Origin of the sequence: Limnoraphis robusta BA-68 BA1 (assembly GCF_034932365.1) — a bacterium.
Taxonomy (GTDB): domain Bacteria; phylum Cyanobacteriota; class Cyanobacteriia; order Cyanobacteriales; family Microcoleaceae; genus Capilliphycus; species Capilliphycus robustus.
Window position 1 is genome coordinate 146,319 of the sequence record NZ_JAYGHR010000063.1, and the last position, 42,719, is coordinate 189,037.

Sequence of the window (42,719 nt, forward strand, 5' to 3'; positions counted from 1 at the left end):
TAAACTTCCATTACTTGGTTCAGTAATTAAAGTAGCCGTGAGTTCATCGCCATCATCATCGATATCATTGCTAATAATTCCCTCCGTTAGATTAACCGTTAAAACAGTTTCAAAAGGAGTTGTGTAATCATCGTTGTCCGCAACCGGAGGACTATTGAGTTGAGATGCTGTATCGGCTAAATTTAAAGTAATTTGACTCGCATTCGCATCAATACTATAAGCGTCGTTTTCTACCAAAAAAAATGTCGTCTCTTCTACGCCAATATCATTATTTCGGTTAAAATTTGGATCGTTAGGTGGGAGATCGTCGTCATCAAAAATAGGTAAGATAATTGTGGCAGTGTTATCAAGAATTCTAAAATCAAATCCGCTATTGTCAGCATTTCCTCTAATAATTTGACCTCCAGTAACTTCGGGAGGAGGTATCAAAATATTAAAGTCACCCAAAGCAAAGGGAATGTCGTTATCGAGAGTGATGACAACTCCATCATCGGGAATTTCTCCCTCAACGTTAAAGGTAATGGTGGTTGCGCTTCCTTCATCTTCAATTAAAATTGATGGGTCAGCCGTGATACCGATTGTGATAGCCATTTTTCAAATTCCGTTGCGTTATTGAATCAAACCTGTCAGAATAGATTAGCTCTAGCTGAGAATGAGTAGCAACAGTAGAATAGCATGATTCAGAACGATTGAGTCGATATCTCGATAAAATTCCAATTTCGGGACACTTGAAATTTTAATTTCGAGTATCCTATGAGTTTGTCTGTCTGAATTTACCCAGAGACCCAATTTATGACTGGAACTTAAACTTTTATAAATATTTTTATAACAGAAAATCCAGTTCTATAATTTCAAAGCCACTAATTTTCAAAGCCACTAATTTTATGAGAACGTTTACTATTCTTTGGTTTGGACAGTTAGTTTCAGCAATTGGTAGCACCATGACCTATTTTGCCAGTGTTATCTGGATGTGGTCATTGAGTGAATCGGCGACAACGTTATCTCTAGGTGGCTTTTTTGGAATTGCTACTAGCCTTGTTTTAACGCTGTTTTCTGGGATTATTGTAGATCGGGTAAACCGTAAAATTTTAATTTTAATTGCGGATTTAGTTGCAGGTTTATCAACAGTTATTTTATTATTCTTGGCTTTAACAAATAGCTTAGAAATTTGGCATCTTTATATTGCGATTGCGATTAATACTCCCTTTAATCAAATTCAAATTTTAGCTTATCAAGCCTCAATTTCTCTGTTAGTTTCTCCCCAACATTATACTCGCGCAACCAGTATGGGAGCCGCTCTCAATTATGGTTCAAGTATTCTCGCTCCGGCTTTAGCAGGAATATTTTATCCAGTCATTGGATTAGTTGGAATTTTGATCATTGATATTTTAACTTTTATCGTTGCGATCGCCACTTTACTACTGACAGTTATTCCTCAACCTCAACCCTCTAATTCTAACAATGTATCTGAACAAACGATTGGGAAACAAATCACCTTTGGATTTTCCTATGTTTGGCCGAAATCGGGTTTATTAGCATTATTAACAGTTACAACTTTATTTGGATTTGCTCACGATATTGGCGCTGCGATTTATGAACCAATGATATTAGCGCGGAGTGGTGGAGATAGCAATATATTAGGATTTGCTGCATCTGCGGCAGGTGCAGGAGGAATTACAGGTGCGATTATTGTTACCATTTGGGGAGGCACAAAACGCCGAATTAATGGGGTATTATTGGCGATGTTGGGAGCAGGAATCAGTAAAACAATATTTGGTTTAGGTGAAACCGCTTTTGTTTGGATTCCTGCCCAATTTTGTTCTTCGTTAAATTTTCCCTTAATGGGAAGTTCAGATACTTCGATTTGGTTAACTCAAGTTTCACCTGATATTCAAGGACGAATTTTAGCCATGCGATCGCTCATGCGTCAAAGTGTTTCTGCTATTGCGTATTTAATAGCAGGGCCTTTAGCAGACTATATCTTTGAACCCGCAATGCAGCCCGGAGGCATTTTATCACCCTTTTTTAGCCCTATATTTGGCAGTGAAAAAGGAGCAGGAATCGCCCTTTTATATGTTATGAGTTCGGTGGGATTATTGCTGCTTGGATTTTGGGGATTTCAATTAAAACCGTTGAAAACGGTTGAAAAAGAAGTTAGTTCACTTTCAGCAAACGGCTAACTTGGTATTGTTCGACAGCTTTGGGTTTAACCTGTTCACCGGATCTCAGTAAACTGAGAACTTTTCCACTCAATTTAACTCTCGCTGTGTAAGCGCCTTGAACTGTATCTTCTGGGGAATTGTATTCAATAATAACATCAACCCAAGTCGCCTTTTGTTCAAGTTTTTTTCGTAAAATTTTAGCTTGAGGGAGAGGAATAAATCGTAAAATCTGTTTCAAAATGTAGATAAAAATACCACCTTGATCTTGAGCAATAACACGACCTGATTTATGATAATTTAACCAATTCCAACCTTCTTTATCCCAGATTTCTCGTTCGGCTATTTGAGCAAATTTGACCAAACCAGACCATCCCCGATAATAGGGTTTTAAATCTACTAAATTTCCTTCTTGATGAATGAGTAAATCGAGGATATCAGACTCTAAATGACCCCAAAACCGACCCGAAGGAAAATCAATTAAAGTCGGTGCGAATTGATGACCCCCAAAATGATTCGTTTGCCAAATTCTGACTTTATTTCGAGAATTAGCAGCATAGTTTTGACGGAGTTCTTGATAAAGCGGATAACCAAACCGACCACAAGCCCGATCCACTTGAGTATGAGTACAAACTAAAATCTCTCGAATATCTTGAGTATTTTGGCGATAGTGTTCAAATTTTTCTAACTTCTGAGGTTGAATTAACAGTGCATGAATCACTGAACTAAGTTCATCTTCAGGAAACAGATATTCCTGTTTTTCAAACTCAGAAAATAATACAGTTGAACGACAGTAATGAAAAATCCTAACATAACCCGGTTTAGAATAGTCTTCATCGGGAACAACTAACAGGGGTCTTAGCATAATTTTAGGGTTGAGCTGTTCCCACTGTTTCAACGCTTCAACAATAGGCTGAAGCCTAGAATTATTTTTCCAGGGGTTACTTGTCCAAGGCTGAGGAACTTCTACAATTAACCATTGTTCAACGGTGGGTGCAGTACCAATCGGATCGGCTCCATTCGCTTTAGAAAAAACGTTACAATAGCTGCATTCGGTTTGATTTTCTACCAGTTCTGATGTGATCATAATCTTTAATTCTCTAAATTGTAGTTAGTTAAAGTCAGTTAGTCCGTTAAAGTCAGAGGTTGAAACCTCGGCCTAATTTTAAAGTCCTCTGAATAGGACTAAGAATTAAAAGTTGAGTCGGTTCAAACCGACTTTGCCTATTAGACGGGGACTTTAGTCCCTGGCGTAAAACCGATTTAATTTGAGTTTTGTTCACTTTTGACAAAAAGGAGTTAGTCCGTTCAAGTAAAAGAGTTTTAAACTTTTTCCTATTACACGAGGACTTTAGTCCCTGGCGTAAAACCGATTTAATTTGAGCTTTGTTCACTTTTGACAAGAGGAGTAGCATAATCAATTGAGTCTTGATTTTTTTTCAGCATATATATCGCTACAGTTGCAGCTAAACTATACAAACTGACTAACATTAAAATTGCAAATTCTTCAAAAATCCATTCAAAACCAAGTCCTTCTCCTAGCCAAAATGTACCTAACGCCGTGAGTAAAATTCCGGCACAAAGTTTAATTAAAACTTCAGGAAGCTTGAGTAAATATTGATGGAGTAATGTAACTAAACCCAGGGAGAAAACTAGGGCTAAAATAGTAGCACTGATTGCTTCTTTCCACGCCGCAGAAGCCAAGCCTAATGTTGTCACAATAATGGCGACTTCTAAGCCTTCTAAAGCCGCACTTTTTGCCATGATCATAAAGTTCAAGGGACTAAAACCTTGCGGTTCCGTTTCTATGGAAATTCCTTCAGCTTCTAGGGGATCATCACTCATCCAGCCTGCGCGTTTTCCTTTGGCTTGTCGCAAAACGGACTTTTTCACCCATCCCCAACCAAACCAGATGAGTAAACTACCGATAAGAATTTGCAATAAATACAAGGGAATCAACTGCAAACTGCTACCCAGAGCGATCGCTACGACAGCAACTCCAGTCAACCCGGCGACAGTTCCCCAGATCGCCTCTCGTGCATAGCCGGAACGGGCGATCGCATAAGCAATCGCTGCCGTTTCCAAGAACTCAACACTGGCACTCCCCGCCGCCGCTAAAAAGATACTCCAGTTCATCTTGTTTACAATTATTCTCAATATAGCTATGGTATTATACAGGGAGATTGGTCAAAAAACCAGATTTCGCTGAATTTTTCTGCTTGACCTTTTTTGAGAGTTAATCTGTATAGCACTCTAGCATTGGAAATTTCTTGTGTTGAAACGCTTTTCATCAATAAAATTAGGTGGATTCAAATTCGCTGCTTTGCCCAGATTGTCGCCCTCATCGTCCTGGAGGGAGTCGCTAAACAGCAATTGACCACTCTGACTACGACCATCCTCTGTTGTAAAGGCTTTCAAACATGACAACAATACAAAACTTTAATCATTGGCTGACTTGTCCTCAACCGAATCCCAAAGCAAAATTACGCTTATTTTGTTTTCATTATGCTGGCGGCGGAGCGTTAATTTTTCGCAACTGGTCAGCTTATTTTTCTCCCAATATCGAACTCTGTGCGGTTGAACTTCCGGGGCGAGGAAAACGTCTGCGTGAACCGCCCTATACTCAACTTAAACCTCTCATAGAAGCGTTAACTTTAGCTATTCATTCTTATTTAGATAAACCGTTTGTTTTCTTGGGTCATAGTATGGGCGGGTTAGTTAGTTTTGAATTAGCGCGTCAACTACGTCGAGAATATGGTCTTAGTCCCCAACATTTGTTTGTTTCGGGGTGTCGTGCGCCGCAAATTCCTGATCCAGCTCCCCCCATTCATCAGTTATCAAATCCTGAGTTTATCGAAGAATTACGGCGTTTCAATGGTACCCCAGAAGCCGTTTTACAAAATCAAGAGTTAATGGATTTATTATTACCCTGTTTACGGGCAGATTTTGCAGTTTTAGAAACCTATACCTATCAGTCAGAACCCCCATTAACCTGTGATATTACAGCATTCTATGGTTTAGAAGATCAACAAGTGAGTCAAGCCGAGATGCAAGCTTGGGAACAGCAAACAACGGCTAATTTCTGCTTTAAAACCTTGCCCGGAGATCACTTCTTTCTGCATTCTCATCAATCTGTTTTAACTGAGTTCATTAACCTGAGAATGAATCAGATATTAAGAGGGTTAGTTCGATTATAAACGATTTACAAAGGGCGGGTTCATATCAGTTTTTGCAGAGAACACATATATTTTGGTGTAATATCATGTCCGGTTGATTAATTCTGTTATGGGGTGGGTTTAAACAGTGAACAGTGAACAGTAACCAGTGATAACTGTAAAAACTGGTTACTGCATAACTGATAACTGTAAACTGTAATGAACCCGCCCCTACATAACTTGTGACTGTTTTAAGCACTTCTCAACGCAACAATCGGGTCAAGTTTTGCTGCTTGCTTGGCAGGAAATACCCCAAAAAACAACCCAATTCCCCCAGAAACACTCACCGCAACGGCAATAGCAATCGGTGAAACTCCGGCTGATAAAGGCGTTAACATTCCGATGATAAATATACCGCCAACTCCAACAGTTGTGCCGATAAATCCACCCACAGCCGATAAAATTACAGCTTCAATAATAAACTGTATTAAAATATCTCGTTGAGAAGCACCAATTGCCTTTCGCAGTCCAATTTCTTGAGTTCGTTCAGTAACAGAAACGAGCATAATATTCATAATTCCAATTCCACCGACAAACAGAGAAATAGCTGCGGTTGCTGCCAATAATATTGTCAACGCTCCGGTAATTTTACTGAGTCTTTCCATCAACTCTTTTTGACTTTGAACGGTAAAGTCATCTTCGTTTGTAATTTTATGTCGCAGTCTTAGTAAATTTTCAATCTGAAATTGAGCCGCTTTCATTTTAGATTGATCTTCTACAGAAACCGAAATAAAAGTGACTTGAATTCCATAAGGTGAAGTTTTTCCAACAATTCGATTAGCCATCGTTGTCACCGGAATAAAAGCATTCATATCTTGATTATTTCCGAGGGTTGAACCTTTAGCCTGCATGACCCCAACGACTTGTAAACTAATATTTTTGAGTCGCACCGATTTTCCTAAAGGGTCTTCATTGCCAAATAATTGTTCAGCAATTTCTGAACCCAAAGCGACAACTTGTTCATTCCGTTTTAAGTCTAAATCGCTAATAAATCGTCCTCTAGCTACATCAAAACCCCGAACCGTTAGATATTCAGGAGTCGCCCCAACTAAAGCAGCAGAAGAATTTTTTCCACGATAAGACATGAGTTCACTTCCCGTTATAGAAGGAGCAACTTCTTTAACAGTAGGAACCTGTTCAGCAATAGCTTCCGCATCTTCTAAGACTAAAGTTTGAGGCGGATAAACCGGACGACTTTGAGCTTCAGGACTTCCAGGCAGAACAAACAACACATTCGGCCCAAAAGAATTGACCTGTTGACTAACAAATTCTTGAGCGCCTTCTCCGACTCCAATCATCCCAATAACAGAAGCATTTCCAATAATAATCCCCAACATTGTTAAACTACTTCGCATTTTATGAGCGAGTAGAGTTTGGGTTGCCATTTTAACCTGTTCTAGAAAATTCATTTGTAATGGATAAGTTGATTGTAACGGATGGGTTGATTTTGGTTTTTTGGGGTTTTGGCTTTTTTAACGGATGAGTTTATTGGTAGAAGTCTAAGCCAATAGATTCCACTTTTTTTACTTGATAATGTCTTCTAACGTTTGATTTTCTGGTAATTCAACAAAAACGCGATCACCTGTTTGTACACCTTGAAGAATCTGAATTTGATTCCCTAACGTGGAACCCGTTGTCACCGGATGAAATTCCGGTTTATTTTCTTCATCGGGCATTAAAACCCCCGTTTCTCCTTGATGGGTTACAATAGCAACCGTCGGAACAACGAGTGAATTTTTGAGAGTTTCTCCTACAAATTTGAGATCAACATTCATCCCAGACTGAAGTTTTTCTTTGCCTGTACTAATTTCAATTCGAGCTTGAAACAAAGTAACATCTTGTTCTTTTACCGCTTCTGGTGCGATTAACTGTACTTGTCCTGCAAACACTTGATCCGGGTAAGCATCCGCAACAATTTCTACTTTTTGATTGGGTTTAATTTGCCCAATATCCGCTTCGGGAATTTTCGCTAAAACTTCTAAATCTTTTGCCAAGGCTACAATTGAAGTCGAAGTCGCAGAAGTCGCATCAGATGCCGAAGTTGCAGGCGTAACAAACGCCCCTTCTACTGCATAACGTTGGGCAATAATTCCCGCAAAAGGAGCGCGAACTTCTGTATCTTTTAACTGAGTTTGATAATACTGAACAGAGGCTTCTGCTTCGGCAACTTCAGCTTCGGCACCTGCAATTTCTTCAGGTCGAGTTCCATTTAATAATTCATTGAGTTGACTTTGGGCTTCAGCAACTTCAGCTTGAACTTGAGCAATTTCTTCGGGACGCGCCCCATTTTGCAATTGTCGCAACGCTTGACGTTCTTGTTCAACCGTTGCTTGTAATTGTTCTATTTGAGTTTTTCGACTTTGTTGAAGTTGTTCTAAACGTCTTTTAGCTTCCTCCACAATTGCATCGAGTCGGCGTTCATTTTGTCGATATTCTTCGAGTTCATCTTGAGAAATTGCCCCTTGTTCTCGTAAATTTTTATAGCGATTAACTCGCTCATTTGCAAGTTCTAATTCCGCTTTATTCGCTTCAATTCTTGATCGAGCTTGAGCAATTTCTTCTTCAAGACTTCCCTCACGAGCATCCGCTAAACGGGCTTCTACTTCATTTAATTTCGCCCTAGCTTGATCAATTTCTTCTGAACGAGTTCCCGCTTTTAATTCAGCTAAACGGGCTTGAGTTTGATTTAACCTCGCTTCGGCTGCTGCAATTTCTTCGGGACGACTTCCGGTTTTGAGTTTTTGTAAGTTAGCTTTTACTCTAACTAATTGCGCTTTTGCTTGTAATAATTGCGCCTCTATTTCGCCACTTTCCATCCGAGCAATCAGTTGACCCACTTGCACGCGATCGCCTTGTTCAACGTATAATTGAGCCAAGCGTCCTTGTGTTTTTGGACTCAGATTTACTCGCCGTACAGGTTGTACCACTCCACTGGCTGTAATTCGCACGGTAATTTCTTTAGCTTCCACAGGAACCGTTAAAGTTTCGATCAGTTCAGGGGTTATTTGAACTCTATTTTGCACCCAATAGACTGACACAGGAACAGCTAATAAGACCGTTGAAACAGGCCCAATTAACCACACAATATTGAAACTTGACATTAAACTCCATCAATGCTTAGATCGACTTTTATTAAGGTATTTTGCTGCAATTAGGAGTCTGTATAATCTATTTACTGTCAGCTTGCCGTTTAAACCGAATCAAAAATCCACCCACTAAAACCACCCCAAACGCCGATAATATTCCCGGTTCAGGTACGGATGCAATCGGTTCTTGAGCTTGACGCCAAGCCCGAAAAACGGGATTACTGATATTATCTAAATCTCGTGAATTAATCAACTCGATATAAATCGTGTTATCCGTCTGAGAATAGAATAAATTTGAGCGATGGGCTAACGTTAAACCTCGATGACCATACCATTGTCTAATCGGACTTTCTAACACCCCAATTCCTAAACCATAAGCATCATAATTATTAGAATCAATCGGTTTAACCACAGTCAACATTTCTGCCAAAGATTCAGGTTCTAAAATATCCCCAGTCAACAAACCTGCAATAAATCGTGCCATATCCGTCGAGTTAGAAACCATCGCACCTGCCGCCCAAGCCCAAGATAAATTCGCCTGAGAAACATTATTAAACGTGCCATCTTGATCAAAATCCCAATAAGCATCAACAACCGCTCCCGGAATGTCTTCTTCCTCCGCAAAAAAGGTATTATTTAAGGCTAAAGGTTCAAGAATCCGAGAACGAATTTCAGCCGCAATATTCGATTGAGTTGCCGTTTCTACAATTAACCCCAATAAAATCACATTCGTATTAGAATATTCCCAAGATTCACCCGGCGAAAAATAGGGTTCTTGATTGCTAATAAAAGTCAAAAGTTCTTCCGGTTGCCATTCTTGTAAAAATACACCCGGATTTCTTTGGGCTTGAAAGAACAACGGCAGAGTATAATCAACAATTCCACTCGTATGATTTAACAATTGACGAATCGTAATCTGTTCAGCATTGGGAACATTTTCTAACACTTGAGACGGCAACCATTCATCTAAAGTATCTTCAAGCGTTAGCATTCCTTCTTCCACTAATTGTAAAACCACAGTGGCTACAAAAATCTTAGTAATACTCCCAATTTCAAATCGATCTTCAACCGTTAACGGGGTTTGAGTTTCTAGCTGTGAAAACCCACTCGTTCCTAACCAAGTTCCTCTCGGGCTAATAATTGCCATAAAAGCCCCCGGAATATCATCCGTTGTTTCAGCAAAGATGAGATCGAGTTCTTCTGCAAGAACATCGGAAACTGTATTCGTAAAAGAACTACGATTAACAACTTCTAACAAGAAAGGATTTTCACTAATATCCTCAACTAACGATGCCGATTTAACATCTTTTGCTAATCCTAGAAAAATTGTGATCGCAATTCCAATCAATACAGGTACTTTAATTCTGAGATTTGACAAATTCACTAAAGTTAGACTCCTCAATTCTATAAAAAAACAGTACAATTTCTTACGGTTGTCGCATCAAAAATATCTTTCCTAAAAAAACTCATACTCCTTTAGTGGAGCGACTTGTGAAAAGCAATTTTCTTCATCCAAGTCTTGAAATAACGAGGCCCACTCCATTCTCGCAACGGTAGCATCACAGCAACCCAAAGATTGTTATAGTTCTCGCCTGTGGCTAACCCTGTTGCGGGGAACTCACCTTTACGGGGTCGATAGTAAGTCCCGAATACAATATCCCAAAAAGGGAAAAACGCCGCAAAGTTTTTATCGAGATGTTTCTCTTCAAAAGAATGATGAATCCGATGATGTTGAGGCCCAGTAATCAACGGAGAAAACCCGCCCAATTCCAGCCGCAGATTCATATGAATAAACTGCAACCAAAGAATCTCAATAAACGCCAAAATCCCAATTTCAAGACCCTCAAACTGAAACAGAATTCCCATCGGAACACTCAAAAACAGAAGAATTAGCGGGTCTTCTAGCCAATGGACTCTCTGGGTACTCGTAACATTTAGGGAGACTTCGCTGTGGTGAAACTTGTGCTGTTCCCACAAAAACGGTTTAGTGTGTTGACAGCGATGAAACCAATAGTAAAAAAAGTCAGTAATTCCCAGGTAAAGTAAACCCACGCCAATATATTCCCATAAGCTTCGCGGGGCAGGTATAGCAATGTAGGGTGCATTTAGCCAGCCTTGTGTTAATGTCACAATAGACCCGATACCTGCTGCTCTAATTAACAGGATAATCAAGCTGTAGAGAACATACCATCTCAGGTTAAACCACAGGTGGCGTAGAGGTTGACGGGGTTCAGCCGGATGTAGACGTTCAAAGACGATGAAGACGCCGTACATCACAAAAGCGGTTACAAGATATTTGATAAAGCCTATCGGTGCAGCCAGCCATTCCATCAGATCTCTACTTAATGAGGATGAATGTCAATAAGTATAGTAAACCATATCACATGAGTTGACAAAAGATTGGCGATCGCTGGGTCAACAGCGTGATCACAAGCTTCTCTAGAGATCAAGATTTAAAGTTCAAGAGATGACCCGTGATTGAAAAAGTAGACGGGGTATCGAGAAAAATACTCAGTGTTTGTCACCCCGTTAAAGAATTGACACCCTCTTCTAATTCAAGTATTGTTGGAGCATTGCGATCGCCAGAAATATCTCCATCGACGGCTTCATCATAGAAACTTTCAACCGGAGTTGGAGTTGGTGTAGAATCTGCTATATCTTGAAGGGTAATTGCTACAGAACTCGCATCAGGATCTAAAGTTAATCCAACACCTGCTTCGACAGTAAAAGTAATGGTTTCGCTACCTTCTTCCTCGTTATCAGTAAAGACTGGTAAACTAATGCTTGCTGTTTGTTCGGTTAGTCGTAAAGTAAAACCATCCGTATTATCACTCACACTAACAATTTGCGCCCCGGAAAATTGAGTTGCAAATACATCAAATTCCCCGAGTGAATTAATCATATCGCTGCTCAAAGTAACGATAATTCCTTCTGCTGGGGGCGGTTCGTCGAGGTTAAAATTGAGCGTTAATAGGGTTTGTTCTGCTTCAATTAGAGTTGTGGGAGTTGCAGTTAATGAAAGTGTTGGCATAATTTTTTAGCCTTTTTATTGAACTACATCGATTGCTCTCTTGGTGTTCTCCTCAAGGATTCAATGTTTTTTAAATCCCCCAAATTAGGGTGATTTTAGATTTAAAACTCTGATAATTTGAATCAAATTTTCAGTAGAGACCAGCCTAAGCCAGCCTCTACTTTTAACCTAATTAGACCGATAGTTTGCTACTTTCGGTGTTGATTAACCAAAAGAAACATTTGGGGTCACAAGGAACAGTTCAGGAGTGAGAATATCCGCATCCACACCCGAGAGAACCGCTAAGGTTTCCCCTGATCCGCTCACGCTAATCATCGCCCCTGCATCACTATTGGTAATCGAAAGTTCCTCAAACGTGAGTTCACCTTCGACTAAACCAATGAAGTCTTCAGTAACATCAAAATCAGTAATTAAATCTGTTCCATCTCCACTTCCGAAGACAAACAGATCGCTACCACTTCCGCCAGAGAAATCATCCCCTGTAAGAGTATCGTTACCCGTGACGCCCATAATGGTGTCATCACCCGCATCGCCGAAGATTTCATCATCGCCTTCATCCCCACTGAGGAGGTCATTACCGCCTTTACCGCCAATGCGGTCATTACCCGCACCACCGGAAATCACGTCATCACCCCCGTCAGAACCGCCAGGAGAACGGCTATTCGCATCACCGCGTAGGACATCATCACCCTCGCCACCGAAGATGGTATCATCGCCCAAGAGTCCGGCAACGAGGTCATCACCGCCTAAAGCATCGATGCTGTTATTTTCCCCATCACCGACCAGGGTATCCGCGTCATCGGTGCCAACGATATCGGGTTCATCACCGCCATCCTCACCGGGAACTAGGTCAAAGGCGATTTCGTATTCACCAATATTGACACCCGTTAGAGGAGAAATGCGACCACTACCCGTACCCGCTTCAAAGGGATCATAGATGGTATTTCCCCACTGACTGACACCGACAAAGTAAGTGCCTGTTTCAGTTGCGGTAAATTCGAGGTAAGGATCACGAGTACCGCTAAACACTTCATCAGCCGCACCCGCATTATTAACGCTGGCGAGTTCGTTACCTTCACCATCAAACAGTCGCAGATGAGAGTCTAAGCGTTGGGGAACATCGAAGTATTCGACTTCATACTCAAAGGAGTCTACATCAATCTTGATAGTATCTCCGGCATTGAGGGCGAAGCTGTACATATCGACATCTTCAGACGCATCAACCGTCAGGCTATTACCTTCTTCGTCTTCGGCAAAATATTGACCAATTTCACCCTCAAAGCTCACATTAGAATTACCAGAGGTTAATCCTGTAGCGATCGCTTTGGCAATGGTATCATTGGCTTCATCACGAGACGTGGCAGCCTGGTCAGGAGTATCAACAATGCTAAAGGTCGCAGTTTCCCCTTCCGGATCAACTTGATAACCTGTACCCGACGCTAAGGAGAAGGTAACTTCTTCTAAACTTTCATTTTCACCATCCGCCGCAACCGGGAGGCTAATGGTCGCGTCTTTGGCAGTTAGGGTCAGATCAAAGCTATCTTCTCCGACGTTAGAAATTTCGCCACCAACGACAACAATACCATCGAGGTTAAACTCGGACAGGTTGGGCGCACTAACCGAAACCGTGACGCCTTCTTCTGGTGGTTCTGCACTCAGGCTGAAGTTGTGAACGGATACTGTTTCTTCCGACTCAACTAAAACCTCGGGTTCTGTACTCAGACTAACTTGAATTTGTGAGTCTGGGGTGTCTTTAATAGCGATCTCAGCGCTACCGTTATCTGAACTTACCGTATAGCCTACACCCGGTTCGATAGAGAAGGTGTATTCTTCAATGCCTTCGATATCATCGGGGCTATTAAATACGGGTAAGGTAATGCTAGCGTTCTGACCCAACATCTGGAAGTAGAACCCTGAGATGTTTCCATCGGGAATGGCTACCCCTCCTTGAATGTCAGCTTCAAATATGGTAAATTCGCTCAAAGTGTTCGCTTCACCCGTGCTGACGTAGACCTGTACGCCTTCTGCGGGTGGCGGTTCACTCAAACTGAGGTTGAGGGTAAATTCGGTTTCCTCTGACTCAATGAGTTCAGTTGGAGTAATTTCCAGGCTGACTTCTGGAGTCGTTGTCGGAACGGGCGCCTGATCGATAGTGTCGTAGAAGGTAACAGTAGAACTATTGAACGGCGAGACGTTGTAACCAGCGCTTTCTTCCAAGAAGAACGTTGCGGTTTCTGGGCCGTCGGTTTCCGGTTCGGCACGGTTGGATGGGTTGAGTGAGATGGTCGCAAAGGATTCTTCCAAGCGGAATTTAAACCCTGTCGCTTGACCATTTTCATCATAAACCGCATCGAGGAACTGTCCGCCTCGGGTAAACGGTTTATTATTTAAGTTGCCGCCATAGGGAACCGCATAATCTTGGCCGAATTCCTCATCTTCTAAGCCACCAAAGTAGTCGGGGAAGGCAATGTCGCTGTTGATATAGACCTCAATACCGCCTTCAGGAACTTCACCGTTTGCGGTCAAGACGAAGTTTAGAGCCGATCCCGCATCTTCGGGTGCCGTTTCTACTAAGCTGGGCGAGAGAATACCATATTCGTCATTCTCAAAGTCGTTCTGGTAGGTACCTGTTACTCCAAATAAGGAGATAACCGGGCCTTCACCTGTAGAAGCTGGAATTTCTGTCGGTTCGGGAGTAAAGGCGTTAGGATTATTGAGAGCAAAGTTGAGCGTATATTCACCGGGGCCGTATCCGTCTGGTTCGGCATCAAAGTTACCTGTGCCTGATCCGGGAACGAGAGGATCATATTCTCCGTTGTTGTAGAGAGCAACCCCAACATAATAAGACCCATCTTCGGGAGCGGTAAACTCGATGTATGGCTCGAAACCTGAATTAAAGATTTCATCGGGCGCCGCGCCGTCATCATTGGAGGCGAGTTCGGTTCCGTCTTCAGTGAAGATCCGCAGCCAAGGATCGACTTTGCGACCCGGTTCAAACTGGTTGGCGTCGGCATCGAGGCTGAGGAGATCTCCGGCTTTCAGGTCTACTTTGTAGATATCTACATCTTCGGTAAAGTCAACGTAGAGTCGGCCGTTTTCGGTTTCGTAGAAGTTGCTGGTTTCGTGATCGATAGTGCTGGTAATAGACAGTTCGGGGTTGTTTTCCCCTAAACCTGTATTAAACGCCAGTGGGATAATATCGTTGGGTTCGGTGACTTCCGTCGGTGGTGGAACTTCATCTGTCACATCCACTAAATTGAAGGTTGCAGTACCCGCTTCAGGGTTGACTTGATAACTGTCTCCAGCTTCTACGGTGAAGGTGGCTTCTTCTAACCCTTCTGTTTCACCATCGGCCGCCACAGGAAGGTTAATGGTTGCGGTTTGTGAGGTGAGTTTGAACTCAAAGCCGTCTAAACCTTCATTAACGCTAACAATTTCTCCGCCGATGACTTCGATGCTGTCTAAGTCAAATTCTGCTAACATCGGAGCGCTAACAGATATGGTGACGCCTTCTTCTGGGGGAGGTGAACTGAGGCTAAAGGTGTGAACACCAACCGTTCCTTCTGATTCAATCAGAGTGGCAGGTTCGATAGAATAGGAAACTTGAATCAGAGAGTCGGGATTATCGGCGATCGTTACATCAAATCCACTGGCTTCAGGATCGATAGTATAACCGGGACCTTCTACTACTTCAAAGCTAAAGGCTTGTACACCTTCGACAATGCCTTCAGTGATTTCTGGGTTGGTGGTTTCATCGAAAGCGGGTAAGGTAATTGATGCGCCATCTTCAAGAATCTTGAAGTAGAAGCCACTGGCTGAGAAGTTGGCAAAGGGTACTGCACCGCCTGAGATTTCGGCGTTGAAGACATCAAATTCTCCTAAGTCACCAAAGTTACCACTGGTGCTATTAACGTAAACTAAAATGCCGTCAGAGGGAACTTCACCGTCAACGTTAAAGGTGAGGGTGGTTGTGTTACCAACGGACTCAACTAATGCGGTTTCGCTAACGGTTAAGCTAATTTGGGGTGAGGTTTCAGGTTCTGGTGCGGTTTCGAGACTGTCGTAGAAGGTAACAGTGGAAGACCCCATCTCGCTGCTAACGCTGTAGCCCTCTCCTGCTTCTAGGGTGAAGGTGGCATCTTCGGGGCCGTCGGTTTCGATTTCGGGTTTGTTTGTTAGGTTCAGGGCGATCAACGTATTCGGGCTGTTGACTCGCAGACGAATACCGGATGCTGCACCTGTTTCGGGGTCATAGACAGCATCTAAAACTTCACCGCCAACGGTTAACGGGCGACTTCCTAAGTTGCGGAAGTAGTCGGCTAAAGCAACATCACTGTTAATGGTGACTTCTAAGCCTTCTTCTGGAATTTCTCCTGTGGTTTGTAGGCTGAGTATGAGAGTAGATGCGCCTGCTTGTTCGCCTAATGATTCCACCAGTTCGGGCGTTAAAATGGTGTCGCGGAGTTCAGTGCGATCGCCATTAAAGGTGCCGGTCAGGGTTTGTAGTGAAACAACAGGGCCATCTGTTGGGGGTTCCGGTTCGGGTTCGCTAACCTCGCTATCATCAATGGTGATGGTAAATTCACTCGCTTCGGGATTGACTTCGTAGGTTTCACCGTTTTCTAGGGTGTAGGTGAAGGTTTCGAGTCCTTCTGCTACATCGTCTTCAAAGACGGGAACTGTCAGGGTTGCGGTTTGTTCTGTTATTCGGAAGACCACCGCACTGACGGTTTCGTTGGTTCCGGCAATGTTTCCGCCTGTTACGACTGGGCCTTCAACGGTGATCTCGTCTTCTGGATCGCGAGGGTTGGAGGCGTTGACATCAAACTCAGCAATGGCTCGGGGCAGATCGCCATTCAGATAAACTAAAACGCCTTCGGGTGGCGGGGCTTCATCCAGGGTGAATGTCAGGGTTATGGCGGTTTGTTCGGACTCTAACAGGGTTGTGGGTTCTGCTGTTACGCTAACGCTTGGCCCAACACCACCCTCTACACCATCGGTGACGGTGAAGCTGGCTGTCTCTCCATCGGGGTCAACGGTGTAACCAACGCCTGGTTCTAAGCTGTAGCTAAATTCTTGGTCGGCTTCTTCGAGAATATCGTCAAAAACCGGAATTTCGATGGTTGCTGTGGGTTCGGTGATCGTGAAGTTGAAGCTACTCAGGTCGTCTTCGAGAGCAAATAAATCTAAAACTCCCCCCGTCACTCCGGTTTCTACTAAGGGTCGGTCAAAGCGGAAGAACGGCTCTAAGGTTTCTGGATCAAAACGAACCTGGGCTGCGGTGAATTGTTGCAGGATACCGGGAACATCTCCCTGTAACCGCACTTGTAAGCCTTCTTCTGGGATATCGCCAGAGGTGTTGAAGTTCAGGGTTAGTACCGAGCCTTCGGCTTCGCTAATGGTATCTGGGCTAGCCGTAAAGCTGACTACTGGTTCTGTGGGTTCTGGTGAGGGTTCAGGTGAGGGTTCTGGCGTCGGTTCAGGTGAGGGTTCAGGCGTGGGTTCAGGCGTGGGTTCAGGCGTGGGTTCAGGCGTGGGTTCAGGCGTGGGTTCAGGCGTGGGTTCAGGAACAGGTTCCGGTTCGGGTTCCGGCGTCGGTTCCGGTTCGGGTGTTACTCCGTCGCTATCTTCAATTACAAATGTTGCTGAACTCGCTGCGGAGTCTATTTCATAGCCCTCGCCCGGTTGTATCGTATAGGTAAAGCTTTCTGAACCCCCTTCGTCTTCATTGTCATCAAACACGGGTAGGGTAATGCTTGCGGTTTGTTCTGTGATCCGCAGGGTAAAACCGTTGGTATCATCGCTCACCCCAACAATGCGGGCGCCGCTATATTGGGCTGCAAATACGTCTAACTCGGCGATCGCATTAACAATGGGACTGGTAACGGTGATATCAATTCCCTCGGCTGGTGGGGGTTCACTCAGGTCAAAGTTTAGGGTGAGTACCGTTGCTTCTTCTTCTACGAGGGTGTCAGGTGTTGCAGTTAAACTAACGGTGGGAATGAATACCCCTGCGTAGGTTTGGGTGACAGAAGGTAGAAAGGCTAATTTTTCCTGTACTGAACTGATGAACTCTCCGATGCGGATGTTCAGGTTCCAAGTTCCGCCTAAGTCGGCGTTTCCTACTCGTTGCTCTGAGGCGGTAATATTAGCTCCAGTAAGCTGATGCAAGATGTTAAGGAATTGATGTCCTACGCCTTGAGCAACTTGGCAACCGTATAAAACTAGGGAGTTGCCTTGTAGATATTTTGACCAATTTTTAAGCTGTTCTTGGTATTGGCTGAGGGTATTGAGACTTAATTGCGTTTGACCCAAATATAAACAGCCGGGTTCGCCGTGTGAGACGATGTGCAGGCTGTTGATAGCGGGGGAACGCTCTAATGCTGCGGTAATTTGCTCTACGCCGTCAACATTGGGGTCAAGCAGTAATACTTCTGCGTTCGGTTGGACTTGGCTGGTTAACCAAGAAGCATCGGTGACTCCAGAATCTATCGCAATAAGCATTTGAGCGTGTTTCATTTGGCGATCAACTGTTGTGCGATCGCCTGAAAATCGAATAAAATTGTCCATTATATGACCTCTACGAAAGTAGATTTTGATTTGACTGCCCAGAAGTGACGTTCTGGGTTTTTTGTCAGCAGAGTTGAGGAAAAATTACCCAACTTGCTGTTTTTGTCTTTGTTTTCAGCTCAAAACATAGGGACGGGGGGAACCTCAATTGAAGTGAGGCTTGACCCCAACTTTTGACAATGACTGTCAAGTAATAAAGCCTAGTGAAATATATAACATCTTTAACAACAATTTGAAAAGGGATTTTGAAAATATTTTATTTTTTGCAAATTTTTTGATTTTAAATCCTAATCAGGCTTGAAGATAGAAATCTTTGTGCTAATAAATTTTAATTTTTTTATTAATAAGCATCACAATTTGGATGAGAAATGATTCAAATTCTCACCCCAAAAAAGACAAGTTAAGATTTAAGTTTACAGGATAAATGCTAATAGCGAGATTTACGTTTGAGTTTAGAACTGGCTCCCTAAATTCCAACACCCAGTAAGCTTAAAATTGAGGCAGGTTCAGGGACAGATTTACCGGGAATCGACTGTTGAAAGAACAGAATTTGTTCCACGAATTCATCGGGCGGAATTACCGCAGTAGACGTTTCCACCGGAATCTAGAGCAATGGGGCCGAGGCTTTGGGAGGAGTAGAAATCTGAAAAGGGAGCAGCAAAGATTCCGGCTCGTGCGGGTTCGGCAAGAAAGGCGGAAAAACTCAATAAGGTGATACCCGCAGTTGCTCTGGCCAAGTGGTGATAGATGCTTCTGGTCATTAGATATTCAGTTAGTAGTAGGAGTACAAGTTCTGAGCTGTGGGTGCAGTCGCTCAATTATTTGAGAATTAATTTCAAGAACGAGATCATCATAAGTTGTAGTGTTTGGGGAAGTCTAGGGGGTTTTGTAAAGTTGGGGCGGAATTGTGTAAAGCTTCTGTAAAGCTGATGGCTCAAGGTTTGACCAAGTTTAAGCGATTAAACCTTTTGACATCGGGTTTTAGGGCAATTTCAACCATTTTTCAGCTTTTAGATGAACACCTTGAAAACTCCTCTATAACTTGAGATGTAATATCAACTATCTTGAGATAGATTTGAGCCTTGAGACGAAGCTTGATGAAATGGACATCCTGGAGTTGTACGATCAGGATCAAGCTGTTGCCAACGACTGAGGGCAAATTTATCGAGGGTTTTCAGGGCATTTCCGCGATCAAAACGCAGGCTTCCGGTTTCTTCTCCGCCAAATTTTTGACAGACGGCTTTGTGAGCGGTTGCGAGTTCAAAATAGGCTTGTACAAAGCGTTCATGTTGGGGTTGTAATGCGGTGGGTAGCTGTTGAAAATGGGGACGTAAACGCTTCCAAATTTGCATTAACCAAGCATGATCCCAAGACATTAATCCACTAAAATCCGCAGATTGAACGTTAGGGGGTGCCATTGTGGGACGAATATATTCTTCATATTCGGCTCGACTAAAACTTCCCGCCAGCGACATCGCGGCACCGGATGCTAACATTAAATCACTGGCGGTTTTGAGTTCGATTTTGGCTTGGGAAAGATTGCCGGAGGTGAGATGTTTTTCAAAGCGACTCAGGCAGATAATTAAACCTTGGATATTCACGAAAAATGACCAGTGAAATCCTTGCCAAATTTGATGGGAATTGTATTGATTCATGGGTGATCCTCTAAATATACATCAAAAACTCTAGCCAGTAGGTGAGCGTAACTGATAAATCCTTGTTTTTGTTGTTCAATCTGAGTAGAATATAAGTTAGGAAAGTTAGAATTGGGTTGATTGCTAGAACAGAGTATTAAAAATTGTTGACCTGCAAGAATGACACTTTTCACTAAACAAAAAGCAGGTTGTTCGGTTTGAACATGGTTGACTTGAAAATAGCGATCATAATCTTCGACTTCCCAGGTTTTCAGCGATGCTTTTGTTGTGGATATTTGAGCGGGAGAAGTATCCACAGGTTCTAATATTTGCAAGGCTTGATGAATGAGAGTCAAAGCCATTTCAAAAGAGGTTTGTTTCAGTGCATTTAAGAAACCATTTAGGGCGTAAGTAATCTTGACTCGTTCAGTATCTTTTAAGGGATATTCTGTGGGTAAATTCCAGGGAAGAAGTAAGTCAAGCTGAGAGGTGGGATTAGGTTCACTCATGTTTGAGGAAAGACATTCAAAGAAACGTCAATATCTAGTTAGTTTAAGAATATCCCGCCCTTCTCAGTGAAAAGAAAAGAGGTTTAAAGAAACCTCTCTTGGGGTTGAAGAAATTTAGGATTTTTCTAACTCCTCCATTTTTCGACGCAAACTGAGAGGGCGCATATCTGTCCAGACTTCTTTGATATAGTCTAAACACTCTTGTTTGAGTCCGCTTTTACCCACATCTCGCCATCCAAAGGGGATTTCTCGATAGTCTGGCCAAATTGAATATTGTTCTTCTTCGTTGACAACAACGCGATAAATTGTAGTATCTTCTTCTGAGTTCATCGTTAAGGTTCCTCTGTTGAATTTGGGTGATTGAATTCAATTAAACTAAGGTTGATTCGGTGACAGGTTGGAGATTTCCTTCACCTGTTAAAGTTTGCAGGTTAATATCAGCAATACACCGAACTTTAACATAGTTTAAGGTTAAATCGCCTTCGATATGAACGGTTCCTGTTTCTTGTTCAAAGTTAGCGGTTTGAACGTTACAAGCGTTTTCATCGAGTCTAACTCCGAGTTCAGTTCCGCCTCTGGTTTGGGTAAATTTGATGTAGACATAGCCTCTATCGATGCTTTCTTTGAAGGCTGTTACTGTTTTTTCGGGTCTTAAACCGACTTCAATAGGATGTTTTCCTTGCGATAATCGTTGTACTAATTCGTCCATGTTTCTCCGTTGTATTTTCAGTCAAAAAATTAAGCTTCTGTTTTCTCTGTTTCTGAGGATGTTGCTGTTACGTTTACAGGTTCATAAACTGGAACTTCAAAGTTTAAAACATTATCACAAAATTCTTTCCATTCCGGTGTAATGTTGTCAAAAATGATGTTTTCATCTTTGAAGATTCCATCGGTGACAACATAGTTTTCTTGTAAATACAAAAAGTCATCTTCGGTGAGTTCTCGGTTGATTTCTATTTCTTTACCCTCAACAGTTTGGGTTTCTTTGCGGGTGTTTTCTGTTTTTTCTGTCCATTGACTAAATTGACGTAATCTGTCAATTGGATAAGCTTTGCAATATTTTCCCATTGTTGCCATTTTGTTTCCTCCTGAATGTCGGTGTTTAGATTTTAAAACCAGGTTTCTTGTAATGATATTACAAATCAAGTTTGAGATTGAATTCAGAAACCGGGTTTTTCGGGTTTTTCCTCCTAAAGATTCTATACAAAAACCCGGTTTCTTGTAATGATATTACAAATCAAGTTTGATATTGAATTCAGAAACCGGGTTTTTCGGGTTGTTAAGTTTGAAGAATTCCAGCTTCTTTGAGTTCAATTAAACTCTCTTGAAACTTCTGGAAGATGGTGTTAATATCTTCGTCTGTGTGAGCGGTTGATAAAAAACCTCCTTTATCTCCTCGACGCAGATGTATTCCTTTGGTGAGGAGATGGTAGGAGAGTAAGTTAATTGCTATGGGTGAAATTGAACTCTGTGACATGGCGATTGCAAAAAAGGAACCAAAATGAGTAAAATGTACGGGTATATTTTCAGATTTAATCGCTGTATTTAAGCGATTAACCAGTTTTAAAGTACGTTGGTTTAACTGTTCTTGCAGGGTTGAACCTTGCGTTTTTAAATGTAACAGTGCGGCTTTCGCTGCGGCTAAGGAGAGGGGATGTTTACAGAAAGTGCCAGCAAAAAAGGTTGTCTTTTCTGAAGGAGATGAATCATCCCCAAAGTTCCACATTCCGCCATCTATTTTATCAAGATAACGAGCTTTTCCGGCGAGAATTGACATCGGTAAACCACCCCCGACAATTTTACTATAGGTAACGATATCGGCTTCTACTCCAAACCAGGCTTGAGCGCCCCCTGGATGTACCCGAAATCCTGTCACCATTTCATCGAAAATTAGCGCAATTCCTTGTTCTTGGGTGAGACTTCTTAACTCTTTAAGAAAGTCTTTCGGCTGCAATTCTGGACAGCGACTTTGTACAGGTTCAACCAACACAGCCGCAATATTTTTATGCTCATATTTTAGCACATTTAACGAGTGAATATTACCATATTCAAGCACTAAAACATCTTTGGCTAAACTCGCTGGAATTCCTAATGCTGCGGGGATGGCTTGGGAGTCAATTGTTGATTTGAATCCGAAATTAATCGGACGGGCAATTAACTCTAGAAAGGGGTTTGATTGGGATTTTTGCTCAAGTTTTCTACGAATTGCTTTTTTAGCATATTCAGTGAGTTTTGCTCTAACCAGAGTTTGGTCATTATGACCATGATAGGAGTTGGTGAAAACTACTATTTTTTTGCGGTTTGTTGTGGTTCTGGCGATGCGAATTGCAGTCATTATTGCTTCGGTTCCAGTGTTACTAAATGTCACCCGTTCCATTCCGGTTAATTCACTCACCAGTTGAGCAACTTCACCTGCTAATTCTACTTGAGCGCCGATTTGAATTCCTTTTTCAAGTTGTTCTTGAATGGCTGCTTTAATAAACGGGGGATTGTGACCAAATAGATTAATTCCTAATCCCATTAAGATGTCAATATATTCGTTTCCGTCGATATCCCAGAGGCGAGAACCGAGAGAACGTTCAGCGACAATTGAGTAGCAAGCTTCTTTGATTTGGGGGTCAAAACTCAATCCTAAAGAGCTTTTATCGGCGAGAACTGAACGATAATCTTGAGCGTATTGTTTAGAATTTTGTGTGCGTTGGATGTAGGATTCAATCAGGGTTTCGATGTGTGATTGTGGGCTGTTATGGGTATCTTTTGTTTGGAGTTGCATTGCTGATTCAGTGGGGTAGGTTTTACACAACTTTAGTTGCTGTTTTTTAGACAAACAAAGTAAGCAGAATGATTATTATCAAGCTGTAAGTTTCCTTCGATTGTCCTAATTTCAACATCTACAAAGCCGACTTCTTTTAATACTTGTTTCACTTCTGTTGCAGAATAGCCTCGAACTTTATAGATGATTTCTGAACGTTGCCAATCTGTCTCCCAGGATGAAAATTGATTGAGTATTTTTAGTCTAAATCGGGTTAATCTCCTTAAACTTAAGAGTTTATACAGTAAAGCTTTAAACTGTTTTTGAAGTGATACTAAGGGTGAATATCGTTTCTGACTGGGACGTTTATAAATGGTAACTTTAAAATAGCCAAGCTGATCATTCGTGTTATAATTAGGAGTGATCGTCCAAGCAAAATGGTTTTCAATTTCCCCTTCAACTAAATGACCTTTCCACCATTTTTCCATCTGTCCTTGATGGTTGATATCAAATAAAAATAGACCGTTTTCTTTCAAAGATGAATAGACATTCTTAAAAACCAGTCTGAGTTCTTCTAACTCTAAGATATGGTTAAGAGAAGCACTGGTTGAAAAAGCCGCATCAAAACATTCTGGAAGTTCAAAATTACGAGCATCACCGAGTATAAATTGAGCTTTCGGAGCATTTTTACGCGCATATTCTAACATTTCTTCTGAACCGTCAAACCCCGTCAGTTGATAGCCTTTCTCAGACAATTTCTTCATTAAATGTCCAGTTCCACAACATAAATCAAGAATTTCTGCATTTTGAGACAGGTAAGGAAGCAACATTTTTTCAATTGGTTGCAGTTGGTTTTTACAATATTCAGGCCCCATTGTGGTATTGTATAACCAAGCCCAATTGTCATATTCGTTATAGCGTTCTTGAAGATTCATATCTGAAACCATAATTGTAATTTTCACTCCGAATAAATTATTTTTTAGAGTTGTTGTCAATTCACTTTTTGAACTAATTGAGAGATGTAGGTTTTGAGCAAGTTAGCATCAATCGGGGGACAAGTGATTGATGTTTCGGCTAAACCTTTGATTGTATTTTGACAGTTTAATTTTAGATTCATTGATTTTTCCTTTGCTTTTTGAGAGGAGGTTGGTGAGAACAGCGAAACTAAGGGATAAAGGGGGTGTTCGGGTGAACGTTTTGCTATCTCTAACAGTTTGCTGTACCACTGTTGATAGGGGATTCTTTGAATGGGATAACCCATTAAACCCAGTTGTTCAAACAGTAGATTTGATGAAACAGGTTGAGGATGAATGAGATGAAATGCTTTTCCAATAAATTCCTGCTTTTGTGAGAGATGAACAAGGGCTTTACTTGCATAATCAACAGGTATGATGTCTAATAACATTTCTCCTTCCGGTGCGCTACCGAGTTGGATATAACCTAACATTAATCGATAGAGAAAATCGTTATTGTTAAAGTAGCCTGTTTGACTGCTTCCAGATATTGGCCCTATGCGATAAATGCTGCTAGGAAGTCCTCGTTGTGCTGCAATTTTAACTAATTTTTCCGCTACCCATTTACTTTGAGAATAGCCACCGTTGGGAACTTCTCCGATTTCTAAATCATCCTGTTCATTAATCACTTTAACTTGAGAATATTCGTTAAAGTTAAACACACTAACGCTTGAAATAAAATGTACAGGTTTGGTTTTAGATTGACAAGCTAATCGTAAAATTTCTTGGGTTCCCAAAACGTTAGTTTGCTTCAAAAGTGAATAGGGGGAAGCGTGATGTACCCAAGCGCCGTTATGATAAATGACATCTATTTCATCTGCTAATTGCTGAAATTGCTCAGAAGATAAACCGAAAATAGGTTGTGATAAATCTCCTCTAATGGGGATAATTCTAGGTTTGAATGACTCATCCCACAGAGAAGCAGACTTGAGAACATTTTTGAGCTTATCTTCTGTGAGTTCAGGTTGTTCACTGCGAACTAAACAATAGATTTTAGCTTCTGTTTTGTGTAGCAGTTCGTTGAGTAAAAAGCTTCCTAAAAAACCTGTTGCACCTGTTAATAAGATAGTTTTAGGTTGATTTCCTACAATCACATAATTTTGAGGATAAATACTTTCATCTAATGTTGCTTCTGCTTTCAGATAATCTAATGTTATTTTCTGCTGATTTTGATTGTTCAGATAGTTAATAATTTCCGGTTTACGTTCTTTGAGTTGTGTTTTCATCGTAGACGTTAGCACTCCTTTCGGAGCGTTACATCGGAGGATATCACCTTCTGTATGAATTTTAATATCCAATTGACTCAGTTTTGATAAAAACTCAGAAATAGGTTGCTGTAATTCTTGATGGGGATAACTAACCGAAAAATTGAGATTAACCGCATTTTCTGAATTGGCTTGTAAAATCATTTCTTGGCAACCAAACAAACGCTGACTCATAATATTTTGAGTTTTACAATATTCAATCACTTTATTAGATTCTAAAATCGGTTTAGATTCTGGGGTATATTGAATTGAGGTAATAAAAGTTAGCCAGGGTTCTTGTCCCATCGCATAAATATAAACCTGTTGAGGGTTTAATTGATTGATAAGTTTAATAGCTTTGTGACTATCTGAACCATCTAATCTGCGAGTTTGTGCTATTTTTCGAGGGATAGATTGAGTTAATAACGAACCATAAGCCCAAGTAAAAGGTGCGCCTTCACATTCCATTCCAATAAACAAAATATCGAGTCTTTTTATTAAGCTTGAGAGATGTTGATAAAGTTGAGGTTCGATATTATTAGAGTCAGCCGCACACAAAATAGAACGATTTTTAACTTGGATTAAATAAGCTGTTTTTGCTGCAATATTTAAGTCTCCATGTTCGCCTAAAACGGGTAAACTGACAATCTCCCCTTGCGGAATTTCTATCACTTCTAATTCATCAATTTCTATAACGTTCCTAAAGCCTATTTGTTGTAAGATTAACTTTAAAGATGGATCGATGAGTACACCTTTATTACTTTTCGGAACGATAATATTTTTAATTTTATATCGTAACTGTAACAAGGTTTCAAACATCACATGATCTTGATGATTATGTGTGATTAAAGCATAGTCAATCGTTGGGGGTAAATCTGCATAACTGTAACGATAAATTCCATCGAGAGTGTGATAACTCACTAAAGGATCACATAAAATACTAATATCTTCAGTTTCAATTAAAATACAAGCATGACCAAAATAACGCACTCTTACATCATTTCCTTGATATTTGGGTTGAGAAGGGGGAGGAGTTTCTGTAAATAAAGAAGTAAATAACGGTTCATTTTGAGGTGGAATTTCTAGCAAGTCTAAAATGTCTTGATAAGCTTGCGGCTTTTCTCTCATCTGAACAAGTTTATCCAGTCGTTTATCGGCAAAAGATAGGTTTAAATGTAAGGAATTTTCATCGGCTAAACGGGGGGTACTGAGTACAAAAGAACGTTGATCAATATTTCCTAAAGATAATGCTACACTTTGAAACGCTGGATTATAATATTGACTTCGGTATAACAGTCCTTCTATCAATCGAATTGAAGGGGTATTTTGAGTATCATAAACTAACTCAATATATCCTTTTAAAGCTTCAGGAACTTTTTGATAAAATGGTTCTAAAGAATAGCCTTTTGCTTCTTCTATTAACACTTTTTCTAAGTGTTTAATCGCTTGTTCTAACTCTAACAGTGCGGCTAATTTATCTTTTGTTGTTTCCCATAACGCTTTAAGTTCATCTAACCGACTTTCATCATAGTTAATAAATGGCGCCCCTAGCATTGCTGGATTTTTTAACGCATCTTGATGAACTTGAGGCGCCGCAATAAATGATTCTAGGATTTTCAGATGAGAATTAGCCACATAAAAAGCGGCTGTTGCAGGTGGTATTAAATAAGACCAAGCATACCATTGATTAAAAAGCGGTTCAATGATGACATTGGGTTTAAGATAGACTGGGTTTGTTTGGTGTGAAATTATCATGGTTAAAATTCGATTTCTTCTCGTTCTTCTTCGGTTTCTATAGGGGTTTGTAATTTATTGATTGTCTGTTTTTTCTGCAACAATTCTGCTAAACTGGCGACGTTGGATGCTTCAAACAAGTCGATTACAGTTATATGAACGGGAAATCTAGGTAATAACTGAGCGATTAATTGAGTGGCTAACAATGAATGTCCGCCTAACTCAAAAAAGTCATCATATATTCCAACTCCTTCAACTTCAAGCACTTTGGCGAAAATCTCAGCTAATATTTCTTCTGTTGGGTTGCGAGGTGCAACAAATTCTTCTGAGGTTGAAGGTTCTTGATATAGGTTTGATAAGGCTTGATGATCAACTTTTCCGTTGGGTGTTAAGGGTATGGTTTCCAATTCAACAAAACTGATCGGAATCATGTATTCTGGTAACTTTTCTTTGAGGAAATTTCGCAGTTCTTTTGAGGTTAAATTGACGCCTGACTTCACCACAAAGTAAGCCACTAATCTTTTATCTTTTCTGGGTTCTTCTTGAACAATAACAACGCTATTTCTGACTTGGGGATGTTGGTTTAATAAAACTTCTATCTCTCCGGGTTCTATGCGAAAACCGCGAATTTTGACTTGATGATCAACCCGTCCAAATAGCTTAATACTTCCATCCGGTAAATAACCCGCTAAATCTCCGGTTTTATACAAACGATTTGAACTATTCTCAAACTCAGAGGGCGAATAAAAAGGATTGGGAATAAACGTCTGTGCAGTTTTTTCGGGTTGGTTTAAATAACCTCGCGCTAACCCAACTCCTGCGATATAAAGTTCACCTAAAACCCCAACAGGAACTGGTTGTAAATGACTATCTAAAACGTAAAGCTGTTTATTCGTACTGGGGCGAATTGTCGGTTGATTTGAATAGCCATTTCCACACTCAACCATACTTGCATTTACTGTTACTTCTGTTGGCCCGTAAGCGTTAATAAAACGGCGATTTTTTGACCAATGATTAATCAAATCAACGCTCGGTGCTTCCCCTCCGACTAACACCATTTCTAAAGCAGGTAAATTTTCAAAAGGAGTCGCGGCTAAAGCTGAGGGAGTAATGGTAATATGAGTAATATTTTTATTGCGTAAAAGTGTTAATAATTCTTTTCCTGGGAGTAAGGTTTCAACGGGTGCTAAACAGAGTTTTCCGCCGCTTGCTAACGCCATGATTATTTCAGGAATAGACGCATCAAAGCTAAAGGAAAAGAATTGAAGAACACAGCTATCAGCATGAACTTGACAGACGCGAATTTTGTCTTCTGTGAGGTGAACTAACCCGTTGTGAGGAATGAGAACACCTTTGGGAAGTCCTGTAGAACCGGAAGTATAAATCAGATAAGCGAGGTGATCAGGTGAAACTGAAACTTGGGGATTTTCTGGGGGTTCTTTACTGATAATATTCCAGTCTTTATCTAAACAAATAACATCTAAATCAGAGGTTTGAGAAATAGACAGATGAGATTGAGTTAATAAGACTGAAATTTGTGAGTCTTCCACCATGTAGGCGAGTCGTTCTGCGGGATAATTTGCATCCAGGGGAAGATAAGCACCCCCCGCTTTAAAGACGCCTAAAAGGGCGATAATCATCTCAAAGGAACGCTCAACACAAATCCCAACTTTTACTTCTGGTTTGACTCCTTTTTGGATTAAATAATGGGCGAGTTGATTACTGCGTTGGTTGAGTTCTTGATAGGTTAATTGTTCGTCTTTAAATATTAAAGCAACTGCATCGGGAGTTTGATTAACTTGCTGTTCAAACAGATGATGAAAGCATAAATGTTCTGTATAGTTTTTCTGAGTTTGGTTCCAAGCTTTTAAAATTTGATGCTGTTCACTGGGGGTTAATAGGGATAACTCACCAATTCGTTTATCTGGGTTTTTAACTATTTCTTCTAATAAGGTTTGAAAATGTTCAACCAGACGAGAAATTGTTTCTGCTTTAAATAAATCTTGGTTGTATTCAAACCCCCCGACTAATTCTGATGAGGTTTCATAGATATCTAAACTTAAATCTAATTTAGCAGTTGGGTTTGTTTGTTTGAGAGAACTTAAACTTAAATCGGGTAATTTAAAATCAGCTTGGGGAGCATTTTCGAGTCTAAATTTAACTTGAAATAAAGGATTATAACTGAGATCGCGTTCAGGATGGAGGTGTTCAACCAGTTTTTCAAAGGGTAAGTCTTGATGATCGTAGGCTTCCCAAGTTGTCTTTTTAACACGCTGAAGAAACTCTCGAAAGGTTGGGTTTCCTTTTAAAGAACTTCGCAAGACTAAGGTATTGACAAAAAAGCCGATTAATCCTTCTATTTCTTTGCGGTTACGATTCGCAACGGGAGAACCAACGATAATATCTTCTAAACCTGTATAACGGTAAAGTAAGACGTTAAATACTGCTAATAATATAACAAATAAAGTAACCCCTTCTGCTTGGCTAATAGCCTTTATTTTATGGGTTAAATGTTCAGAAATTACAAAGGTTTGATTGTCTCCTCGAAAGCTTTGAACTCGACTCCGGGGAAAATCGCTGGGAAGTTGCAAAACGGGTAAGGTTCCCTGAAGTTGTTGTTTCCAATAGGAGAGTTGTTTCTCTAAAACTTCGCCTTGTAACCACTGACGTTGCGAAATTGCAAAGTCTGCATATTGCAGGGATAATTCGGGTAAAGGTGAAGGTTTATCCTCACAAAATGCTGTGTAAATTGTGACGAGTTCTCGGATAAATATTTCCATTGACCAACCATCGGAAATAATATGGTGCATTGTTAATAACACCACAAATTCGGCTTGTTCTAGTTTTAATAAGGTGACTTTTAATAATAAATTTTTTACTAAATTAAAGGGTTTTTGTGCTTCTTCAGTCATTAAACGAATGACTTCTGCTTCCTGTTCTGTTTTGTCTAAAGGCTGTAAGTTAAAGTGAGAAATTTCTAGGGTTGCATTCTCAGAAATAACCTGAACAGGTTGACCATCCTGTATAATAAAGTTGGTGCGTAATATCTCGTGTCTTCGGATGATTTCATTGAGGCTTTTTTCAAACAACTCAATATTTAATTCTCCAGTTAAACGGACTGCACTGGGAATGGTATAAGTCGCTGTATCGGGTTGAAGTTGTTCTAAAAACCAAAGTCGCTGTTGAGCGAAAGAAAGGGGTAAATTTTGTTGACGGGAGACGGGTTGAATGGCTTCTAACGGACTTTGAACAGACTGCTGAACTTGACTAATAAAGCTGATAATTTCGCTTTTACGTTGCTTGAGTTGATGAATTAAATCATCGGTTAATCGTTCTTCTGGCGCACTGAACCGTAACCGTTTTTCTAGATTGGTATTTTTGTCTGCACCCTCGACCCATAGTTTGACATCCAAACGGTACAGGTCTAATAAAAATTCGTCAATTGATTTCATAATTAAGATTGAATGTCATTAATTTACAGTCAAAGGTTTACATACAGCATGATGCCATTGGATGAATGATAGTAGTGCAAGCGTCCTCGCTTGCTGGTTTCTACACAGAACCCAAAACAGGGCGGGTTTATAGAGGTTGTCTGTGGGAAGACATTAATTTTGGCGGAACCCGCCCCTACAGTTTTTGAGAAAAATTCTTAAAAGACTTTAACATATTCTTTTTGTTTTAGCAAGGAAAATTGATTCATTTAACCACAGTCAACTAAACAATAGAAAATTCAAAAATTATTGCTGAAATTGACCGTTTTCCCAGGTTCCTTCTACACGAGTACCGTCTGCATAAACATAGGTTCCTTTGCCATGTTTTTTCCCGTCTTTAAACTCCCCTTGATATTGATCGCCATCAGCATATTTACAAACAGCCTGACCGTTAAAATTGCCTGCTTGAAGTTCCCCTTCACAGCGATCGCCATTCGCAAACGTATAAACCCCTTTGCCGCTAATTTGACCGTCTTTAAATTCCCCTTCATAACGATTGCCATTGGCAAAAGTTAATACCCCTTCTCCTTGAGGTTTTCCCGCTTGAAATTCTCCTTGATAGCGATTACCATTAGAATATTCTCGCACACCTTTACCCTGAAATTGCCCGTCGCTAAATTCTCCTTGATACTGTCCGCCTTCGGCATAAGTATAAGTTCCTTTACCCTGAAATTGTCCGTTATTAAATAGTCCTTCATAGCGATCGCCATTCGCCAAGACATAAACCCCTTTACCCTGGCGGCGACCCCCAACTAATTCCCCTTCATAACGGTTTCCAGAGGAATATTCACAAACGCCTTGACCATTGAGTTGACCCTCTTTCACCTCACCTTCACAGCGATCGCCATTCGGTGTAATATAAACCCCTTTTCCGCTCGGTGATCCGGCGTTAAATTCTCCCTCATAACGAGCGCCATTCGCCGAAATAAACACACCCTGACCTTGAAATGCACCCGTTACAACTTCCCCTTCATAGCGATCGCCATTGGCAAACTCCCAGACTCCTTTTCCGTTAAATTCACCCGCTAAAAATTCCCCTTCATAGCGACCGCCATCCGCAAACGTATAAACCCCAATTCCTTCAGGTTTTCCCTCTGAAAAATTTCCTTCATATTTTGCACCATTTGGATATTCACAGACTCCTTTTCCGTTTAATTTACCATTACTAACTTCCCCTTGACAACGAGTTCCATCTGGGGTTTTAATTTCGGCTGCCTTAACAGTAACTCCCCAAAATAAAAGTGTAATGATTAATAAATAGATAAAAGGAAACATGGCTAATCAATTTTTTGATAAACTGCAATTTTTTGTTAGTTTAAGGTAAACTGAATGGGTAAACGAACTGGGCGACTTGCACCGCCATCGGGAGGCAAAAATCGCATCCGAGAAGCAGCTTCGATCGCAGCTTCATCGAGATCAGTATTTCCACTCGACTGCACAATTTCCAATTGAGCAACTCGACCATCTGTTCCCACCAAACCCCGAACAATTGCCGTTCCCTCAACGCCCTGATCTCGGAGACTGTTAGGATATCGCGGCACACAGTTATCGACACAACTCAACCGTCCACCCCCTCCATAAGCCGTGTCCGTCTCATTTCCCGCGCTGTTGCCTGTCCCCCCCTCGACCCCATCGGGACGCCCAGGCGCCTCACCCCCTCGGCCATCTAAGGGGGAACCGCCAAACGCCTGATCTCCTGTGCCGGGAGTTTGCCCACCTGTGGGACTCTCACCGCTTCCAATTCCGGCAAAAGACCCTTCTAAACCGGAGGGAGAACCCCCAGTTCCGGGTTGAGGAACGGCACCTTGAGACGGTTGCGATCGCTCGGCTGCTGCACCCAAAGCGGCTGTATCATTGGCTGTTGGGGTTTCTGTGGGGGTGTTGGCGGCTCCGCCCTCGACTTCTAACTCACCCAGGGGACTGGTGAGGGGGGCATCTGGGGCAATATCCGCTTCGGCAAGGGGTTCAGGGGGGGCTAAGTCTGCTAGAGGTTCGGGCGGGGGGTTATCCGCTAACGGTTCGGGTTCGCTCAAGGGTTCCTCTGACATCGCCGCTAAGGGATCTGCGGCGGGTGGGGGTTCTTCGGCGAAGGGTTCCGGTTCCGGCGGAGCAATGGGTGCAGGTTCAGGGGGCGGTTGTTCGGCGACGGGTTCGGGTTCAGCTTCAGGAAGGCTTTGTAGGTCTGCTGGGGCTGGCTGTAATGATTCAGTTTCCGGTTGATCGACCGGAGGATCTACAGAGGCGAATTCTTCAACAACTTCTTCAACAATTTCTTCGGGAATTTCTTCCGGTTCTTCAACAATTTCTTCGGGAATTTCTTCAACTACTTCTTCGGGTTCTTCGACGATTTCTTCGGGTTCCGGTTCAACTTGTTCTTCTTCGACGACCTCTTCTTCAACGACGATAAATTCTATGGCATCTTCTTCAACAATTTCGAGTTCTCGATCCAGAAAACCACTGAACGCCAAAGCAAACAGTCCGCCATGAATTAGGGCTGATGCAACTAGACCTGCGATGATCCAGAGTTTGACTTTTTGCTCGTCTTTATGTCGTTGTTCAATGCAAGTTTCTGAGAGACTCATAACTGAAAAATTGAAAGAGCAACTATTCTGAGGAATATTAGGATTTTAAATCTTTAATTCTCTCCTGGAGAATCAGGTTTTTTGGTGGCGATCGCCAGTTTTGCCCCTTCTACTCGTCGGATTTGATCCATCACTTCCACAACGGTTCCGTGATTAACAGCCTCGTCTGCATTTAGGATCACAATTCGAGTTTCATTACCCGGAATAAGTTTTCGCACTTCCTGTTCCAGTTGTTGAACGGCGAGGCTTTCGCGATTAAGTGCGACTTTTCCTTCGCTGTCAATCGTAACAGCAATTTGTTCGGTTTGTTGCTGTTGAGATGTTGAGGCTTTGGGCAGGTTAACGGGTAATCCTTCTGAGCGGGTTAAAAATAGGCTAGAAATAATGAAAAATGCCAAGATTGAGAAAATCACATCAATCATCGGCACGATGTTAATTTCTGCCGGACGATCCGCTTCGTCATCCATGAGGTTGATCATAAATTTAGCTATCTATAAGGATCTAAAACGTTTTGAATTAGGCTTTATGAACGAGGGCATTATTTCGCAATTTATCATATTCATATTTGCGACGATACAGGAGTTCGAGTTGACCTCCGTATTCTTGAATCAGGGCAACTTGCCGTTTATAAAAGGCGCGAAAGGTATTGGCAAATAAAAGGGTAAAGATTGCTACAATCAATCCCAATACGGTAGAAGCTAAAGCCTCGGTAATTCCTCCTGTTACCCCTGTACTGCTACTTCCTTGAACATCACCAATTCGCAGAGAAGAAAATGCAGTCATTAATCCTAAAACGGTTCCCAATAATCCCAGTAACGGGGAAACAGCAATAATGGTGTCAAACACACTATTAAAGCGGCGTAAAACCGGAAGTTCGGCTTGGGCGGCACTCTCGATCGCGATGCGAAATTCTTCGGGGTTCGGTTCTTCAAGTTCGAGGGCTTCGAGAAAAATTCTCGCAATGGGAAGATCGACATTCAGTTGCAGAAGGTCTATAGCCTGTTGGGGATAGGACTTATAGAGTTTGAGGGCTTCTCGCACGACTTGACTTTGACGCCGCCAGATGCGGAACCAAAAAAAACCCCGCTCGATCACAAAGGCGATCGCTAATATAGAGAATACAAGCAACGGCCACGCCACGATGCCTGCATCCTGCACTAAACTACTGACTTGCATGGAACTCGCTTTCTGAGGTAGACAATGAAACTCCTAACGGATGCTTTACGTTATACCACTATCTCTGCTAAATGAAAAGTCTTATCAATAAGATTTTAAGATTGACTAGCAGTTGACAAGAGGATAAAGAATCGGTACACTCTACCTTTGCCGAGTCTGACCAAGAAAAAAAGATACTCTCAGACTGGCTACAAGTGCATCAAGTCAAGGCTATCACTGAGTTTTGGAGGTTGGAACTGTGAGCCTACGGGTGAACGGTCGGATCAGTTCCGCCTGTTGAACCGGAGTCAAAAGTCGCTGATTTAGATGAGAGTAAAAATTGTTAAATTTTGAGAAAACTTGAGAATGACTGAAAATAGTCTGGAGAAAGTCCCAATATTTGATACACTCAATGAAATTAAAAAGATTTAATCTTATCTGTTTGTAAGGGTAGAGCATCTGTAATGCCAACTGTTGCAACTGACTGAAGTGGCATTCCTCAATCTTGATAGCCTTTCAATCCAGTCCGCTATAATCTAAGCTGTTTTATTAATTGAGAAAGATTCTTAAACATGACCAGTAACTTTGATCCCTCCAGTAACGTTTTCCAACTGACTCCAGGCCCCGATGTCTTCACTGTACTCACAGGACAGCTTGCCAACTTCCCAGGAGGTTTAGCGGCTTTAGCTGGGAATGACAGTGTAACGGGTTCAGCGAGTAACGACTTGATCAATGGAAATCAAGATCGAGACACCCTATCCGGGGGAGGGGGGAACGACACCTTGTTTGGCGGTATCGGAGAAGATGAACTGTTTGGACAGCTTGGCAATGACACCTTGTATGGAAACAAAGGGTTAGATAACCTCGATGGCGGAGACGGAAATGATTTGTTATTCGGAGGTTTAGATCGAGATGCTTTAGTGGGTGGCTTAGGAAATGATACCCTCTCCGGTGATAAAGGAGAAGATTATCTCATCGGAAATCAAGGTGCGGATGTCTTTGTTTTGAGTTCGGAAGGGCCGGGAGTATCCAATCAATTTGGTGATTTTATCCTAGACTTTGATAACACTGATTCGATTGGATTAGCCCCAGGATTAACCGCAGGTAATCTAAGATTTAGTGAGGAAAGTATTAATATTGAAGACACCTTAGAGTTGTTGCCTTTTGATTTAGGTTTAGCAGATTTAGCAGAACAAGGTGTTTTTAATCTCAGTTCTCTATTTAATGCTGCGGGTAGTGTTAGATATACAGAAATTTCGACAAACAGTGGCGAGGTCTTAGCGGCAGTCGTCAATCAAACTCCTGAATCTTTATCCAGTCGCATCATTTCTGTACAGTTGTAAACATTAAATCTTTTCGTTGAGAGAGATAGAAGTTGAAGTTTATATAAACCTCTATTTTCTCTCAAAACCTTTTCTTTAGCTCGATTGTTCGCCTTAGTTTTGTGGACTTAGCCGCCTCAATTTTTTCTAATGAAATTAGATGAAAATTACCTGTCATTTTTCTTAGCCACCTTGCTCAGTATGGGGGTGACGCCAGTTGCTTTTGCTGAGTCCACTTGTTTAGCAGAAGAACGCGAACGTCAAGCCGAGGAATTAACTTCTGAAGATGAAATACCAAATAACTGTCAATCACCCTCCGAACAACTCACTGCAACTCAGGCATTAACAATCAGTTTATATGAACCCGAAGTTTCAGAGGTTTCAAGTATTCAAGAAATAGAAGAACCTTTCACAGAAGCTAAATATCTTTCTCCAGAATTCTCACCTCCTCCCCCTCAAACCTTTCAAGTCACCCAAGCCGAATCAGCCGTTGTACAAATTACTGGAGTGAGTTTAAATCCGACACCTGGAGGCGTAGATATTGTCTTAGAAACAGCGAGTCAAACCACACTGCAAACCTCAACTTCTATAGACGGAAATACATTAACCACTGAAGTTTCTAATGCGGTATTAGCTTTACCGAGTGGGGGAAGTTTTCAAGCCGAAAATCCAGCCACCGGAATTATTTCTGTTCGAGTCCAACAAATCAGTGAAAATCTGGTTCAAGTGATTATTGTTGGAGAAGATGCGATTCCGACTGTAACGGTTAATCCTCGTGATACAGGTTTAGTTTTAAGTGTTACTCCCGAAGAAATTATTCAAATCACAGTAACCGCCACCCGAACCGAAGAAAATCCTGATGATATTTCTCGCTCGATTACCATTATTGAACGAGAACAAATTGAACAACAGAGCAATATGTCAATTAACTTAAGAGAAATTCTCGCTCGAGAAGTTCCAGGATTTTCGCCCCCAGATTTACAACGAAACCAAAATGGAACATTGCGAGGGCGTCCGCCTTCTTATTTAATTGATGGTGTACCGATTGATTCTAACGGAATTCGAGGTTCATTTTTAAATATTTCTCCCGATGCGATTGAACGAATTGAAGTAATACGCGGCCCAAACGCCGTTTATGGTTCAGAAGCAACAGGCGGAACCATTAACTTTGTGACTCGAAGACCCTCGGAAGTACCTGTTACAAATATTAGAGTCGGCGCTGATTTTTCCGGGGCAGATAATTCGTTTTTTGAGGGAGATAGTGATGGGAATGTGCTGGAATATTCTCTGTCGGGTGCGATTTCTCCTAAAGTTGGTTTTCGGGTAAATTTTTCCCGAGAGCGAACCGAAACCTATTATGATGGTGAAGGAGATCCGATTTTTAATTTTCGCCCCCTAGATAAGAGTGAAGCCTTTAATGCTTTAGCGAGTTTAGGGATTTATTTTACTGAAAAACAACGACTAAATTTCACGTTTAACTATTACTATAATGAGCGAGCTGAGAATAATTTAATTCTCGATCAAAGCGTTAATGAACTTCCGGCAGGAACCAGTAAAGCTAGAGCGATAGAAGTCGGAAATCAAGACTTTATTGATACCAATCCAGCGTTTAATCGTAATACGTTGGCGAATCTAGTTTATAGCCATGACGATTTATTTTTTAATAGTCAAGTTCAGCTTCAAGCTTACTATACCTCAAAACCAGAATCCCAAGGAGTTCAAGATGGTCGAGTCTTGCTGCAAGAGGTTTATGTCAGTCAAATTGATGTCGAAAACTGGGGCGGACGTTTACAAGTTAATACGCCTTTATTTACCGGAGCGAGTTTATTTTGGGGAGCAGATTATAAACATGATCGACCGAGTAATACCTATGATATTATCGATGCGGAAGAATTTGATGAAAGTGGCGGACGAACGATTCGCAAAATTGATGAACGAACATTTATTCCTGAATACACGGTTGGAGAGTTAGGAATCTTTGGTCAATTCAAATGGGAACTGGGTCAAGATTGGGTGATTAATGCGGGTGCGCGTTATTCAAGTTTTGATGTTAGTATTCCTCAGTATACGAGTTTTGAAGGAATTGATGTTGAAGGAGGTGATTTAAACTTTAGTAATGTGGTCTTTAACTTGGGTACAGTTTATAAAATCACAGATCAATTTAATATTTTTGTCAACTTTTCTCAGGGATTTTCCTTACAACGATTTAGCGAGTTACTGACTTTTCCCCAAGAAGGATTTTCAATTTCAGAAGATGTTGATGATCTTCAGCCTCAAAAAGTAAGTAATTATGAACTCGGAGTTCGAGGAACTTGGTCAAGTTTTGAATTTACAGTTTCAGGTTTTTATAATGATTCAAAATTTGGGGTCGTTTCTATTGATCGGGGGGATGGTTTATTCTTACCTGTCCGCGCACCTAGACGGATTTATGGCGTAGAAGCAACGGTTGATTGGCAACCTTTTAATAAGTTAAGTTTAGGAGGTACAGTCAGTTGGCAAGAAGGAGATGTTGACGTAGAAGATGATGGAAATTATCTCGCAATTACCAGTACAGAAATTTCACCTTTAAAAGTGACTGCCTATGTTGAAAGTGAATTTATAAAAGGTTGGTTTAATCGTTTACAATTAATCGTGGTTGGCGATCGCGAAAGAGCCTTTGATGATGACATTGATTCCTCCCCAGTAGAGACTTACACTGTTGTTGATTTAATTAGTAGTATTCAAATCGGGCCGGGAACGTTCAATATTGGAATTGAAAATATATTTGACAACTTTTATTTCCCCGTAGAGTCTCAAGTTTTAGGAGGAACCAGTAATGATAACCGTCGTCCGGGTCGAGGTCGAACCCTTAGTTTTAATTACCGAGTTAGCTTTTAGATGAATCAGCAAATATCGCCCAAATTCTGGCAGCAATTCTGGATCATTGCCAAACTTTATTGGTCTTCTAGAAATCAGAAAAAAGCCAAAATATTACTTTTACTCCTGATTGCTTTATCCTTTATTAGCAGTGGATTTCTCGTCCTAGAAACATTACAAAGAGGAGAAATATTATCAGGTCTAGCGGCTCAAAATTATCAGCGATTTTGGCAAGCTACGTTACTCTTTTTTTGCTTGATTTTAATCGGTGTTCCTAGCCTCGGATTTAATAACTACATTCAAGGGAATTTAAGCTTACATTGGCGACGCTGGATGACTCGCAACTTTCTCGAACGATACTTAGATCATCAAGCCTTTTATCACCTCAACACCCATTCAGAAATTGATAACCCAGACCAACGAATTTCAGAAGATATTCGCGCTTTTACTCAACAATCTCTCTATTTTTTTGTTTTATTTTTAAACGCAGTTATACAGCTCATTTTCTTTATCGGGTTGCTGTGGTCAATCTCTCACTTTTTAACGCTATTTTTAGTATTTTATGCTTTAGTTGCAACTTTCATCGCTACCTTGATTTTTACTCGAACTTTAGCTAAAATAAATTATATTCAACTCCAAAAAGAAGCCGAACTTCGCTCCGGTTTAGTTCATGTTCAAGATGACGCGGAAGCGATCGCACTCTATCGGGGTCAATCCCAAGAATCCCAAGAACTTCATCATCGATTCTTACAAGTTTATCAAAACTTTAGCCGACTTATTCAATGGGAATTTAATCTCAGCTTATTTCAAAATAGCCTCCAATACATCACGTTTATTTTACCTGTTATTATTCTTTCACCGAGTATTCTATCAGGACAATTAGAAATAGGCGTTATCGCCCAATCTGAATCTGCATTTGGTCGCATTTGGTTCGCACTCAGTCTGATTCTGAATGAATTAGAAAACTTAAGTGCTTTAGCCGCATCAACAACCCGTTTATTTATTCTACATCAAGCTTTCCAAACTTCCAGTCAACCGTCCAAAAACTCCGTTATACAAATTCAAGAGAGTCAAAACTTGATCCTTGAAAATCTTACCTTAAAAACGCCAGACTATCAAAATACATTAATTAAAAACCTATCTCTGATTATTCAATCAAACGAATCTTTACTGATTACCGGAGCGAGTGGTGTTGGAAAAAGTTCTTTACTGCGTGCGATCGCAGGTTTATGGACATCTGGAGAAGGAAAAATAACTCGACCCCAGCGAGAACAAATGCTTTTTCTTCCTCAACGTCCTTATATGATTTTAGGATCTTTACGTCAGCAACTCCTCTATCCTCATCCAGAAAATCAGTTGAATGATCAACAATTACTCGATGTTCTCAAACAGGTTAATTTACCCGATATTTCTACTCAATACGGTGGGTTAGACATCATCAGAAAATGGTCACAAGTGCTTTCTATTGGAGAACAACAACGTCTAGCTTTTGCCAGATTACTACTACATCAACCCGAATACGCCATTTTAGATGAAGCAACCAGTGCATTAGATATAGACAATGAAGAATTACTCTATCAACATCTTCAAAAAACAGGAATTCATTTGATTAGTGTAGGTCATCGTTCCACCCTCTTCAAATATCATCAACGAGTGTTAGAACTATCAGGGGATTTGAATTGGCGTTTACTGAATTCTCACGAATATCAATTTTATGATCAAAAAAATTAATCTAAAACTCTGGGAAAAATGGTTATCCGTTGCTCATCTTTATTGGTCTTCTTATGAACAATGGGGTGCGATCTCTCTTTTAGTTGTAATTATTATTTTATCACTGCTGGTTTCGGGTTTATTAGTTGCAGTGGCTATTTTTTTAGGAGAAATAACATCAGCACTGGTTGCTCAAAACTCCCAACGTTTTCAGCAAGCATTACTCTTGTTTATCGGCGTGATTATCATCGGCACTTTCGCCTCTTCATTCAAACTGTATTGTCAAGCCAAATTAAGCCTATACTGGCGACGATGGCTAACGCATTACTTGATCAATTGCTATCTGGATAACTCTACCTTTTACTTCCTGAGTGAATCTTCGGAGATTGATAATCCTGATCAAAGAATTGCTGAAGATATTAAAACCTTTACTCAACAGTCGGTTATTTTATTCTCCAGTCTACTCGACTCTATTTTACAACTGATCGCTTTCACAGGTACACTCTGGTCAATTTCTCCTTTTTTAATGACTTTTCTCGTGAGTTATTCTCTCATCGGGACTGTATTTGCAACCGTGTTTTTTGGTCGAATCTTAGTCGGGATAAACTATAAACAACTTCAAAAAGAAGCGGACTTCCGTTATGGATTAATTCAAATTAGAGAACAAGCAGAATCTATCGCTTTTTATCAAGGTCAAAGCCAAGAATTCAAGATAGCTTGGAATAAATTTCAACAAGTTTTTATCAACTTCAAATATTTAATTATATGGCAACTGTATCTCAATCTTTTTCAAAATACTTACCAATACATCACATTTATCATTCCGGGATTAATTCTCGCGCCTCAGATTTTTTCTGGAGAACTAGAAGTCGGAATTGTTACCCAAGCTGGAACCGCATTTAAAACCATTTTAATTGCTCTGACCTTAATGATTGCTCAACTCGATAAACTTAGCCTTTTAGCAGCTACAGCGAATCGCTTAGAAAGATTAAAACAATTGATGAGCAACTTTCCGACTCTCAAATCCGATCAAACAACGATTGAAATCATTGAAAGTTCTCAACTCGCTTTTCAAAACCTTTGTTTACAAACGCCTGATCAGAAAAGAACAATCATCAACCATCTATCTTTTTCGATTTCTCCTCAAGAAAATCTGCTGATTATCGGAGCCAGTGGTGTCGGAAAAAGTTCGCTTTTACGAGCAATTGCAGGGTTAGGTCAATCGGGTTCAGGAGTCATTTTTCGACCCAAACCTGAAGAGATTTTATTCTTACCTCAACGTCCTTATGTGTTTCAAGGGTCTTTGCGTCGTCAATTACTTTATCCTCAAACCGAACCCAACATTTCTGATGAAAGACTTTATCACATTTTACAACAAGTTAATCTGAACAAATTAGCAGTCAAACGTTCAGATTTAGATAGAATCGAAGATTGGAGTCGAATTTTATCCACCGGAGAACAGCAGCGTTTAGCCTTTGCGCGTCTGTTTCTCTATCAACCTCGTTATGCAATATTAGATGAATCTACCAGTGCTTTAGATTCCGAAAACGAAGAATTCCTTTATCAACAACTGACCGATTTAAAAATCACCTATATTAGTGTTAGTCATCGTCTCACAATTTTGAAGTATCATCAATATCTCTTGAAACTAGAACCCAACCAAAATTCAATTGTTGTACCCATTCCCCAATAAATACAAACTTGTCCGTTCTTTCCGCACTCGTCACAATAACGGTATAGAATTGAACAGGCTTAGTGTTCAGTTTGTTAACCTTATCCCCTTATTTTGATGAGCGATACTGCCATTGTGAGAACCGAGGGTAATCCCTTAAATGTTCGCTCTAGCCCGAATGGTGAGATTATCGATAGTATCCCCAACGGTACCGAAGTTGTAGTGATAGGTTCTCCGGTGAAAGTGGGAAACTGGAATTGGGTATCAATTGGCCCGAATCGTTGGGTCGCGATGGAATTTTTAGTCCTGCGCCCCACTCCCAACACAGCCCAGCCTTCAACAACCGATGGACTCAGTGGGCCAAAAGTCGTGGCGACTCAAACCTCCCAATCTATTGCTGGAGGACTAAAGGTTTATCAGACCGAGTTAATCGATAGTGCAGGTCGTGTGATTAACCGAATACGCTGCATTTCCGGTCGAGTAGGCTTGCAAGAACCATCCAATTTCCCAGAGTCTCAAACCCCGATACCCTTTGGGATATACAGCTTTGATTATCCCGGTCATGTGGAGTACGCAGAAGGCGAATTTGGGGGCGTGTGGTCGCCTGTCACCCCAACCTTTGAAACCCAGCGAGGGGGATTTGGCATTCACTACGACCCTTCCGCCTTTGAAAACAACTCCCAAAGCGGAACAGCCGGCTGTTTAGCAACACCCACCCCCGAAGAGCGAGATGTGATGACCAATTTTATTATTCGCTACAAACCCACCCATTTAATTGTCCGGAAAGGTTAGGCAATCATCCAATGGTACGGGTAATTTTTGAATTACCCCTACAACTGATAACGGGTGACTGAAAATTGACATACTCCCACCGTTAATTGCTAAAGCAATTCTTCCGGGGGATTCTTAGATTCACACCTAAAAGTTTCTGCTTCACAGACTCTTGGCTAGGCATTACTGCCCCCGCTAGATCGTCTCCACAGA

30 protein-coding genes are annotated in these 42,719 nt (G+C 41.1%); 7 read left to right on the forward strand and 23 right to left on the reverse strand.

Features of this window, described 5'->3' with window-relative positions; genetic code table 11:
- Nucleotides 1-591 (reverse strand): Ig-like domain-containing protein (locus VB836_RS15700; protein WP_323220511.1); only part of this gene is annotated, 591 nt, incomplete at its 3' end.
- Nucleotides 592-884: 293 nt separating this feature from the next.
- Here VB836_RS15700 and VB836_RS15705 point away from each other — a divergent pair.
- Complete coding sequence (locus tag VB836_RS15705; protein WP_323220513.1) at nucleotides 885-2,180, forward strand: MFS transporter; 1,296 nt, start codon at nucleotides 885-887, stop codon at nucleotides 2,178-2,180.
- Here VB836_RS15705 and VB836_RS15710 read toward each other — a convergent pair.
- Nucleotides 2,155-3,246: a sucrase ferredoxin gene (locus VB836_RS15710; protein ID WP_323220515.1), complete on the reverse strand. Its 1,092-nt coding sequence runs from the start codon at nucleotides 3,244-3,246 to the stop codon at nucleotides 2,155-2,157. The genes VB836_RS15705 and VB836_RS15710 overlap by 26 nt on opposite strands.
- 287 nt (nucleotides 3,247-3,533) lie before the next feature.
- Nucleotides 3,534-4,295: a COG4280 domain-containing protein gene (locus VB836_RS15715; RefSeq protein ID WP_323220517.1), complete on the reverse strand. Its 762-nt coding sequence runs from the start codon at nucleotides 4,293-4,295 to the stop codon at nucleotides 3,534-3,536.
- A 284-nt stretch (nucleotides 4,296-4,579) separates the two neighbouring features.
- Between VB836_RS15715 and VB836_RS15720 the strand changes: the two genes are divergently transcribed.
- Nucleotides 4,580-5,356: a thioesterase II family protein gene (locus VB836_RS15720; protein WP_323220519.1), complete on the forward strand. Its 777-nt coding sequence runs from the start codon at nucleotides 4,580-4,582 to the stop codon at nucleotides 5,354-5,356.
- A gap of 209 nt (nucleotides 5,357-5,565) precedes the next feature.
- Here VB836_RS15720 and VB836_RS15725 read toward each other — a convergent pair whose 3' ends face one another.
- The 20 genes from VB836_RS15725 to VB836_RS15820 all read right to left on the reverse strand — a co-directional run bounded on the left by VB836_RS15725 (nucleotide 5,566) and on the right by VB836_RS15820 (nucleotide 34,196).
- Nucleotides 5,566-6,783, reverse strand: a complete 1,218-nt coding sequence (locus VB836_RS15725; protein WP_323220521.1) for an ABC transporter permease — start codon at nucleotides 6,781-6,783, stop codon at nucleotides 5,566-5,568.
- 114 nt (nucleotides 6,784-6,897) lie between these two features.
- The gene (locus tag VB836_RS15730; protein ID WP_323220523.1) at nucleotides 6,898-8,475 is read right to left on the reverse strand and encodes an efflux RND transporter periplasmic adaptor subunit; all 1,578 of its coding nucleotides are present in this window, start codon (nucleotides 8,473-8,475) and stop codon (nucleotides 6,898-6,900) included.
- Between the two features lie 67 nt (nucleotides 8,476-8,542).
- Nucleotides 8,543-9,844: a serine hydrolase domain-containing protein gene (locus tag VB836_RS15735; RefSeq protein WP_323220525.1), complete on the reverse strand. Its 1,302-nt coding sequence runs from the start codon at nucleotides 9,842-9,844 to the stop codon at nucleotides 8,543-8,545.
- 92 nt (nucleotides 9,845-9,936) lie between these two features.
- Nucleotides 9,937-10,791 (reverse strand): sterol desaturase family protein, encoded by an 855-nt coding sequence (locus VB836_RS15740; RefSeq protein WP_323220527.1) that lies wholly within the window; start codon nucleotides 10,789-10,791, stop codon nucleotides 9,937-9,939.
- A gap of 190 nt (nucleotides 10,792-10,981) precedes the next feature.
- Nucleotides 10,982-11,491: a hypothetical protein gene (locus VB836_RS15745; RefSeq protein ID WP_046279815.1), complete on the reverse strand. Its 510-nt coding sequence runs from the start codon at nucleotides 11,489-11,491 to the stop codon at nucleotides 10,982-10,984.
- Between the two features lie 204 nt (nucleotides 11,492-11,695).
- The gene (locus VB836_RS15750) at nucleotides 11,696-18,061 is read right to left on the reverse strand and encodes a DUF4347 domain-containing protein (protein WP_323220529.1); all 6,366 of its coding nucleotides are present in this window, start codon (nucleotides 18,059-18,061) and stop codon (nucleotides 11,696-11,698) included.
- A 563-nt stretch (nucleotides 18,062-18,624) separates the two neighbouring features.
- Nucleotides 18,625-18,822 (reverse strand): hypothetical protein, encoded by a 198-nt coding sequence (locus VB836_RS15755; protein WP_323220531.1) that lies wholly within the window; start codon nucleotides 18,820-18,822, stop codon nucleotides 18,625-18,627.
- Nucleotides 18,823-19,116: 294 nt separating this feature from the next.
- Nucleotides 19,117-19,716 carry a hypothetical protein gene (locus VB836_RS15760; RefSeq protein WP_323220533.1) on the reverse strand — a complete coding sequence of 200 codons (600 nt, stop codon included), beginning with the start codon at nucleotides 19,714-19,716 and terminating at the stop codon, nucleotides 19,117-19,119.
- Nucleotides 19,713-20,204 (reverse strand): hypothetical protein, encoded by a 492-nt coding sequence (locus tag VB836_RS15765; RefSeq protein WP_323220535.1) that lies wholly within the window; start codon nucleotides 20,202-20,204, stop codon nucleotides 19,713-19,715. The genes VB836_RS15760 and VB836_RS15765 overlap by 4 nt, the downstream gene beginning before the upstream one ends.
- A 114-nt stretch (nucleotides 20,205-20,318) precedes the next feature.
- Nucleotides 20,319-20,534, reverse strand: a complete 216-nt coding sequence (locus VB836_RS15770) for an MbtH family protein (protein WP_323220537.1) — start codon at nucleotides 20,532-20,534, stop codon at nucleotides 20,319-20,321.
- Between the two features lie 40 nt (nucleotides 20,535-20,574).
- Nucleotides 20,575-20,913, reverse strand: coding sequence for a hypothetical protein (locus tag VB836_RS15775; RefSeq protein ID WP_323220539.1), 339 nt, complete (start codon nucleotides 20,911-20,913; stop codon nucleotides 20,575-20,577).
- 29 nt (nucleotides 20,914-20,942) lie between these two features.
- Entirely contained in the window at nucleotides 20,943-21,281 is a 339-nt protein-coding gene (locus VB836_RS15780; RefSeq protein ID WP_323220541.1) for a hypothetical protein, read from the reverse strand.
- A gap of 202 nt (nucleotides 21,282-21,483) precedes the next feature.
- Nucleotides 21,484-22,977, reverse strand: a complete 1,494-nt coding sequence (locus VB836_RS15785) for an aspartate aminotransferase family protein (protein WP_323220543.1) — start codon at nucleotides 22,975-22,977, stop codon at nucleotides 21,484-21,486.
- Between the two features lie 32 nt (nucleotides 22,978-23,009).
- On the reverse strand, nucleotides 23,010-23,903 hold the full coding sequence (locus tag VB836_RS15790; RefSeq protein ID WP_323220545.1) for a class I SAM-dependent DNA methyltransferase: 894 nt from the start codon (nucleotides 23,901-23,903) through the stop codon (nucleotides 23,010-23,012).
- Between the two features lie 44 nt (nucleotides 23,904-23,947).
- A complete protein-coding gene (locus VB836_RS15795) occupies nucleotides 23,948-26,968 on the reverse strand; it encodes a thioester reductase domain-containing protein (protein WP_323220547.1) in 3,021 nt (1,006 codons plus the stop codon).
- Nucleotides 26,969-26,970: 2 nt separating this feature from the next.
- The gene (locus tag VB836_RS15800; protein WP_323220549.1) at nucleotides 26,971-30,399 is read right to left on the reverse strand and encodes a non-ribosomal peptide synthetase; all 3,429 of its coding nucleotides are present in this window, start codon (nucleotides 30,397-30,399) and stop codon (nucleotides 26,971-26,973) included.
- Nucleotides 30,400-30,684: 285 nt separating this feature from the next.
- Nucleotides 30,685-31,713 carry a hypothetical protein gene (locus VB836_RS15805; RefSeq protein WP_323220551.1) on the reverse strand — a complete coding sequence of 343 codons (1,029 nt, stop codon included), beginning with the start codon at nucleotides 31,711-31,713 and terminating at the stop codon, nucleotides 30,685-30,687.
- A gap of 35 nt (nucleotides 31,714-31,748) precedes the next feature.
- Nucleotides 31,749-33,020: an energy transducer TonB gene (locus VB836_RS15810; RefSeq protein ID WP_323220553.1), complete on the reverse strand. Its 1,272-nt coding sequence runs from the start codon at nucleotides 33,018-33,020 to the stop codon at nucleotides 31,749-31,751.
- A gap of 53 nt (nucleotides 33,021-33,073) precedes the next feature.
- Complete coding sequence (locus VB836_RS15815) at nucleotides 33,074-33,499, reverse strand: ExbD/TolR family protein (protein WP_323220555.1); 426 nt, start codon at nucleotides 33,497-33,499, stop codon at nucleotides 33,074-33,076.
- A gap of 37 nt (nucleotides 33,500-33,536) precedes the next feature.
- Complete coding sequence (locus tag VB836_RS15820) at nucleotides 33,537-34,196, reverse strand: MotA/TolQ/ExbB proton channel family protein (protein ID WP_323220557.1); 660 nt, start codon at nucleotides 34,194-34,196, stop codon at nucleotides 33,537-33,539.
- Between the two features lie 551 nt (nucleotides 34,197-34,747).
- Between VB836_RS15820 and VB836_RS15825 the strand changes: the two genes are divergently transcribed.
- From VB836_RS15825 to VB836_RS15845, 5 genes are all read left to right on the forward strand, one after another.
- Entirely contained in the window at nucleotides 34,748-35,518 is a 771-nt protein-coding gene (locus tag VB836_RS15825) for a calcium-binding protein (protein ID WP_323220559.1), read from the forward strand.
- A gap of 129 nt (nucleotides 35,519-35,647) precedes the next feature.
- Nucleotides 35,648-38,374, forward strand: coding sequence for a TonB-dependent receptor domain-containing protein (locus VB836_RS15830; protein WP_323220561.1), 2,727 nt, complete (start codon nucleotides 35,648-35,650; stop codon nucleotides 38,372-38,374).
- A complete protein-coding gene (locus tag VB836_RS15835) occupies nucleotides 38,375-40,084 on the forward strand; it encodes an ABC transporter ATP-binding protein/permease (protein WP_323220563.1) in 1,710 nt (569 codons plus the stop codon).
- Nucleotides 40,068-41,756: an ABC transporter ATP-binding protein/permease gene (locus VB836_RS15840; RefSeq protein ID WP_323220565.1), complete on the forward strand. Its 1,689-nt coding sequence runs from the start codon at nucleotides 40,068-40,070 to the stop codon at nucleotides 41,754-41,756. The genes VB836_RS15835 and VB836_RS15840 overlap by 17 nt, the downstream gene beginning before the upstream one ends.
- A 96-nt stretch (nucleotides 41,757-41,852) precedes the next feature.
- Entirely contained in the window at nucleotides 41,853-42,527 is a 675-nt protein-coding gene (locus VB836_RS15845; RefSeq protein WP_323220567.1) for an SH3 domain-containing protein, read from the forward strand.
- Nucleotides 42,528-42,719 lie beyond the last annotated feature (192 nt).

What these genes read in the sequence shown, in the direction of transcription:
- VB836_RS15710 (WP_323220515.1), bottom strand. Translation starts at nt 3,246, where the DNA reads ATGATCACATCAGAACTGGTAGAAAATCAAACCGAATGCAGCTATTGT.
- VB836_RS15720 (WP_323220519.1), top strand. Translation starts at nt 4,580, where the DNA reads ATGACAACAATACAAAACTTTAATCATTGGCTGACTTGTCCTCAACCG.
- VB836_RS15805 (WP_323220551.1), bottom strand. Translation starts at nt 31,713, where the DNA reads ATGTTTCCTTTTATCTATTTATTAATCATTACACTTTTATTTTGGGGA.
- VB836_RS15800 (WP_323220549.1), bottom strand. Translation starts at nt 30,399, where the DNA reads ATGAAATCAATTGACGAATTTTTATTAGACCTGTACCGTTTGGATGTC.
- VB836_RS15815 (WP_323220555.1), bottom strand. Translation starts at nt 33,499, where the DNA reads ATGATCAACCTCATGGATGACGAAGCGGATCGTCCGGCAGAAATTAAC.
- VB836_RS15715 (WP_323220517.1), bottom strand. Translation starts at nt 4,295, where the DNA reads ATGAACTGGAGTATCTTTTTAGCGGCGGCGGGGAGTGCCAGTGTTGAG.
- VB836_RS15825 (WP_323220559.1), top strand. Translation starts at nt 34,748, where the DNA reads ATGACCAGTAACTTTGATCCCTCCAGTAACGTTTTCCAACTGACTCCA.
- VB836_RS15820 (WP_323220557.1), bottom strand. Translation starts at nt 34,196, where the DNA reads ATGCAAGTCAGTAGTTTAGTGCAGGATGCAGGCATCGTGGCGTGGCCG.
- VB836_RS15785 (WP_323220543.1), bottom strand. Translation starts at nt 22,977, where the DNA reads ATGCAACTCCAAACAAAAGATACCCATAACAGCCCACAATCACACATC.
- VB836_RS15705 (WP_323220513.1), top strand. Translation starts at nt 885, where the DNA reads ATGAGAACGTTTACTATTCTTTGGTTTGGACAGTTAGTTTCAGCAATT.
- VB836_RS15790 (WP_323220545.1), bottom strand. Translation starts at nt 23,903, where the DNA reads ATGGTTTCAGATATGAATCTTCAAGAACGCTATAACGAATATGACAAT.
- VB836_RS15765 (WP_323220535.1), bottom strand. Translation starts at nt 20,204, where the DNA reads ATGAGTGAACCTAATCCCACCTCTCAGCTTGACTTACTTCTTCCCTGG.
- VB836_RS15830 (WP_323220561.1), top strand. Translation starts at nt 35,648, where the DNA reads ATGAAATTAGATGAAAATTACCTGTCATTTTTCTTAGCCACCTTGCTC.
- VB836_RS15775 (WP_323220539.1), bottom strand. Translation starts at nt 20,913, where the DNA reads ATGGACGAATTAGTACAACGATTATCGCAAGGAAAACATCCTATTGAA.
- VB836_RS15840 (WP_323220565.1), top strand. Translation starts at nt 40,068, where the DNA reads ATGATCAAAAAAATTAATCTAAAACTCTGGGAAAAATGGTTATCCGTT.
- VB836_RS15835 (WP_323220563.1), top strand. Translation starts at nt 38,375, where the DNA reads ATGAATCAGCAAATATCGCCCAAATTCTGGCAGCAATTCTGGATCATT.
- VB836_RS15745 (WP_046279815.1), bottom strand. Translation starts at nt 11,491, where the DNA reads ATGCCAACACTTTCATTAACTGCAACTCCCACAACTCTAATTGAAGCA.
- VB836_RS15845 (WP_323220567.1), top strand. Translation starts at nt 41,853, where the DNA reads ATGAGCGATACTGCCATTGTGAGAACCGAGGGTAATCCCTTAAATGTT.
- VB836_RS15730 (WP_323220523.1), bottom strand. Translation starts at nt 8,475, where the DNA reads ATGTCAAGTTTCAATATTGTGTGGTTAATTGGGCCTGTTTCAACGGTC.
- VB836_RS15795 (WP_323220547.1), bottom strand. Translation starts at nt 26,968, where the DNA reads ATGATAATTTCACACCAAACAAACCCAGTCTATCTTAAACCCAATGTC.
- VB836_RS15780 (WP_323220541.1), bottom strand. Translation starts at nt 21,281, where the DNA reads ATGGCAACAATGGGAAAATATTGCAAAGCTTATCCAATTGACAGATTA.
- VB836_RS15810 (WP_323220553.1), bottom strand. Translation starts at nt 33,020, where the DNA reads ATGAGTCTCTCAGAAACTTGCATTGAACAACGACATAAAGACGAGCAA.
- VB836_RS15760 (WP_323220533.1), bottom strand. Translation starts at nt 19,716, where the DNA reads ATGAATCAATACAATTCCCATCAAATTTGGCAAGGATTTCACTGGTCA.
- VB836_RS15740 (WP_323220527.1), bottom strand. Translation starts at nt 10,791, where the DNA reads ATGGAATGGCTGGCTGCACCGATAGGCTTTATCAAATATCTTGTAACC.
- VB836_RS15770 (WP_323220537.1), bottom strand. Translation starts at nt 20,534, where the DNA reads ATGAACTCAGAAGAAGATACTACAATTTATCGCGTTGTTGTCAACGAA.
- VB836_RS15725 (WP_323220521.1), bottom strand. Translation starts at nt 6,783, where the DNA reads ATGAATTTTCTAGAACAGGTTAAAATGGCAACCCAAACTCTACTCGCT.
- VB836_RS15750 (WP_323220529.1), bottom strand. Translation starts at nt 18,061, where the DNA reads ATGGACAATTTTATTCGATTTTCAGGCGATCGCACAACAGTTGATCGC.
- VB836_RS15755 (WP_323220531.1), bottom strand. Translation starts at nt 18,822, where the DNA reads ATGACCAGAAGCATCTATCACCACTTGGCCAGAGCAACTGCGGGTATC.